The following is a 57,671-nucleotide window of genomic DNA, read 5'->3' as shown; positions in this document are numbered from 1 at the left end:
GGACGATCGTGCAACTGCTTTCGGTGCTGGAAATGGCTCACCTAAACCGACGCCAACTGCTTTGAGCATTTCCGCTGCCACTTTGTCAACGGCACCCGGACCAACGACAATTTGGAGCGTATCTTCCTGGACAACTCCCAACACCCCATCGATAGCTTTCAGATCGTCGATAGCCACGATTGACTCGTCACGAATCGTCAGCCGTACCCGCGTCGTACAATGAATCAATTTTACAATATTCTGCGGCCCACCCACATGATCATAAATGGCATGGGCCATTCGAACATACTTATCTTCAGCCATGCGTCATAACTTCCTTTTAATTGACGGCTTTGCGGACAAATCCATGGACTGTATTCAGCCGTTGAGCAGCTTCATCTCGACTCATATCCGTTAACACCATTACAATTGCTAATTTGACATCCTGACCAGCGGCATCAAAAGCTGTCGTTGCCGTTGCTAAGGAACAGTCGGTCGCCTGCATAATGATTCGCTTGGCTCGTTCGACCAATTTTTCGTTAGTCGGTTGCACATCAACCATCAAATTTTGATAAACCTTACCGATACTAATCATTGAAACGGTTGAGAGCATATTGAGTACTAACTTTTGCGCAGTTCCAGCTTTCAGTCGCGTTGATCCCGTTAAAATTTCTGGCCCAACCTCGACCTCAATCGCCACTTGAGCATGGGCACTAATCGTTGCCCGATGATTGCAAGCAAGGCTGATCGTCGCCGCGCCAACTCGTTGTGCATAATCTAGGCCACCAACCACGTATGGGGTCCGCCCACTGGCCGCGATACCAACGACGGTGTCACTAGCTGCCAATTTGGCCTTTCTTAAATCCTGTTGGCCCAATTTGGCCGAATCTTCAGCGCCTTCAACGGCCGCCGTCATTGCAGGCATCCCACCAGCGATGAACCCTTGAACCATGCTTGGTGCCGTACCAAAAGTTGGCACACACTCAGCCGCATCTAATACGCCTAGGCGCCCACTTGTCCCTGCACCCAAGTAAAATAACCGACCACCACGTTTGAAAGTCGCCGCAATGGTATCGACAGCGCTTTCAATCTGTGGTAATGCCTTTTTGACCGCCTGCGGTACCTGCTGATCTTCTTGGTTCATTAAAGCCAAAATATCATGAATTGACAGGGTATCTAACGCCATACTCTTTGGATTCCGCATTTCGGTAGTTAGTTTTTCTAATTCCATCAATTTTCCCTCCTTAATACTAGTTGCACTGGATTTGTTTAAGGATGCTTCCAGTCATCAGATTCCTACCGAAGACATAGCTGAAGTAAATTATCCCAATCACGCATGAATCACTATTGTTCCAACGGCTCATAAGATAAACTGAAAAACCAATTATGGCTACTGTCTCATTTCTATTATCTAACTTAATTACACAGATTGTTAATGGCTAAGTGCAAATTCCGTAACATTTATTTTGAAAGTACGGTTTAATTATTGTTTACTAATATGATAAACATATAAGCGACGTTATGTTTATCATATTAGCAAACAATGTTATAATAGTTGTGTTTATGAAGGAGGTCAACACATGAATTTAGCTAAATTAACGCTCAACGAATTACAACAAGGCTGGCACGCCACACCTCAGGGTCTTGCCTGCAATTATTGCCAAGCGGCCTGGCCAAGCGAGACCTCACTGGACCAACTGCAGAATCATCTCGACATAGTTCATGGTGGCAACCAGTCTCAACTACTGCATTTAAAGAGTCGCTATAATACGCTCACTGTTAAGCAGCAAGATTTATTGACTGCTTTTGCTACTGGCATCAAAGATCAAGCCCTAGCCGAACAATTACAGGTTGCCCCTGCTACCGTTCGCCATCAAAAATTCACTTTTCGTGAGAAAGCAAAGCAAGCCAAGTTTTATTTGGCTGTTTACGAAACGGTTTTTAATACGTCCACAGATGCACCTGTGACGAACGAGGCAACAACGGCGGTCGATACGCAAAATCAGGCACAACTGCTCACAGAAGATGAAACTGCTAAAATTCTTAAAACCTATTTTGATTTTGATCAGGATCCAGTTCGGCTAAAACGATTACCACAAAAACATGCCGCTCTGATGACCGTGTTAACCCGAATTGTTGCTGAGGTTCCTGAAAACATTCCCCTGTCAGTGACAGCAATTAACGCTTATTTAAAACCAATTTACTTTGATTACCACACCATCCGTCGTGAGCTAATCAAATACCAATTTATCCAACCAGCAATGACTAGCAACCAATACTTTCATCCTGCTAAAATAAATAATCTCTAATCAAGTTAATAAAACGGGCGTTGGCAGCTTTCTTAGATGAAATTCGCTAACGTCCGTTTTACGCTCTCTTTATTTTTGAATAGCTGTTGACCCCGTGCACACTTTCTCCATTGACAGTCAACCAGTCCACCACCACAGAAGTAGCCAATTGATACATTTATTGACCATACTGACCACGTGTCTTAATTTGTCAATACGATTAGTTATGATTAAGATTGTCATTGAGCCGTTGACAATTGCCGGAATAGTTTAATACAATCAAGAGAATCAGACAAAAAAGAGAAGGGTTCAAACATGGGTTATGTTAAAAAATAAATGGGTTAACGCATCAATATGGATCTTGATAGCTTCAATTATTATCCTGTCACCAATCATCTTGAATAAAACCGCCATCATGGGCGTGGATAGTTATTTTCACTATAATCGGGTCTATGAATCTGCCATGCAACTTCGACATTGGAATTTTAGCTTTTTAAATCTCTATTCTTTCCAACATGCTGGGAGAGTGGTTGACCAAGTCTATAGTCCATTAGTCACTTACTTCTTTGGCGCAATCCTATTAGTCGTCCACAACTGGATACGCTTTCAGATACTCTCTATTATGCTAGTTCTTTACGTCGCTGGAATATCGATGTATGCCGCCGCTCAAAAATTAAAACTGACACATCACCTGTCAGTCACATTGAGTCTCATTTATCTTTCATCATTTTCAATTTACAGCTTTATTTTTGGGACTAATTGGCGCGCTCTGTCCATGGCAATCGTGCCACTCTTAGTTGGCTCAATCGTCACCCTCTACCACGGCAACTGGTCAAGCAAAGACATGCTTCGTTTGGGAATTGTTATCGCCTTACTCGCACAGATACAACTATTGACAATGCTGCTAGTCCTGCCAATATTATTACCTTTTTTCATCCGAGGGTTAAGACACGCTCAGCATAAACTAGTTCAGCTTGGAAAATTATTAATCAGTATTTTGACCGCACTGATTTTGAGTCTAAATGTCATTCTGCCCTACTTTGAACTTGTTCAGGGCGATACCATTCTGCCACCTTCAAAATTAGTCTTAGCACAAGGCGTCACCAATCTAATCGTCCCAAGCGACAAACTCACGCAATCACTTTCTATTGCGATCTTATGTTTGATTTTCTACCTCTGCTTGGGTGGCTTGATCTACTTTTGGAAACAGACCTCGACCTTTGTCCGCCTATTGCTAATCACCGCTAGTATATATATCATTTTAGGTACGAGTCTGACACCTTGGATGGCTATTGAGAAGAGCTGGCCGATGCTTGCAAACTTCCTGCAGTTGCCAAGACGATTTACGATAATTGGTATTCCACTACTACTACTGGGTGCCGGTCAACTATACGAAAACTTACCAGTTACTAAAGTCGGAAATCGACAACAGTTGCTCTCATACATTGGCACAATTTTAGCAGTTGCTTCTGTCCTCACGTTAACACTGGCCGTGACCAAACCAGTCTCAGCGTACAATAATCCTACTGTGAAACTAGCAAAAGGATTACAGACTAGTAAAAATCACGCTATCGGTCACCACTATCAGGGTAAAAAAGTCAAAAAGATTGTCGATATTCAACCAGCGTTCCATACGCGCAACCTAAGTACTTTGATTCAAATCGTTGACAGAACTACCCCTGACTATGTTCCAGTCGATAAAGTTAATGACATGATTTCTTACTACGTGTTATACGATCAACAAATTATTAATAAGCAGCATAACTACAACTACCAAGTGAAACCTGCTGGTATCCTTCAGCTCAATTGGCACAGTCAGCAAGCAAAAGCCTTACAAGTTCCTGTCGTTGCGTACCACCGCACAACCATCACCTTGAATGGTAAAGTCTTAAAACACAGCCAAATCAAACAAACTAATCTTGGTGCCGTAATTGTCAAAGCACGAGCGGGTAAAAATACACTTCAGCTGTCCTATCAGCCAAGGCTGAGCACTCAAATTGGCATTTGGCTTGCCATGCTCGGTTGGTTACTCATTCCAATCATTTGGTGTTATCAAAAATTAGCGGCACACATTTCAACTAGGAAACATTAATCATTCTGCTTAAAAAGACACTCAAAGGGGGGCATGACATCAGCCATGCCCCCTTTGAGTGTCTTTTCTTCAGATTACCTTAATATTGTTCGACCGAACTAATCACTTTTCATCGCCAGCGACTTGCATCAGTACCGCTTCACGAATCGTGTTCACCGCATCCGCAACCCCGGCAACACTCGTTTCGCCGTGCGTAATTTCCCACTCAATCAAGGTCATTTGCACAGTCGTCCCCATGGCGGCAATCAATTCAATTGGTGCCGCTGTTTTAGGCTGTTGCGCCACAATAAATGTTTGCCATTTTTTCAATAACATCGCGCGAAAATTAGCTTGCAGGTCGGCATTAGGCTCATGCACCTTAAATAAAATCGCAATCGCCTGTCGATTCTCAGCCATATCGCCCAATAAATCAGTGATCATCTGATCAATTTCACCAGCGATCATTTGTTCAAAATGCAGATCCACGCGACTAGCAAAAATAGCACTGTAATGGGCAACCATTTGATCAAGAAGATCATATTTATCCAAATAATGCGCATAAAATGTGGAGCGACTCGTTAAAGCACTCTGACAAATGTCAGCCACCGTTAAGTGTCGGAACCCTTTAGTATCTAGCAAACTCAAAAAAGCTGCTTGAATATCCCGTTCCGTTTTAATCTTTCGAACATCCTGTCCCATAATCTTCTCCCCATTTAACTCAACTTATCTTTAAGGGTATCACAACCAATTTAAAAACCAATGTTGTTTTTCGTACAGACTGTTCGATAACTGTTCGAAAAGCAACAATTCCAACACTTTTGCTAGTGGGCAAGACAATCAAAAGGCCTTATTCTATAACTGTTGAAAGGAACAAGTAGCAGCCTTTCAAAACTTAATTGATTAGAGGTAATCAGGTATGTTCACTTGGAGTTTTTGGATTTTAGCAATTTGGTTCGTGGTCAACGTGATTTGGATGTGGTTTGATTTGGACAATCAACAATTACAAAAAACGTTTGCCTATATTAATGTCGTTGCAGTCATTTGGGGGTTCTGGGCCTTTTATGGTGCGACTCCAGTGGCGGCATTGAACATCTGGTTCCAAGTTCTCAATTGGGCCAATGTGATCCTCGCCGCCGTTCAATTCTACTTTGGCTACCGGCAATCCTCACACCGGACCGCTTAAACTAAGTCAAACAACTATCCTACCAAAGTAAGTGACTAAAAGCCACCCGAAGTTTCCCCAACTTCAGGTGGCTTTTTCTAGGTCATAATCAACCATAAACTAAGTAAAGCGAGTGCCAGTGTCACAGCCAGACCCAAACTAATGGTACCCAGCTTGAGCAATGGTCGAGTAGTCTCATTTTGACGAAGTGTCGTCTGTAAAAACCACTGTGGCCGCGTTAAAATCCGACCAGTCTGTTGATCATAATTTGACTTCACCGCCGCATATTTCACAGGCTGCGTTCCCAAATTACGAATCGTTAAGGTTAGTGGTGCCTTCGTCGGTTGATAAGTCAATCGCCTTAACTGCCGTGGCGATCCCGTTTTTATCCAAATGACCCGTTTATCAGCCTGTAACTGTATGCGGACCTTACCAGTTTGGGTAGTTGGTGCTAAACGCAACTGATGACTCGCAATCGGACTGTGCCAAGTGACCTTCACTCGCTGACCGGGCGATAGCACTCGTGACGTTGGCTGAAAATACGTCCCATTACCTTGACGTAACACCATTGTTGTCGTCAGCGTCACAGACTGACTCGTTTGCCACAACTGCCAGCCGGAATAAATGGTCACCAGTAAAGCGACACCACTCAAAGGCCAGCGCCATGACGAGTTAAGCTGACTAGTCGGCAATGTTACCCAGCCACTGACCCCTAGGAGCATCAATACGGGTAGTAACGGCAACGCATACCGTGCTTCAACTTCCCAGAGTCCAACGTGAAAGAGCGTTAAGCCTAAAACCGTCAAGCTGAACAACCCACTGCTAAGCCGAAACGCTGTATGCCGCCACAACTGTCTAATCGCTCCCAGTAGCAAGACAAGATAGCCGGACTGAGTCCACGTCACCAGCCAGAATTGCCAGCCGCGTTGATGAACTAAAAACCAGTTGGGCGCTTTCAGCCACTGCGTCGTTAATTTGAAACTATCAAAATCGCCAGTCGCATAAAAGACCCGAAACTTTTTACCTAAATGTGCCAAGAAACCTCCAAAACCCAACTGTTGTAAGCGGGTTTTGATCATTCCAGCCGCCAACTGACGTTTAGCCGTCGCGGTCGGTGCCTCACGAACGGCAGTAAAGTCTTCATAATTATACTGTCCACTGGACTGTGGCCGCAGACTCATAGCAATCCAACTTGTGGCTGGCACAGCAGCATTTGCGTCCTTTTGATAACCGGCTTGCTTGGCAATCGCTTGTGAAGCGCCAAAACATAAGGCCAATGTCACGCCACAACCGACTAGCCAGCTTAAACCCGTCCGCCACGCGAGTCGATGACCACCGACCGCAACAGCGACAATCATAACGGCGGCTAACCATAACACAATTAGATTACTTTTGAGCACAACCCCAAATCCCAACAGCACCCACATACTAACCGCAATCAGCCAACGCCGCCAACCCTGATAGTGCCCAAAAGCAACTCCCAAAGCTGCCATCATCACCACCAGTGGCATGACCCAGACATCCGTATAGTCAAACAACCCATAAGCATAGATTGGCACCGCAAATAGCCAAACAACTAGCAGTCCCAAAGCACCCGGTTGCCAGTGTCGCCAATGACGCATTAAGCTTAAGCCGGCTAGTAAGCCCAAATCAAGCCATAAAAAGCGACCAATATTAAACCAGATCCAAGGCGGATTGAGCCCCAGTTTTAAAGCCAGTTTCAGCCAGCCGGAAACGAACAATGTTTCAGAAACATTATTTGGATAAACCGCGAAATAACCATCCCAGTGACGACTGCCAGTGGCTAGTGCAACCGCTTGATTACGCACAAAGAAGGCATCGGCGCGACTCACATCGACCCAACTGATGGCGACCACTAATTGGGCCACTAGCAGTACCGCGCCCACTCCCCACAGGACCCGACGATAAGTTACCGCCGACCAGTGCTGAACCCAAGCACGCAAACCTAGGCTGATGATAATCAGGGCAACCGTCAAACTAAGACGAACACTAGTAGCAGCCCAATCTTGATCCGCAAAAAAATGAACCGGCAAAAAGGTCGCAACAAAGACTGCAGCACACAGTCCCACCGCGACGATCCGATTCAAAATAAGACTTAACCGACGAGTCATTGGCGCTGCTGTTTCGCAACCAATACAGGTTGTTGGGATGCGCTGTAATCATCCGTTTCAATAATATAACGTGGCCGGTGTTTAACTTCCGCAAAAATCTTACCAATATATTCACCGATAATACTCAATCCTAAGAGTTGAATTCCCCCGAGAAACCACAAACTCATCATGAGCGAAGTCCAGCCACTAATCACGTTGCCGGTTACGAACCGAACAGCTGCATAAATCAACATCAACCCACTGACCGCAATTACGACCAATCCTAAAGACATAATGGCTTTAATTGGCGCGATTGAAAATGACGTGATGCCATCTAAGGCAAAAGTGACCATTTTTTTTAGCGGATACTTGGATTCACCGGCAAAACGGGGCTGGCGTTGATAATATAACTTGCTTGTTTTCAAGCCTAGTTGCGGAATAATGCCGCGCAAAAACAAATTAGTTTCTTGATACCGCATCAACGCGGTGACAGCCGTACGACTGAGCAATCGGAAATCAGCATGGTCCGGTACTAATTGCACCCCAATTCGACGCATCAGGCCATAAAAGGTCTCTGCCGTCCAACGTTTAAAAGTTGAATCACTAGATCGATCATTGCGGACACCCAACACAATTTGACTACCAGTTTTAAAATCGGCTACCATGGCCGGAATCAAATCAGGATCGTCCTGTAAATCGGCATCAATAGTAATGACCGCATCTGAATAGTGCCCAGCGACCTGCATACCAGCCATCAAGGCATTCTGATGACCAAAGTTGCGACTGAATTTTAGGCCACTAAAAAGTGACGTTCGTTTTTCAAAGGCTTGAATCAGCTCCCAAGTCCGATCAGTACTGCCATCATCCACAAATAGGACCTGACTATCCGCCCGAATCTGTTGATTGCGAATCATCGCTGTTAAAATATCACCTAAAACCGCGGAAGATCGCGGTAGAACAGCCTCCTCATTATAACAAGGTACAATAATTGTTAATTTTGGTTGTTGCATACTTACTTTCCCCCTTGCCCGTCAATCTTCATTGACCCTGGCTAATTTCATGTTTACCAGTATCGTCAGGCTTGGTCATCTAATTTCAAATCAATCAAGCTGCTCAATGACTTACAACTTTTATTATAACGATTATATCTGTCAAAAAAAAAGGATTACCGCTTATAATTTTCAATCAGCAAAGCCAACTAACGATGGTTCTCAAATTATTGCATATTCCCGATTGAGCCGCTATTTTGTAAAAAGAAAATAAAAGTTGACTATGGAAACACGGCTTTTCGTGGCTTATACTTAACCAATCAGAAGGAGGCTAATGAAATTGTGGTTATCAGTTAAACAACGCTGGGGGACGCCTTTAATAAGCAGCCTTTTGTCACTAATCGTCGTCAGTTTAGTCCTAATCCAACAGCAGATCACCCCTTTTGACGATCACAACTTTTTAATCAGTGATATGGGTAGCCAATATGTCTCTTTTTTTACGGCCTACCGCCACGCTTGGCTTTATCACAATTTTCAGTTGTATTCGTTCTCACAGTCACTAGGTGGCAGCTTAGTCCCCACGGTCGCCTACTACTTGATGAGTCCCTTCAACTTGCTGATTCTCACCTTTCCAGCCGCTAAGTTACTGACTGGCATCACTTTCATCCTCATGGCCAAATTGGCGGCAATCGCCTTCACGATGACGACCTACTTACAGCGCCATTTCAACCAACAACGTCGTGCAGCTGCCCTATTTGGTCTGGCCTTCAGTCTGTGTGGCTTTGCCGCGCTCAATTACTTTGACCTGATGTGGTTAGATGCCCTGATTTGGTTACCACTCATTCTAAATGGTCTCGATCAGGGCTTACAGACTGGCAAAACTGATCGCTTCTTTTGGTGGCTATGGGTCAGTATTATCACTGATTTCTATTTAGGCTATATGACAGTCTTATTTACCAGCTATTATTTAATTTATCAATTGATTGAATTAAAAACTAGCTCGTTTGGAGCAGAGTGTCAACAGCGGCGCCAACAACTCAGCCGACTTTTAATCACCGGCGTTCTCAGTGTTTTAAGCAGCCTAGTTATTCTAATCCCGACCGCTTTTGGTCTCCTCCAAACCGCCAAAAGTCATAATTCTTGGCGGAACTTTCTACCACTACCAACATTCGGGAACGCCGTATTTTCCCAACTAGGTTTGGGCGCAAACAATTATGCCAACCGCTTGACCCACGACCCCACGCTCTTTAGTACAACGATCGTCCTACTATTGGTTGGGGTTTACTTCGTTCATCCCAAATTATCGCGAGGAAGCAAGCTCAACGCTGCGGGATTACTGATCGCAATGCTGCTAAGTATGTGGATTGAAGGGTTGAATACGGTTTGGCACCTTTTTCAACAAGCGGCTGGCTTTCCGTTCCGTAATGCTTTCTTCTTTAGTTTCTGTCTGATTCTATTGGCTTATCAAGGGTGGTTAGCGCAGCCCCGCCTAATCGCCAAACGCTGGCAAGTCGGCCTACCATTGATCCTAGGCACATTAATCACATTCGGCTGGTGGTCATCCGACCAATTGTCTGACCGAATGGTGAGCTTGAACTGGCTGATGATTGGTTTAGCTGCCCTCGCACTGTTTTTCACACGGCATCGACTGCAGCAAGGACTGTTGACTGGCCTCCTGATGACCGAATTAGGGTTAAATTTTAGTTTCAGTATGGCTAACACACCATTTGGCTATGAAAAAGCCTACGAACAAGCTTACACGACCGAATATCAGCAAATGGCCGCCGTCAATGATCCTGATGGCCAACTTTATCGGGTCGACGACGCTAATACACTGATCAATCGTGGTTACCAAGAAAAATATGACAACTATAATGATCCGATGCTGTTCAATTTTCACGACATCGATTACTACAGCTCCACCTTGAACGAGACGACCCGTAGCATGTTGCAGTCACTTGGACTCTATAGTCGCAATGTGCGACGCATCAGTTCTGTCGGCCTATCACCTGTAACCGACCTCCTGTTAGGAGTTAAATACAATGTTACCTTACGCCGTGATGGTGATGCCCAGACCGAATTCAATCATAGTTATCTAGGTCTCGGATTTACCATTCCATCGCAACTAAAAGACTTGAAACTAGTCAAAAATCAGGCCATCGTCAATCAGGAAGCTATACTACAACAACTTCGACCGCAAAATCAGCGTTATTTTATGCCACCGCAACTGATCTCTGAACACACGACGGCTAAACCGAATGCCGACCGTTATCATTATGAACAGACACTCAAACTGAAAGTCACCACCACCGGACCACTCTATTTTAACGACCCAGTGGGGACCACCAAATATTCCAGCTTTCAAGTGAATGGTGCAGCAGCAACGCCGGTCATTAATGCCAATGCTTCACCACTATTATGGGAGTTGGGCACTTTCAAAAAAGGCGCTGTCGTCACAGTGACATTTAGAACACGACAAGCTAATTTAGCAAAACAAGCTTTTGGCAGTTTAGATCGAGTTGCCTTTCAACGAGTCATTCAACAGCTGTATTCTGGCCGTTTTATTCCTCAGTATCATGCTAAAGGCTTCCAAACTGTCGTGACTGGTCAACTGAACAACACTCAAAGTCGATCTTGGATGTATCTTGCCATTCCTTACGATGACGGGTGGCGTGCAACCGTCAATGGTCAGTCGGTCAAACCGCAGCGCATTTTTACTGGTCTCACCGCGATCCCAGTGACCGCTGGCAAAAATACGATTCGCTTACAATACCGTGTTCCTGGTCTCCGTATCAGTGCCTTAATTTCGGCCTTAGCACTAATCGGTTATCTGAGCTTAAGTGCTAAATGGCGTCAGTCATCAGTCACACAAACTGGAAAGTCCTCGTGATTCTAAGAAATTCTTATTTAATGTTTATGAAAGCATGCTAGTCCCAAGCGCCGTTTTAACTTAAACTAGAGTCATTCAATTGAGAAAGGACCTGATTCTATGTTAAAAATGGCTAAACTTATCCAACAACGGCGTGAACAACCTGCCAATTCAAGAACCGTCATCACCCGGGTCTATTCGACACAGATTCCTTATACCCGATTAAGTCAACCAACCCATCAGTGGCAATTGGCCTTACAACCAGCCACACATTAAAGCAACGTTCCCGTGATCTTAGGTAAATCTCGGTGGGCTTACCAGATCATGTCAACGCATAAATCGGATTGCATTAGCCGTGTGGGCACTAATGCAATCCGATTCTTTTGACGTCTTAACTTATCTTCGCTACACTATCACTAATAATTTGAAAGGCGTTGATCAAATGGCCACAGAACTAGCTCCCAATCTAACAGCGTTCCATGATTTTATGACCAAAATTACCGTTGCCGAACAACGTGCCCAATTAACTACTTTGCTCAACTGGGTCACCACTAACTTTCCACAATCAGAGCCACGTTTTGCCTGGAATCAACCCATGTTCACGGACCATGAGACTTTTATCATCGGGTTTAACGTGGCTAAAGACCATCTCAATATTGCACTCGAACAACCGACATTGACCCATTTTCAGGCTGAAATTAATGTGGCTGGTTACCAGACAACGAAACAATTGTGGCAAGTTAAGACTAAACAACCTGTTGAAACTGACTTGCTCAAGCGCGCCATTCAATTTAACATTGAGTCCAAGCAAGATATAACGACCTTTTGGCGGCCAAAACTAAACTAACTGTGACACACTTAACACTCAAACTGTTGTTCTCATGAAAAAGATCATTCAAAAAGTTGAGCGCTATACTGACATTGTGATGGTATCAGTATGGCGCTCAACTTTTTGAATTCATTGCTATATCAGAATATTGTTGCTAGCAACTTGATCATTGCTAGGCCCAATGATTTAAAATGTACTTGGCAACTTGCCGACCACCTACTGGCGAAAAATGAATATGGTCACCACAATCAAATTCAGTGGCCAACTGCTGAGAATCCGCTGACTCAGCCACAAATTTAGCAATGTCAATCGTATTGGCGTTCTCTAGTAAAGCCAGATTCACCGTTTGACGAATGGCTTCCTTTTGTGGCGTCCAGGCTATATGATTATCCAGCATGCTACCTTTAAATGGCGTAATGGTCATAAACTGCAAGACAATTTGTGTCTGATCCGCCAATCGTTGAACTTGTCGAAATCCTGCCAATAATGCGTCAGCCGTTGGTAACTCCGCCATCGGTGACTCAGTACCTGGATGGAGCAAATCGTTAATACCGGCCATGAAAATCACATGATCAATTGGTTGTTCAGTCAGCAAAGTCGAAAATCGTGCTAACCCGGCCGCCCCAAAACTTGGACTCCACACCGACGTGGAATGACCTGGCCGCAGTAACCGATTCCCTGAAATGCCACCATTGATCACGCCCCACTGGTCAGGCTGTTGCGACCACAGCAACTGGCTCAACGCCGCCGAATAATAACCTTGATTTGTCAACGAATCACCAAAGAGTAGTAATTGCTGTTTAGGCCTTGCTGTTTGGACGGCAACCGCTGCGACGCCAAACCACTTATTTTGCTTCAGACTCGCTAACTTTATCACCGACTGGTCTAAAGTCTGCATTAGGGTTTGCGGACTAGTCGTTGGTGAAATAATTTCGATTGTTAACCAGTCGCCAGCAACCACCGGGAGTTTAACCCAATCGGTCCACTGGTCTTGCCCAGCGGAAATTGTAAACGTCGTCTGCTTAGCCAAAGTAACAGCTTTTTCACCGCCAACAGTTGCGGCGACCGTCAAATGCGTGATCACCAACGGCAACGAACTAAATCGATTCGTCACTAATAATCGGAGTCGTGGCGCACTCAAGCTTTGTTTAACCTGTATCATCTGAGCATGGGTTGGGTTAAACCGCTGAATATTCGGAAAGTAACTCGCCATTTGTTCCCAAGCAATCGTCGTTTCACTCATTCGTTTACCCCCAAGCTTCTATTTAGACAAAAATTATGTAAACCGATTGTCATCTAGTTTACATAATTTTAATTTAGCTAAGTTAAAATTATTTTGTTAACCGGTAGCAGTCCTCAAACGTAAACTGACCCTGATCATAACTAAATTTTAAAACGGCACAGTTATCAAAAACGATCCCTCGCCGTTGAATTTCATCAAAATCCAGCCACTTCCGTAAAAACATAAAGCAAGCGCCACCGTGGCTAACCGCTAAAACTTGCTGATGATCAGGCTTGGCCATGATTTCAGATAATGTTTTAACCACGCGTGCCTGTACTTGCAAATCGGACTCACCACCGTACTGCAAGAAGAAATCACCATGTGAATGCCGGACTGGATCTGGCTGTGGATTCAACCGTTCACTTTCCCCTTCAAAAACCCCAAAAGTCCATTCCTTAATGCCTTTTAACCGTTGATAAGGTTGAGATGTCACCAATTCCAACGTATCACTCGCCCGTTCTTGCGTCGAACAATAGGCATGGTCAAAGGTCACCCCATGATCTCGGAAATTTTGACCAACTTGTTTGGCATCCGCAATCCCTTGCGCCGTTAGCGGTGAGTCACAAGCCCCTTGAATTTTATGTAACTGATTGAATAAAGTCTGACCGTGCCGCATTAAATAAAGTGTTTTCGTCATGTTTTTTGCTCCCATGCAATAGATTTACCACATAATCAAATTATAACGATAATTGTAATCGCTGTCACGGCTTGGATTTTCCGAACGTTTGCTTAATAAAAAAGCATCTTTAAGAAATCAACTCAATTTCTTAAAGATGCGCTAACCTTAATTTTTAAAAATCAGTACTTTCGTTACCCGCATTCAGTGCCGCCAATGCAGCTTTGAGCGTTTTACCATGGGCAATTACGGTCCCGGTCGCATGACCAGGTTCACCGGTCACTTCATCCTCATCGTAAATTTGTAACTGATTATACGGAAAAGTATTCGCCTGCACAAAAATCGTGTCAAGCGTCGTCAAATCGGGATAATCGTACATGACTTTGTCCAAGGACTCACCTAATTTGACGTGTAGCAATAGCCGCGTCACGCTTGAGCCACTGGCTTTGCTGATCAGTGCCATCGTGGCTAGACTCATCGGTTCAATCGTCGCCAAGTGCAGTTCCTCATCCACAATCGTCAAACGGACCGTATACAAGCCTGGCACCCCAAAGGTCAAGACGCGTTGCTTAATTTCGGTACTCAGTGCCTCAATGGCTTGATTTTCAGCCTTATCCTGAATTGGAAAGACTTCTACCGACCCACGAACATCTGGACGCAAGTTATTCCCCGCAATAATTTCACTAATGCCGAAAATAGCCACTTCACTGCCATCCGTAATAACTTCCACAGCCGGCGAATCATTCGTCTTAATTTGCTCCCGTGGCAAACTGTTATTGATCTGCACTACTTGATAACCTAACTTGGTCAATTGTTGTCCTAACCGGTAATCATGATACGTGGTAAAGATCACTTCCGGCTTTTCAATCGCCAAGACAGTCAACACATCTGAAACTTGTTTCGGCTCAATGTACCGCTTACCTGCCAACTGTGGTGTCATGGCAACACTGTTAGGATTAGTATTGATTAGAATCGTTTGATAATCCGCCTTTTTTAAATAAAACAGTAATTGCGAAACTAAATAATCGTTCGCATGGTTCGTCCCAATACGATTGGCCCCAGTCCCAATCACGACAGCTCGTCGTCCCGGTAACTGAGTACTTTCGTTGTCGAACTCATAAGTCGAGTAGTAAGTATTGGTCTGTTCAGTGAACTCCCCCGCAGTTGGCTCGACCTCTTTAAACGTCGCCTGAATCTCATTTTCAATCGCAAAATGGTTCACTTCAGCCGGTGTCGATTGCCAAGCGGCGGCTGCATCTTCATCCGTAAAACCAAAGTATTTTGCCCGGCCTAACGCATGGACATCAAACGGATGCTCACGCAAGGCCTTTTCGATCGCGATAATATGACTTAATTTATAAAAATAGAAAGCATCAATTTTAGTCAATTCAGCCAATTCATCGATCTGATACCCCCGATTGAGGGCTTCCAATAAGACTAACATACGGCCGGCTTGCGGATGGATCAACCGTTGGATCAGTTCACCTTCTGAGTAACGCTGCGGCTGATTGGCAATCACGTGATAACGTGATTCGTCGGTTGCCCGCAGCCCTTTTAAAAGGGCCTCTTCGGTGGAACGACCAATCCCGATCACCGAACCAGTTGACTCCATGACCGTATCCAATTGATGGCTAACCTTTTTCAACACATTAAACGGCCAAATTGGAATCCGGCAGACAATATGATCCAAAACCGGTTCAATCAAGGCCGTTTGCTTACGAAATGCGGTTGGTAACTTGATCTCAGGTAAGCTCACACCCACGGTTAGATTTGCCACGATTCGCGCCAAAGGATAACCCGTCGCCCGTGCCGCCAGCGCCATCGCCCGGTCAAAATATGGTGTGACTTTAATTACATAGTAAGCTTGCGTTGTTGGATCCAACGCAAATTGTACATGGCAAGCACCAACAATATGCAGTGCCCGCATAATCGTCAACGTTGCGGAACGAAATTGTTGATATTCCTGATCCGTAATCGTTTGGGTTGGCGCAAACACGATTGAATCCGCGGAATGAATGCCGACTGGATCGAAGTTTTCCATACCAGCGACGAGTAGTGCGGTTCCCTTAGGATCACGAATTCCCACAAATTCAATCTCTTTGTAGCCGACAATGCTTTGTTCCACAATACATTGCTTCGTTGCTGATAGCTTGAATCCCTTTGACAAAGCGCGTTCAAGGTCTGCCTCATCTTCACAGAGCTGGCGACTCGCCTCGATTCGGGGCGCAACTGACTTAACAATCACTGGAAACCCAACGGATCGAACCACTTGGTCGGCTTCAGCTTGACTAGCAACGACCTGCGAGGCAATGACTGGTTGCGATAAATCTTTCAAGCGATTACTCATGAGTGCTGGATTGACGACGAGGTCGATCATTTCCGCGTCCCACTGTAGCAAACGTAAGTGATTGTTCTTCAACACATTATTGCGGATCAACGCCTGAATCAAGTTAACCCCTTGAATCCCACCTAAAGATGGCATCAGTCCATCTGGCTGTTCCGCCTGAATAATTTTGGTGATGGCACCCACGGTTAATGGTTCAATATAGACTTTATCCGCAAAATTGTTTTCCGCTGCCACCGAGAATGGATTATTATCCACTAAAATTACCGCAATCCCTAACTTACGAATGGCACTGCCAATCTGGGTCACGGCGGCGTCATGCTGACCTTCCCGACCAATATCGTTATGGCCCGCACCGATAATTAAAACTTTTGAAATGACTGCATTATTCACCAGACAGGCCCCCTTGCTTGTTGCATGGATTCGACAAATTCATCAAAAATGTCGCGCGTCTCAGTTGGACCGGGTGCCCCATCTGGGAAAAATTGTACCGAAAAGGCCGGAAAGTCGCGGTAACGCAAACCTTGAATCGTGCCATCAATGAGGTCCACAAACGTCGTGATCAACTTATTACGATCGATTGTATCGGGATTCACAGCATAGCCTTGCCCTTGTGACGCATAAATAATTTGATTAGTGATCACTTCTCGGATCGGATGGTTGGCACCATGATGTTCCGGTGATAATTTCATAATCTGTGCCCCATTGGCCATGGCAAATAATTCATGTCCGAGACCAATCGCAAATAATGGGACGCGATTTTGAATATTTTGAATCATCGTTAAGACACTGTCCGGCAAATCTTGCGGTTTACCCGGTCCAGTTGATAAAACGACCCCATCCGGATCTAAGTTAATGATTTCTTCGGTCGTCGCCGTGTACGGTAACACCGTGACATTGCAGGAACGCTTACTCAGTTCCCGCAAAATGCCATGTTTCAAGCCAAAATCAATCACAATCACATTCAAACCCGTATCCGGATTTGGAAATGGCTTGGGCGTTGCGACCGCGGCCACTTGTTGGTTCGTCAACACAGTCGCGCCCAGTTGATCAAAAGCATGTGCATCCGCCACATCGACGATACTAGCTTTCATCGGACCACTTGCACGCAATTGTTTGGCTAAATGCCGCGTATCAATGTGACTGATGCCAGGAATGTTTTGTTGTTTTAAATATTGATCCAATGACCAACGACGCTGACGATTTGTCGAAATACTTGCCACATCGCGTACCACCACGCCTTTAACTGTTGGTAAAATCGATTCATAACTATCATGATTAATCCCATAACTACCAATCGTTGGCTGGGTAAAGGCAATAATTTGATTATGATAGATTTGATTCGTAATGATTTCTTGATAACCAGTCATGCTCGTATTGAACACGATTTCGCCGGTAGAAACCGCTGGTGAGCCGAAGCCTTCACCGAGGTAGGCACTGCCGTCTTCAAGAATCAAGTAGCGGTCTGCCATGTCGATCCCTTCTCACTTTTGAATTAATAAGCTAATTAATAATTTCAATGCCATCATGACCATCGACTTCGGTCACTGAAACTTTAATCGTTTCTTGTAAGGCAGTCGGAATGTTTTTACCGATAAAATCGGCGCGAATTGGCAACTCACGATGACCACGATCCACCAAAACAGCGAGTGAAATGCTCTGTGGCCGACCACCACCCATTAAAGCATCTAAGGCCGCACGAATCGTCCGTCCGGTAAATAACACATCATCGACTAAAATGACCCGTTTCCCAGCGACATCAAAATCCAACTGATAAGCCATCGGTGCCTGTACCGCATTCACGGGTTGATCATCACGAAACGCGGTAATATCTAATTCACCCACCGGAATCGTCGCCGTTTCCAATTGTTGTAAACGTTCACCGATTCGTTGGGCAATATAGACGCCCCGCGTTTTGATACCCACCAAGGCCACATCGTGAATGCCTTTGTTCTGTTCAATGATTTCGTAGGTGATCCGGGTCAAAGCCCGTTTCATCGCCATCGAATCAACAACTTCTTTTCGCATAACTGCCTCCCAAATTCATGTTGCCTTTTTTGAGCTACTTGCCATTACAAAGAAAGACGGTCGGACATAAGCTGTCACGACCGTCGATGAAAGTTATTGTTAACAGGTTACCTTTCAGTCTCTCTGGGCCGGATTAAAGGATTCTCATTACTGTTAGATTAATGATTCAGATCAGTTTTGTCAAGCTTTGCCAAGGTCGCTTTAAAGATTGGCGGTAATGGCGCTTCAAAGGTCAATCGTTCACCCGTTACTGGGTGCTTAAAACCTAATAAACGGGCATGCAGGAACTGGCCATGACCCTTAATCGTTTTCTTGGGACCATACAATGGGTCTCCAACTAACGGATGTCCGATCGACTGTAAATGAACGCGAATTTGATGCGTCCGACCCGTTTCCAATCGACAGGCAATCAACGTATAGTGCTGATACCGTTTCAAGACTTTGAAATGGGTCACGGCTGGCCGACCATCTGAGACAATGGCTTGTTTCTTACGATCCTTTGGTGACCGTCCTAAAGGCGCATTGATCGTCCCGGTGGTCTCTTTGATCACCCCATGGACTAACGCCGTATATTCGCGCAAGTTTGTTTTAGCTTTTAGCTGAGCCGCTAACGACCGATGCGCGTGATCATTCTTGGCGACCATCAATAGCCCCGACGTATCCTTATCGATACGATGAACGATACCTGGTCGAAATTCGCCATTGATCGTCGACAACGGACTATGATAAAGCAACGCGTTGACCAACGTCTGGTCTGGATGCCCCGGGGCAGGATGCACGACCATCCCCTGAGGCTTATTGACCACGATCACATCATCGTCTTCGTACACAATATCTAATGGAATATTTTCTGGGACCAATTCTGTCGTTTGGACCGTCTGCGCTGCCACCACGATGACATCACCAGTCTTAACTTTAGTTTTACTAGGCACTAGCTGACCGTTGACGGTAACTTGGTCCGTTTTAATCAATTTGTCTAACTGCGACCGCGTCCAAATCGTTTGGATGCCGGCTAACACCTTGTCCAAACGCCCTGCCTGATCAGTCACGGTAAACTGTTGTTCTGTTGTTGCTCCGGCCAAACAATCGACTCCTTTATCACTTACTTTTCAAGATTATCATCACGTAAAACTGCGATTAAGATCAAAATCACGCCAACGGTCAAACAGGTGTCGGCAAAATTAAAAATTGGAAAATTAATAAAATCCAATTGGAACATATCAACGACATACCCGATTCGGATTCGGTCGATGAAGTTGCCAAGTGTTCCGGCAATCATCAAGACAATCCCGAATTCGTATAACCGATGCGTCCGCAGCCGCCACAGCAAGTACACCATGACGCCCAACGCAACAATTGAAATCAAATAGAAAAAGCCCAGCTTACCTTCTAAAATACTCCAAGCCGCGCCATTATTATGTAAATTAGTTAATGACAATAACCCTGGTACTACAGCTTTAGTCGCGCCAAGCGCAATATGGCTCACAACGACTGATTTAATTATTTGGTCAATAACGACCAACACAAACATTAGCGCCCAATAAATCCACATAATTTCCCCTCACAATTCACTAAACTTGTTCAATTATACCAGACATCTCACGATTATAATATTGACTCGTATTAAATTGAAGTTAACCTAATCAATGGTCGTCGACACCAACGAAAAAATGGCCCACACGTCATACACGTGTCGACCATTTCAATTAAATTGGCTTAGAACAAGCCCGAGATTTTACCATCAGCTGTAATATCCATATCTAATGCTGCTGGATGTTTAGGCAGTCCTGGCATCGTGAGCACGTTTCCTGTCAAAGCGACGATGAAGCCTGCACCTAATTTTGGCACAAATTCACGCACTTTGATCGTGAACCCAGTTGGCGCACCCAATAATTTTGGATTATCGCTAAGTGAGTATTGCGTTTTCGCCATGCAAACGGGTAAGTTGTCCCAACCGTATTTGACAAACGACCGCAACTGACGCTTGGCCTTGCCAGAATATTCAACATTAGCGCCACCATAGATCTTCGTGACGACAGCATTGACCTTCGCTTCAATCGAATCTGACGCTGCATATAGTGGCTTAAACTCGCTCGGCTGATCGGCTAATTTCACCACCACTTTAGCCAAGTCAGTCGCACCAGCGCCACCTTGACCCCAAACATCAGCTAAGACGGCTTCGACGCCTAAGTTAGCACAGTAGTCTTTGACAGCTTGAATCTCCTGTTCGGTATCTGCCGTGAATTCATTGATGGCGACCACGACTGGCACACCGTATTGTTGCATCGCGTGAATATGATGACCAAGATTAGCAGCGCCTTGTTGCAAGGCAGCCACATTTTCAGTCCCCAAATCAGCTAGCGCCACACCACCATGCATCTTCAAGGCGCGAATTGTCGCCACAATCACAACTGCATCCGGCGCTTGGCCAACTGCCGGCACATTGATATCCATGAACTTTTCACCACCAAGGTCCGCACCGAAGCCGGCTTCAGTAACCGTGTAGTCCGCTAAATTCAAGCCAGCTTGGGTTGCTAAAACACTATTACAACCATGTGCAATATTGGCAAATGGGCCACCGTGGACCATCGCTGGGGTATGGGCTAAAGTTTGCACTAAATTAGGACGTAAGGCATCTTTCAAAAGCAAAGTGATGGCGCCACCAACTTTTAAGTCCGCAACGGTCACTGGTTGGCGATCGTGTGTATAACCGATCACGATCCGATTGATCCGGGTCTTCAAGTCTGAAATGTTTTCAGACAAGCAAAGAATGGCCATCAATTCACTAGCAACCGTAATGTCAAACCCATCTTCACGCGGCACACCCGAGGTAGGGCCACCTAAACCAATGACAATGCGCCGTAATGCCCGATCATTGATGTCTAAGGTTCGTTTCCATTGAATCCGCCGTTGATCGATTCCTAATTCGTTACCTTGTTGAATATGATTATCGATTAACGCGGCCAAAGTATTGTTGGCGGCAGTTAAAGCGTGCATATCACCCGTAAAATGAAGATTAATATCTTCCATTGGAATCACTTGTGAATAACCACCACCAGTCGCGCCACCTTTCATCCCCATCACAGGACCTAACGAAGGTTCACGCAACGCAATCATCGTTGATTTGCCAATTTTGGTCAGCGCATCGCCTAAGCCAATCGTCACTGTCGACTTACCTTCACCGGCGGGAGTTGGGTTGATCGAAGTCACTAAAATTAATTTACGTTTCGTCGACTTGCGTGGCAAAGGTAATTTGACCTTCGCCTTTGCACTCCCATATTGGTCAATTTCATCCGCCGACAAACCGGCTTTGGCTGCAATTTCGGTAATTGGTGCTGGTGTTACTTTTTGTGCAATTTCAATATCTTTCATTCAAATAGCCGCCCCTTTAATCAAGATAAGTTAATTATACCGGTTTTCAACCAAAAAAACGACTAAATCAAAACAATAGTTTTGGTTTAGTCGTGAAAGTTCGGTTATTAGTTATTTTGAGCCAAATTAATTAACTGATTACGACTTTTCTTCGGCATCAGGAAACGGTAATCATTCCCATCAATTCGGACCTGTACCCCACCTTTTACCGCTGTGATCAATTCTAGTTGATCACGTGGAATGACTAGCCAGGAACGATTAAGCACCGTGCTGAAAATCATCAGATTGCGATCAATTGTGACTTGCCGCAGTCCAATTTGGACCACGCACAAGACGATGAAGATGCCAAAAATTAAGACTAGTGGCCACTTAAGCTTCAAAGTCTCCAGCCACCAAACAATCCCAATCATTAAAATGAGCAAGGTCCAAGACCAAACGATTAGACTTGAGGCCAGATTTGGTTGATACTTAAAAGTATGTTTAGAATTATTCACAGAACCAAATTCCTTTCACAATGGAGTGAGTTTTAATGCAATTATATACGGATGCCGCAACTGAGCCCGCGACCAAACAAAGTGCCGCTGGAATCTTATTGATCGACAACGGCCACCAACAACAATTTAAACAGATTTTGCCGATGACGGACAATCATACGGCCGAATTTTTAGCCGCAATTGCGGGTTTTAAAAACTTGATAGATCATTATGGTCCCGAACAAGCCGTTTTCTTCTATACTGATAGTCAAATCGTCGCCGAAAGTGTTAGCAAAGGCTACAGTAAAAGTTTTGCGGTTGAACTACAAACGTTGCTCCACTTGCAAGACCAGTGCCAAGTTGTAATTACACAATGGATTCCCGAAAGCCAGAACCACGGTGCCCATCAGCTGGCACAACAAGGCTTACATCTGGCTCACTAATCTGCATCGTCTAAATAGGTGCTAATTGGCAACTGATAGCGATCCCAATCAGTTTGCTGACCAGTTTGCACGTAATCGGCCAATAACTTTCCAATCATCGGACCAGTCGTCAGACCAGATGACCCCAGCCCACTGGCCACTAAAATGTGCGGGTTATCTGGTAAGGGGCCAAAGAACGGCGCGAAGTCGCGTGTGTAGGCACGCGTGCCGACTTTGACCTGACTGATCTGGTCTTTGGTCAAACGACTGTCTAGCTTGACCCCACTGGCGAAGAGATCATCTTCCACCAATGCTGATTCTTGCAGATCGTAACCCATATCATTTTCATGGGTGGCACCAACCACTAACTTACTACGGGTAAACGGAATAAAATCGCGTTCGCCCTCTGGCATCAATACGGGTACATCATCACCCCAAGATTCTGGTAATTGTAGCTCAATCAGCTGCCCTTTTTGTGGACGAACGTCGGCGACGATACCCATCGGCAATAAGAGTGGTTTCAACCAAGCACCGACTGCCAAAATCAACGTATCATACGCTTGTTGACCATGTTGAGTTAACAGTTGCCCCTGATCACCTAAGGTCACTTTACCTTTATGCCGCACTAAATTACGTTTTTCAGCATATTTTAATAAATTATGCGCAAATTTATCACCGTCGACGCGCGCACCGCCACTAATAAAAACGCCTGGTTCCGGTGCCGTCAATAACGGAATCCGCTCCTGCACTTCGGTGGCAGTCAATTTTTCGATTTCTCCGATTTGAGGGGCTGCTTGGCGACGTTGAGTTGCTAGCTTGTACAGTGCATCTAAATCAGTCGGATCATGCCGCGTAACAATTGTCCCAGCCTGTTGATAAACGGAATACCCCATTTGAACCGTCTGGACAATTTCTGGATAAAGTGCCGCCCCGGCTTTTGCCAACTCATACCAACGTTGATTGCGACGCTTGGACAACCAGGGCGAAATAATACCCGCCGAGTTTTTCGTGGCTTGACCAATGCCCTCATCATAAATCGTCACGTTGAGCGTAGGATCAGCACTGAGATAAAAAGCTGTGACCGCGCCAACAATTCCACTACCAATAATCGTTACTTGTTTTTGCATATTGACACCCCTCTACAACCGTTCTAATTTCTATTCTAGCATACGCCCAATTAGTTGCGTTGGCGAACAAAACTAGTTTGACGCTTTCTTTAGAAAAAAAGCAGTAACTTGTCATGACACACAAGTTACTGCTTTTAATTAACCCAAATAATTGGTTTCTCGAACTTGAGCGGTAATATAACCGCCACCATTCAGTTGAATCCGATAGAGCTTTCCAACCTTAACAATATGACCGGTCACAACCGCATTCTTAGCGATTCTGCGACCTGATTTTTGTTTCAACTTCTTATCCCGATAAATATTAGCGTTAAATCGTAACTGGAAGCGCCCTCTAGAGCCTTGCCACCAGTAGCCCGTCACATCTTGAGAAAGGACCCACTTGTTCAAGCCAGCTAAATAAACCGCTTGTTTTGAATGGCTACGATTCATGCCACGAACCGCCGTAATGCGATATGTCTTTTGCTTAGCTTTCTTAGGCACTCTGCCCTGATCGTAATAGTGTGTGGCGGCAGAGTTTAAATAGGCATACTGACCAGCTTTGTAACTGCTATACGCATAAGTCTTGGCTGGCTTCACTTCGACAAAATTGGCCTCTTTAACTTGCGCGGTAATATAGCCGCCCCCGTTCAGTTGAACACGGTATAACCGCCCAACTTTGATGACCTTACCAGTCACCGTTGCGCCTTTAGCAATTCTGCGACCCGACTTAACCTTTAAATTTTGATCATTATAGATATTGGCATTGAAGCGCAATGTAAACCGACCTGACGCACCATTGCGCCAATAACCAGTGACATCTTGTGCTAAGACCCACTTGTTCAAACCAGCCAGATAAACAGCTTGCTTGGAGTGACTGCGATTCATTGCGTGAACCGCCGTAATCCGATAAGTATTTCGTTTGACAGATTTAGGCACTCTTGACCGATCTTCATAATTAGAGGCACCAGAATTCAAATAAGCATACTGTCCAGCAGCATAATTACTGTAAGCATAAGTCTTTGGCTTAGCTGGTTTTGGCGTCGCAGCAGGCTTTGATGTTGCGACTGCTTTAGCCGGCGCATGCGTTGCCACTCTGGCACTCTTGCCATTCGTCCACCAACTGATTGGATGGTACGCGGTCACAGAATGCCCATCAACCAAATTATTATCAAAATCAATTGGCTTACCATTGTATTTTAAACCATTAAAATGGTACGCACTCGTATATTGCCACATTGAGAATGAGACGGTAGGTCGGTATGAATAGTTGGCGATCCACTGGGCATCAAACGCGCCACGAGCCGCATTGGCGTATGTCGTGGCAAACGATTGGTACGAATAGAAGATTAACTTCTTGTTCGTTAACTTGCGCATTTCAGCGTACCAAGCTTTGACGGCGGCATTGGCGGTCCCACTACCCATGCCATTATTCGTTTCAAAATCTAACACATAGAACCGAGTATTTTTATTTGTCCGTGCGTAAAACCTTTGAGCTTCAGTTCTGGCAGCACCAGCACTTGAAAAGGTTGCAAAGTCGTATGACCCAAATGGCACACCGTACTTCACATACAAACTTTCATTACTACGATGTGTAATATCTTCATAGCCTGCCCCATATTGAACCCGGTTAATGACAAAACTAACTTGTGACTTCAAGCTCCGAACCTGCGTGGCACTCAGCCGAGTTTGCCACTCTGAAATATCTGGCACCGCTGCATCCGCCTTAGTGGCTGCCGTCCCCATTGTCAACAACATGCCAAGCGTTGCGAGCGCGAGCCCCCATCCTTTTTTTACTTTCAAACGCCATTCACCTTTCCGAAAAAACAAAATATGTAATATTTCAATCATCTTTATAATAATCTTAAAGTATGTACATTTCGCCACAAAAATATATCGGTTATTTTACATCTTGTTTACAAACCACTTAAATTTTGGGAGTTGCAACAAGCAACCTGTCGCAATTGCTAGCCAATATAGCAGACTTTAAAAAATATTAACAATTTAATAATACACAAAATTTCGCAACGGTTCAATGACAAAACTAATGAACGCAGTTAAAAACAATTATAAGCATCAAAAAAAGCCAACTAAATAAACTAGTTGACTTTCCAAACAAACTCTAATTACTCAAAAACTTTAAAACGATTGGCATCCGCCATAAATTCCTTTTCACCGGCAGGGGCTTCAATCGACCCAAATGGCATTTGACCACGTAACCGCCAATTAGCTGGAATATTGTAAGCCTTAGCGACCTGTTCATCAATCAGCGGATTGTAATGTTGTAAATTTGCACCAATCCCATTTTCAGCTAAAGCCGTCCAAACACTGTATTGTGCATTTCCTTGGGCCTGTTCAGACCAATCAGCAAAATTAGCCGCATATAATGGAAAGTCAGCTTCGTTTTGCTTCACAACCGAGGTATCAGTGAAATATAGAATCGTGCCATAAGCCGCCTTGAACCCATTCAACTTCGTTAACGTTTTTTGATAAGCTGCTTCAGTTGGCACTTCAGACTTCAACCGATCAGCAGTCATGTCCCAAAGTTGATCATGATACTGATTAAATAAGATCACTGCCCGTGTCGTTTGATTGTTAAAAGCTGAAGGGGCATTCTTGATTGCTGTTTCAATCAAGGTGACCAGGTCTGCATGTGATTCATTAACGGTTTTACCTAATGCGTAGATAGTCCGCCGGTTTGCTTGTAATTCGATAAAGTTATTTTTCATAGATAGTCAACTTCCTAATTCATATTTAATAAATTTAGTATATCACTTACTTTTAGTTAGTAAAGTGTTTTGACGCCTTAACTTAAAAAACTGCTAATCGTGGCAACGAGTCAAATGACTATTCTGCCAACTGATTACTGGTTTGAACATTATTGTTGCCGTCAAATATCAATAAACTTAGTATTGGTGCCGGTTGACTTTAGCGTGTTTTGACAATAAAGCACTCACTAGCTAGTCCTTGTCATCTTGGCTAGTCAGTGAGTGCTTACAAAAATCCAGTTAATATTCTTCAAAAAATAAGGTTGGGGTTTCAATTTCTGCATTTTGTTGTAAAATTGCTTTCCTAAAAATAACGTCATCTTGTTGAATGACCACCTGCTTCAAAAATTCATCTGGCAGTCGATCTAAGAATTGTTTCAATTCTAGTGCCGTTAAGTGTTTGGCTTTCTCGCCATCTAGTTCGATAAACATCTCGCTCAATTCCTCCGTATCTCTATTGCCGAGTTTAAAACCGCACTATTTTTGCGGAATCACCCTAATCTCCTTGTTTGTCAGTCATGCATTATCAACTTAAAACTAACCACTAACAGTAGTCATTCCGACGAACAATTAAATAGTATACAATGATTGCGCTGAAAAGCGACCGGTCATAGGCTCATTAGTTAGCGCCGTTAACTTTTTCTTAATTCGCCGAACACTAATCCATACCCCAACGTACAGAGAATTTAAGAAAATCTCAAGGTTTACAGATTGACCCATTTTAGGCGATAATTAGTTTTACACTGAAATAAGTGTCACACTATAATTTATTTTAAAGGAATTACGTCTATGTCAATTATGATCTATACCATTATCGCAATCGTCCTATTAATCGTCAGCGGCGGTTTGTTTTATCTCAACTGGCAACGACCTTATCTGGAACCAACCACTGCCCCGAAAAATCAAGCAGCTAAGTTAAGATTGCAGCGTCAGGCGCGTCAATCGGCCACTGCTGCGTCATCAAAGGGTAATTTGAACTTTCTTATTAGCCAGATCAGTCTCTGGCTTGGCCTCATTTCTTGGCTCGTCAGTTTTTATCTACTAGAAACGAAACTTGATCTGCTAGTTGTGTCTACCCGCGTCTCGTGGATCAGTGCCGTCTTGATGGTCGCTGGTGCCGCCTTGCTAATGGTTTACCCATTAGTTTGGTCGAGCACGCACTACCATTATTGGACAGCCCAGTCGCTTGCAAAGCAACCTTTCGTGTTAGTCAACGGTAAGCGTTTCAAACACTATCGTCAACGCCAGATCTGGGGAACCTTTGCCATCGCTGTGGCTGGCTTGCTTTTCTGGACTGTCCGCATTTTGGCAACTGGCACTGAACCAGTGATTGGGTTTCAAGATTTGATCATGGCACTCATTGCAGCAATTCCAATCATTGCGTTGGTCGTCGGCCTGGCGCAACTTCCTTATTTGAGCCAGAATCGCTACCTGATCATGACCAGTCAAGAAGTTCGGTTTGGTCAACGCCATTACCAGGCAACTAAAGCCTTGATCAAACATCAGCCCAAACTAAAAGCCAAGATAATCACCGTGCAGTCGATTCGCCTGGTTGGTTATGTCTTAGGCTTAGTCTCATTTTGGATCGTCTACCGCAATATCGTCGCTCCCGCTTTCTCGGTTGACTTAACGGCCGTCTTTCCAGCCGCAATTGTTGCGTTAGTGGCACTCTGTTGCGTCGCCGGGGTCGGCTTCTTCTGGCCACAACATAATTACGATTATCTGCATAGCTTAGATACGACCAATTTACCCTTTAAGATTGCAGCACCAGAAACTTTTGCTCGTTTTAATTACCATTTACGGTTTTTCCACCTTGCAACCACGATTATCTGGATTGCCATTTGGCTAACCATCTTGGGGAGTTACTATTATCTCACCTTGATGGCGGCCTACAGTAGTTACAGTTACTAACAAGGGGGCGAAAAAAGGCGCTCGTGCATTTTTGCATGAGCGCCTTTAACTTATCTCAATAGCCCTTTTTTCAACGTTGGATAATAACTAATAAACATTAACCCACTGAGCCCCAATAAATAACTTGGTAAGCTTAAAATGGTCCCGTTGTGGCAAACGCTCATCAAATACGTCAGCAGACTAACAACCAAATAATAACCCAAACTGAACCAACCACTAGCTCGCCCCATGATGGCCTCATAACCAATCAAAGCACGATTCAAACAATTGGGTAATGCAATATTCAAGCCCAAGAAAGTGAAGAAGATTCCTACTAGCATTAACCCTGCATCATCTAAATGTGCAGCCAACAACAAGCCGCCCCCAGCCAGCACACTAAGCCCCAATCCTGCGAAGACCAGTTGTTCTGGGAGATAGCGCGTTAACAGTCGTGTAACTAACAGTGCGCCGCTTAAACTGGCCGCAGCTAAAATCAACCCTAGCCAGCCATATTGTAAGCTTGAAAAACCAAAATGGCCTTCAAAGACAAAGGGTGCTTCCGCGTAATAACTGAACAAGCACCCATTGATTCCACCAATCAACCAACCATATTCCCAAACGACTGGATCACGGGCTAGTCGCTTCAATTCGGCCCGAGTAACTTGGCGAGTCGGTCGTATCAGCGTCATTGGGCGCGTTTCTGGCAAACGCCAACCACTGTACAGCAAGATTGAGCTCGCCATCATGATCAGCGTACTGAAGACTTGCCGATACCCAAACCAAGTTTGCACTAACCCACCTATCAAGGGTCCTAAAGCTGGTGCTAAGGCCATTGCAGCGCTCGTTTGTGCAAATATCCGCGCGCCGGTCACACCAGTAAAACTCTCACGCATAATAGTTTGCGTCACCACTGAACCAGCACTCGCACCAAAAGCTTGGATGCAACGCCAAGCGAGTAGCCATGTGAAATTGGTACTAGCAAACAGACCAACGTTGCCAAACAAATAAACCACGATTCCGGCTAACATGGCCGGTCGCCGTCCCAACTGATCTGCAAGCTGGCCCCAAACAAGTACGCCAATTGCAAAAGCAATAAAGTAACTACTCATCGTCAGCTGAACCTGACTCGCACTGACCTGCATCGCACGACTTAAAGCCGGCAAAACGGGGGTAAAGATCGATTCACTGATCTGTGGGAAACCAACTAATATAATAATTAAACCTAAAGATGGTCCTTTTTTCCGGACGTTTTTCATGAAACATTTCTCCTAAAATTTAATCTACGGAAAAACGTCCCCGACCATCTACAGCGACACAAACCAATATCTGCGCATACGCCATGGTCGTCACCTCATTTCTATCTTGAAACAGCATACCGAAAGTTCTGTCAGTTGTCAAAATTGTCTATAGCAATTAGTTTCATCAACAGCCGTCTGGACTTAATCAGTTCAAATTGGGCAATGCAAGTTATTACTAGAGTCACCATCTATGATAATACTGCGATCCACCGACGCCTCGGTAATGAGTCCTCACAAGCGTGATTCAAAAACACCACTGACTGCTTGGGCTAAAACCCATTTATTCAAACGGAATCACTTTTCAACAGCCGCAGTGAAATGCTAAGATATCAGTGTGTCATTCAATACCGGTCATCTGTGGTTAATCCGGTTTAAATAATTACGACGTCGTTCAAAAAAAACAATCGTTCCCAACATCAATACCGTGAATGGCAACGCCGTCTGATAGGGTTTGATAAAGGCCTGGGTTATTTCGACTTTCGTCTGATGCTTAATTTTTCGAACAGCTGGAATCAAACGCTGATTGGTTCGCCGAACTTGGCGCATCACCGCCTGACTAACCTTTAGATGAACTTGCGCCTTCACTGTGGTTGTGGCGGCCATTAACCGTTGACGCTTCAACGCCGCCACATAACCGGCCGCAATCAACTTACGCGTCATTCTGGCTGTGATTGGTGGCTGAACCGTTTTACTAGGTGACTTTCCGCTCGCCAGTTGGGCTCTGACCTTGGCCAGTGTATCCTGTTTGGCTTTTGAGGATACAGCCAGCGTCGCAACCTCCTCTTGGGCAGTTTGCCAAATATGATTTTTAGCGGTCACCAGATTGGTAGATAAGGCTGAAACAAAAATTGCAACAGCTAGTGAAGTCCCAATTTGACGGAAAACACCGATCACACTTTGTGAAGCCGTCAAGAGGTCACCCGTAAAATCTGCCGCTGCCAACACTGTAATTGGGCCAATGATGATGCCGTAGCCACCACCGATTAAAATTTCAGCTAACATCACTTGCAAGTAGTTATTTGGGTCCATGACACTGAGTTGCCAATACCCACCAATCATCGCCAATGATCCAAGTCCAATCACGGTCCGCGGACCAACTTTTGTCAAAAATAAACCACTCACCGGTGAACAGCCAAAAATCATGATTGAAGCGGGCGTAATCATCAACGCCGCCATCAACTCAGACTTGGCTTGAACTCTCGTAAAAAAACTAGGCATCAAAACAAGCAACGCTACCAAAAAAATTCCTGAAATAATGGTCACAATTGCGGCACCATCAAATTGACGATTTTTAAATAGGTCTAAAGGAATCATCGGCTGTGCAACCTTGGTCTCAACAATGATAAAGCCCAGCAAAGCCAAAATGCTCATCAAGCCAAGGCTGATGATTACTAAACTCGTCCAACCCCAATCACTGCCCTTGACGAGGACCAAAGTCAGACTGGCCAGCGTCAACATAGAAAGCCCACTACCCAAGAAATCCAGTTTAACTGTTTGCCGCTTCACTGGCTGTCGGTCTAGAAGTAGCCAACAACCAATCAGCGCAACGATTACCAATGGTACATTGAGCAGAAAAATCCCCCGCCAGCCAAACAGTTGCGTCACTACGCCACCAATCGTTGGTCCTAGTGCCGCTGCTAAACCTTGTGTCACACCAAGAATGGCAATTGCACCAGTTCGATGTTCAAGTGATACCGCTTGAATGCCAATCGTCATGCTGGCTGGGAAGACAATCGCGGCACCAACACTTTGAATGCTACGACCAATAATCAATCCACTCACACTGCCAGCGATACCAGAACTTAATGACCCTAACAGGAACAACCCCAGTCCAATCAGATAAATTTTTGTCCGGCCATACAATTCTGCAAGCCGCCCCAATGGGATGCTCAGACTGGCAAATAAAATCGTATAACTATTCAACGCCCAAGATAAATGGGTTAAATCAGTGTCCAGTCCCGTTTGAATGGCCGGTAATGCAATATTCATTACCGTTGTATCTAGCATACATAAAAAGATACCCAGCCCCATCATAAAAATAACTTTTGTCGATTTACTCATGATTTAATTCCCCCTCAAAGTGTTACTCGCAAGTATAAAGGGGAACAATCGCCAGCGTAAATCTTTAGATTACAGAAAGTGAGTTTTTGTTAACTATGAGTCCACAGGAACGGAAACAACATAATCTAACGGCAATCTATCAGGCTTTGTTAACATTGATGTCCCGTAAACCAATTAGTTTGATTTCAATCACCGAGTTGTGTCAAGCCGCCCATGTTTCGCGAACCTATTTTTATAAAAATTTTGGTCACTTCGATCAGATCATCACTGCCTTTCAGCAGCAATACATGTTACATTATTTGCGCGAATTGCCTAACACACCGAAAATCACTTTGGCACAATTGATGACCCATTACTTTGAAATTATTCAGCAAGATGCCGCAAACAACCGACTGCTCATTCAAAATGGTAAAAGTTTGATTTTTACCGCAACCTTTCAAACAGTCTTTACGGCGCTCATTCACCAAGATCGCATCGAAGCAAGCGATCGGAATAGCTTAACCGCACCCTATTATCTAGAATTTTTTTCTGGGGCAGTCGTCAATCTGGCAATAACTTGGCTACAACATGATTTTCCTGAACCCGCTAGCTATCTAGCGCAACAAGTCGTCTATTTTGCCAAAAAGGGCCCTAGTGATTAAACTGCAAACTAACCCCGTCGCGCCAACAGATGCCTGATACAATATCCTGTTAAAATCGAAAGTTCATTTTTTCAACACCTAATATCAGCACAATAAATGACCTAATCCAGCCGCCAAGCTCTGCATGACAATCGCAAACCAGACAATGACAGTAAACCCACCAATCGGATAGTAGAGACCACCCAACCATGAACCCAAGCTTAGACCAAGGTACAAGACAGCACTGTTTAAAGCCATGACGGTTGTCCGTTGGTTCTGAGCATGCGCGACTAAATAAGTCGATAATGCCGGTACGCCTAGCCCCTGCACCAACGCTAACCCCATCAGTGAAATAATAAACCCTATGAGCCACTGATGACTAAATATCAAGCCTAAAAGACAACCAACCGATAGCCAACCATTCAAGTAAACACTCTTGGCCGCACCAAGCTTAGTTGTGACCACACCGCTAAAAAAACTAGCGCTAAAATTGCTCAACCCATAAGCAACAAACACCAGCCCAGTCTGACCGGTGCTGAAGTGCCAACTCAATGCAATTTTAGAGCCTAAAAAGGTATAGATACTGTAAAATCCTAACATCCAAACAAAATTGACACCAAGCGCTAAAATCACTGTTTTTAAGTGCCAAACTTTTTTGAAGGACTCCCAATAATTCAACGGTTCTCTTTTGACCAAACGCAACATCGGCACCCAGATGATTACACCGGTACCCGCCAACATCGCCATTCCAATCAAACCGTAAAAGACCAACCGCCAGTTGGTTAACTGTGTGACCCAAGCACCCAGTGGTACCCCAATTGCGATCGATAACGATAGGGCGGCCATCGTCATCCCCATTACATGCGCCAATCGGTTTCCAGAAAAATGCTCACCCAACGTCGCCCAAACATTGGGTAGCGTCAAAGCCGCACCAATTCCCGCTACCAGCCGTGCGAAAATGAACCCAATTAAAGTTGAAGTCAGTGCACATGCCAAACTACCCGTTACAAACACACCGCAGCCAATCAACAAGAGTATTTTCTTCGGATAACGATCACCCAGCGGCCCGAAAAAAGGCGCCCCAGCCGCATAACCCACCGCGTAACTAGTGACAGCCAACGCGGTGTGACCAATTGTGACATGAAATTGTTGCGCTAAAACAGGCAACAACGGCGAAATAATGAACGAATCTGCCCCCATCACAAAAACAATCATAAATAAGCTGCCAACCATCAAATTTGGTCGAAATCGACTAGCGAGCATCCAATCATCCCCTTGTGACGACCATTGTAAAACTACGATGGATTCACACAAGACGGGAATTAAATGTAACTTACCGAACCCATCATAATTTTTGTTTTAATTTTCACACTGGCTTAAACTGACTTTACAAAACGCATCAAAGAAAGGACCTATCATGAACGCACTGACCGCAACTAATCGCCACACTGAGCCCTGTCCACTGGATAGTACGATTCAAATCTTATCCGGAAAATGGAAGTCCATCATTTTATGTCGACTCATGAAAAAAGACCAGCATTTCACCGAGCTACTCGTTTCTTTAACTGGCTGCACGCGACGAATGTTGGCCTTGCAACTCAAGCAACTCCTCGATGACCAAATCATCACCAAGACCATCGATAAAGAAACTTCACCAATAACAACTAGTTATCGGCTCACGCCATTGGGCAAATCTTTAATTCCAGTCATTATGACCATGGATGACTGGGGACAGCACTATCTCAACCAACTTAAGTTAGCGGAAAAATAGCCAAAGTCATCAGTTATAATGACAGGCTGATCCTTCATCGTCCGTTCAAAAAATGCCACACAGTCAACCGCCTGTGTGGCATTTTGAGGCTAGTCTGATAATAATGTGGCAAAAGACCCATCCCAGATACTTTCGTGATGTCGACGAATCTGTGCCGCAGTTAAACCGTTCGCATCATATGTCGTGCTGTGCCCCGTCAGAGTCACCATTTTGAACCCTCGCGAGTGACCGACACGAATCGCCGTATCCACGCAATACTCGGTTTGCAACCCACAAACCTCAACCGTTTCAGCCGACAAATGTCGTAAATAGTCGGTCAGACCAGTCTCATAAAATGAATCTGAATGATTTTTCAAAATGACCCGGTCTGTCGCATGCCGTTGCAAGTCAGCGGCTAATTGCCAGTTCCAACTGCCATAGACTAACTCATCATCCGTATGTTGCATGAAAATAACTGGCCGATGGTTCGTATGGTAGACCGTTAAACGCTGATTGATCCGCTTCAGAATCGCTGCGTAACCCACCGTATCACTGAGACCATTTTGCATATCGATAACCAATAAAACATCACTAATCGTCATTAAAAAAACATCTCCTAACAAAAGATTGTAGATTACAATTAGAAAGTAATTTCATTTATTGCAACTAATTGTATTATGCAGTTTCTTTCTAATTCACTAATTCTCTTTTGATCTCCATTAATAGCCATGTCGCAAATTCCGTTAGGTCTTCTTCAGAATATTGACTTAAATCCTGCGTTGCATTATCACGATAAGCCGCCAACGCCGCTTCAATCAAAGCGTGATACCGACTTGGCAACCGTGTTAGCCCCCATTGACCACCACCAGCTTTTGACAAAATCAGTTTCTCGCGATGATAAGCAAGGACCCGACACAGATTTAAAATCGTATACATGGGGTGTTCAACAATCGTTTGAGGGGCATCCGCCACATCAAACATCAGACTGTTCCAATAGTCAGCTACAGGAACTGGGCTAAATACTGTCGCAATCGGTGGTCCAACCAAGACTTTGCCGGCCTTAGTTAGAATCGTCAAATGTGCAGCCAAATCTGGATCGGTCCCGGTCATGGCTTCAATGTAGTGGTTTGGATTAGCCATATAATCTGAATAGTGCATTTTTGAAAAATGAAAGTCAAACGGTAACGGCTGTTTAAAGTGCTGCGTATCTGCTAGTAGCAGAACATGGAACTCTAATCCTTTAGCTGGTGATAACGGCCATAAGTCTGTAATCGTCTTGGTCATTAAAGCCTGTTTTGCCGTGAAACTCAACGGCCGTTTGATCACGATAACGTAATCCAAATCACTAACTTGTTCATTGTACGAGCCCAATGCATAGGAACCATGCAAATAGATTCCGACTAAATTTTCTGCCAAGAGCTCAGTTGTTTCAACCTTTAGCTTATTCAACAACTCACTAGTTCTGTTGGACAATCAACTCATTCCTTTCACCAATAAATCACTGACTGGTCACCACAGTTAGCAATCACTAATCGATAAGTTAGGCCAGCGCTGTTGCCATTGCTTTTGCTGCATCCGTTGCCGATAAATCGCCAAGTGCCGCTCATCTTGCTGATAGAATGGCACTGGACGGCAGTTGAAAGTCATCAGGTCGTCTAGACCATATGGTGCCAATAGCTCAATTTGGGTTTCATCCGTCAAACGCGCCCCAATACAAGTCGGGGTTTCAACAAAATGACCGATGGCATCCGCGACTGAGGTGAATTCGGGCACATCTGAAAAATTATAATGGGCCATATAAACCTCATTTTTAACTTGCCATTGATATTGTGGCGCCCAGGTCGTTAATTGTTGTGATAGGACTAGATCGTCACTGGCTGGCCGAGCTGGATCAAAGAAAACCACATCGACATCACTAGTCAGGCTCACTGGTTGTTGACTCAGCACCTGCCAAACAGTATTACGAATACTCCCAGCAGCTAAATAACCTTGTTTTAAGGCTAAGCGCCGGATCAAAACCAAGACCTCCCATAATTCCGGTGTTGACCATAAAATTTGCTTAATAAACGCTTCATCAGACACTTCGCACCCCCACTTTCTTGCAATACTAACAACCATCAAAATAATTAACAAAATTATGGCATAGTTGCTTAGTGACTACAACTGGGTTTTATAGTCCGATCATAAAAATGACTAACACGATCAAAAAATGTCCTGATTAAGTAATCGCCACCCTGACCAGAAAAAGGGGTTCGATAGACTTAGGTTGCGAATTCAAAAGTCGTCGCCAGCCGTTTACATAAGCATTTCAGTTGTCATTTATTAACAATTCTGTCACAGTTGACTTATAAAATAATAAAGCGAGATTATAATCATGGTCGAAATTTTACAACGAAAAATACAAGATGTCCCTATTTTAGAAGTTGTCAATGATGAGCTGCGCTATCAAGCCACCCCGTTAGTCGTCTTTTATCACGGTTGGCGTTCGGAGAAAGAACTCGTACTCACCCAAGCACGCAAACTGGCTCAGAAAAACATTCGTGTCATTTTGCCAGATGCCATGAATCACGGACAACGCCAACAGCCAGTGAGTACGTTACCTTCATTTACTTTCTGGAACAGTATTCAAGGCAACCTCGCCGAATTTCAGCTGATCACCGATTTTTATCGTCATCGACAACTAATTTTGAACGATCAAATTGGGGTCGGCGGTTACTCGATGGGCGGCATGACTACTGGCGCTTTATTGACCCAGCATCCAGAAATCAAAGCCGCTACCATCATCATGGGAACGCCTAATCTAAATGCCTATGCACAATTAGTGAGGACCGTTGCCGCCGAGCATCACTTATATTTACCAACAGATATGGCAAATTTAACGAGCTGGATCGACCATTACGATTTGAACTTACAACCAGAAAAAATTGCGCATCGGCCGTTGTTATTTTGGCATGGGACGGATGATGAACGCATTCCATATGCCCAGTCACGCGATTTTTTTGACCATGTCCATCCAGAAGCATACGCTGATCAAGTTGCGTTCATTACCGGTTATCAAGCTAAACACCTAGTTAAAATTCCACTAATGAACAAAATAGCAAACTTTTTTGACTATTATTTGACCGACTAAATAAAGTCCACTCGACTTCACGTCAGGTGGACTTTAACGCTAACTAGGCTTGATTATTAGTTATCACAACCTTACCGACCATGTGATGCGCGCCAACTAATTGATGCGCTTGCCGAAGCGTTTTACCAGAAATTGGACTCAAGACTTTGGTCACTGTAGATTTGAGAATCCCCTGATCTAATAACCCACTCAATTGTGTTAACGCCGCATGCTGTGAAATCATTGCTGGCAACTGATAGAACGACTTAGCGTAGACCCACTCCCAGGCAAATTTGACTTGTTTGGCTTTTAAAGCAACCAGATTGATAGGTTGCCGACTACCAGTCGTTGAAACGATTGTCCCTAAAGGTTTTATTAATGCCACGATGGTTGACCAGTAGTGCGCCAAATTTTGTAATTCGAGGATATAATCGACCTGCTGCCAGCCTAAGTCGTGAACTTGCCTCACGATATCTTGGTGATAGTCAACTATCGCATCCGCACCGTGTGCTTTTACCCAAGCCATTGATGCAGGACGCGAGGCAGTCGCAATCACTTGCAGTCCAGACCAACGTGCCAGTTGCGTTGCGACCGACCCCACACCACCAGCTCCATTGATCACTAATAGCGTGTGTTTCGCATTTTCAACCTTAGCTGTCGGATCAATCCCTAGTTGCTCAAACAGGGCTTCCCAGGCAGTTAGTCCCGTCAACGGCATCGCCGCAATCTCGGCTGGAGTTAAGGATTTCGGTGCCGCACCTACTAAACGTTCGTCAACTAACTGGTAATCACTGTCGCAGCCTGGTCGATCGAAGGCTCCCGCATAGAAGACACGATCACCAGCCTGAAATAAACTCACCTGATCACCGATTGTTTCCACAATTCCCATGGCGTCCCAACCGATGACTTTTGGCTGATCTAACGGTGTTCGTTGGCCTTTTCGCACGCCAACATCTACTGGATTGACTGAGACCGCTAACACCTTCACTAATAAATCACGCCCAGTTGCGACTGGTTTCGGTGTTTCGAACGCGAAAATTGATTGGTCATCTTTTAAACTAAGTCCCTGTTTAAATCCATAAGCTTGCATCTTACCAAGCCCCCTCTGTGATCCCAATATAAACTTTCCATAACCAAAAACAATTCTGAAAATTTTGGGAATTAGTTACATACTTGTCAGTGTATAGGTGTATTCTTAACACATCAAAGGGGGCTTTTGAATGACACGCTATCGCTATGACTGTGCTGAAGGTTGTCCGATTGTCAGCACTTTACAACTTATTTCTGGCAAATGGAAAGCCGTATTAATCTACCAATTATTTCAACATGACACTTGTCGCTTTCGTGATTTTCAACAACTTTACCCCAACTTATCTACGCGTATGTTGGCCTTACAGCTTAAAGAGCTGGAACAAGATCATCTGATCACCAAACGCGTTTACCCGGTTATGCCACCTAAAACGGACTACCGCCTGACTGATTATGGGCGAACGTTACAACCATTGATCCATGAGATGGCAAAATGGGAACAACAATACAATAGAATTGCTACCGATCAACCTAATGGCTAATTTTGGAGGTGTCCTTGATGAAATTCACTTGCACCAATTGCGGCAAACCACTCAAAACAACTGAACAGGCATATTTTTGCATGCCAGTCCCACCACGCGGCTTCACCGAACTTCAAGCTTGGCTCAAGTTGAACAACGCCAAACCGTATTGCCTTAATTGTTTACAAATCGTCCAATCTAGAAAAAACAATACTAACTAACACAATCACCGTAATCAGCCGCCAACTTCTAGGACTACTGATTGCAAACTCGTCTTACACAGTCTAAAAGGCCATCACTGGCAAGCAATGCGCTTGCCAGTGATGGCCTTAATTTTTAACTAAGCTTCTGTTCTAGCTGGACGAATCCGTTTACCCCAATACTGGAAGTAATCAGTCCGTAACGCCCCATTATAGAGCTTACGACGTTTAGTCGCCTTCTTGCCAAAATAATCTTCAAATTCAAGATCACTAGTCAAAATATATTTACTCCAACTAGGTAGTTTGGCGTAAACCTGTCCCATTTGACGGTATAAGATCCGGACAGTATCCCGATCACTCAATCGTTCCCCATAAGGTGGGTTGGCGATGATAACCCCATTGATCTTGTCCGTCGTAAAGTCTTTGACGGCTAATTGCTTGAAGTTAATATCATGCAAGACACCAGCTTCTTGGGCATTTAACCGCGCAATATCGATCATCTTACCGTCAATATCATAACCGCTGATGTCAAGTTCAATGTCAGTATTGATCTTAGACTTCGCGTCATCCCGTAATTCTTGACTCAGACCCGCTGGCACCCAATCCCACTTTTCACAAGCAAAGGCCCGTTTGATACCGGGCGCAATATTACGCGCTAATAAGGCCGCTTCAATTGGAATCGTCCCAGAACCACAAACGGGATCGACAAATGGATTATCCGAATACCACTTGGCTAGCATGACCAAGGCAGCCGCCATGTTTTCCTTCAAAGGCGCGCCACCTTTTTCAAGCCGGTAGCCCCGTTTAAACAAACTACTACCAGTAGTGTCCAACGTCAGCATGACCTTATCCTTGTTAATGGCGACTTCTAAGGGGAATAAAGCACCGGTCTCTGGCAAATGACCATTCCGGTGGTAAGTTGCGGCTAACTGGTTCACAATGGCCTTTTTGACGATTGACTGCACGTCCGGCACACTGTGTAGTTTCGAGTTACGTGACTTACCTTCCACTGGGAATTCAGCATCCATTGGCAATAATTGATCCCATGGTAAAGCCAATGTCTTTTCAAATAAGTCATCGAATGTATAGGCATTAAATTCGCCCACAATGATTTTGACCCGATCCGCCGTCCGTAACCAAATATTGGTTCGTAAAATATCCTCAATTGTGCCGTTAAAACGGACCCGACCATTTTCGACTTGGGTCTGGTAGCCAAGGTCACGTAATTCGCGACCGACTAATGCTTCCATCCCACTGGCACATGTTGCAATTAATCTAAATTCTTGCATAGGTTCCTCCTGATTGTTGTTCTTAGTTATATTTTAGTTTTTGTTTTTTGTTGAAAAGCAGACATGCCTTTCCAATATCATGCACAAAGTAGTAGCCAAATGATCAGCTTGCCGTTCACCGCTACTGACCGCTTCCGAAACGTGTTCAGCCCAGCTGGGGACTCCGCTTGCTACGCTAAGGCCAAACTGCTCAACCCGCAGTTCACCCTTAGCTAGGCAATGCTCGACCCCAACCCGCTGGTCTTCACACTCTAGTTTAGCATATTTCACCGTTCGGAAACTTTCCGTATAAAAAAACTAGGGCAAAAGCAAGCTTTTGTCCTAGTCTCCTGTCTAAATGTAAATTCCTGTAGGCCATGTTTTGTACCTAACTAAAGTACAGGTGTCTGTTAGTTAGGCGGCAATCATCTATCTCGAGATCACAAGGATCTCCCCCCACATTTAGTTCATTTACTTATGTGAAGCGCCCCTACCGTAGTTTGGGTTGCCCGCTCGAGGGGTTTACCGCGTTCCAACTTAGTCGTTTCCAACTAAGTATCGTCACTGTGGCACTTTTCAGGAATACTCGGGCATAGCTTGCGCCTTAGCCGTTTTTTCCGCCGTAACCGATAAAATCGGTTCCCCAGCTTATTTTTTCACCGAGCACGAACACTACAAGCATCGCAGCTTGTGCGGGCATGGACCTTCCTCAGCCGACTTAAGCCGACCGCGATTACCCAGAATTTACATTGAATCACTTTTATAGACGATGTGATTCGTTTTGATTATTATCTAATTGGGCGCCAAAGACGTGACGTTCCAAATTAGATAGACGTTTCAGAATATCCATGTTCGTCACCGTACTAGTTGGCTGTGAAGATGGGCTGGTTGCACCAACAGCGACTTGCTTAGTAAGTTCGTCGACCTTGGCACGCAACCGTTCGTTTTCATCTGAAAGTTGTTGGTTATCTTTAGTAAATGACTCATAGTCCTTAATGACATTATCTAAGAACCCATCCACATCAGCAGGATCATAACCCCGCATCTTTGGTTTGAATTCTTTTTGCAGGATGTCTTTGGGAGTAAAGTTACGTTTAGCCATATTTAAAAACACCTCATTGTTATTCGCGCGACACCGAAACGGCATCCGCATTACTTAAAACATTGTAGCAGACTTTATTCAAAATTAAAACCATTATTCTGTTTTTCTGCATACTCATTCGCACTTTCTTGTAACCAATCGAAGTCAATGACGGTTAACGGGTACGGATGTTCCTCGTTAAATGACTGAATAATATCGTAGTCATACGTCGGTTTACCGGGGTTATCAGGATCATACACCAAAGCTGCCCCATCTGTATGGGTAATCATGAATTCTTGATAATTTTTTAATTGTTGCGGATTTTCATAAGTTTGTTTACTAACTGCTGCATGAAAATCGACCGAAGCTAATAAAGCTTGTAATTTTGCTTGATTATTCTCATTCCAGCGACCACCAAACTCGGCGTATGGTAACATCATGGCGACTTTCAATTCAGGATAGGTCTTTTTTAATTCCAGGCCGACCTCGGCACACCACTGTTCAACCCCTAATTGTCCACCAGTGATCAACCAGTCGACGCCGTCTTCAATTTGCTCAGTCAAATAACTGGTCAGTGCATATTTAATCACTTTTAATTTGTCATCTTGATCACTAAAAACATTTAATTCATAACTTCGGTAGCCACTCATCCATAGTCGACTCACAAAAAAATCTCCTTTTTCCTATCGATTCGGCCTTCAAAACGTCACAGTTATTTCACATTACCCGCTTTAATGGTAAAATATGAGTTTATTAGGAGGTTGATAATGTGACGATTCGTTATCCAAACGGCAAAGCTTATCGCCAACCTTCTCATTCTAAATCAAAATCCACTAAATTTGCCAATGTTAACTTTGGTGATCGAGGTATGAGCCTGGAAGCAGAACTCAATAGTAGTAATACCTATTATTTGGAAAATGATATCGCAGTTATTCATAAAAAGCCAATTCCAATTCAGATCGTTAAAGTTGATTATCCAAACCGTAGTGCCGCTGTAATCCGTGAAGCTTACTTTCAACAAGCGTCAACCACTGATTATAACGGGGTTTATCGTGGGAAGTATTTAGATTTTGAGGCTAAGGAAACTAAAAGTAAAACCGCGTTTCCCCTCAAAAACTTCCATGCGCATCAAATTGAACACATGCGTAAATGTTTGGCGCAAGATGGCATTTGCTTTGTTATCATTCGTTTTGCGGTCTTAAATCGCTTATTTTTGTTGACAGCGACCGACCTCTTTCACTATTGGGACCATCAAGCTGACGGCGGTCGAAAATCAATTCCACTCAAGGATATTGAAAAGTTGGCGACCGAGCTACACTATCACATCAATCCCCTCATTCCATATTTGGCAGCAGTTGACAAACTAATTGAGGGCTAAATTATCACCTAGTTAAAGGAGAACATCATGGCAGGTAACAATGAACAGAATTCACGGGTCGCGCGCAACCGAAATCAGCAGCAACCACCCAAAAAGCACTGGTTTCGACGAATTATTTTAGCGATTATTGCGCTGATCGTCATCGGTGGCTTGGCAGGCATTGGCTTATTTTTCTATTATGCACAAACTTCTCCCAAAATCACCGAAAGTAGCATGAAGAGTGAAAATGCGACGCGAGTATACGATGCAAATGGAAAACTGATTGCTAACTTAGGCGCCAGCAACCGTGAGTACGTGAAATCTAATCAAATTCCCGCAACGTTGAAAAATGCGGTCGTCTCCATTGAAGATCGCCGCTTCTATCAACATAAAGGGGTCGACTATTACCGGATTATTGGGGCAGCCTTAGGTAACTTAAAAGGTAGCTCACTCGGGATGCAAGGTGGGAGTACTTTGACGATGCAACTCGTCAAACTCTCCGTCTTCTCAACGAATACTTCAGACCGGAACCTTAAAGTTAAATCTCAAGAAGCTTGGCTGGCGTTAAATGTTGAGAAACACTTCAGCAAAGCGCAAATTTTGGAATTTTACATTAACAAGGTCTACATGGGTAACGGTATTTACGGTATGGGCACGGCCGCGCACTACTACTACGGCAAATCTCTCAAAGAGTTGAATCTAAGTCAATTGGCATTACTCGCTGGGATGCCCCAGTCGCCAACTTACTATGATCCAATTCAATATCCCCAATATGCGACTAGTCGCCGAAACTTAGTCTTACAAGCAATGGCTGACAATAAAGTGATCACGCAGCAACAAGAAACAGCTGCTGAAAAGGTTAGTGTTAAAACTGGCCTCGCCTCCAGCGCTGACCGTGCTAGCATTGTCGCCCAACAAAGTCATAAGGTCATCGATCCTTATTTGAAAGAAGTTATTTCAGACCTCGAGGCTAAGGGCTACGACTACAAGAACGACGGCCTCAAAGTCTATACCAACTTGAATATGAATGCGCAACAACGACTCTACGATATTGCCAACACGTCAGAATACGTTTCTTATCCAAGCGACACTGCCGCCAATCGGTTCCAATTAGGTGTTTCCGTCGTTGATTCATATACCGGAAAGATTTCAGCCATGATTGGGGCTCGGAAAAATGGCAATGTGACCTACGGGACTAACCGCGCGGTCCAAACGAGTCGGTCGAATGCGTCAACCATGAAGCCTATCTTGGATTATGGTCCCGCAATCGAATATGAAAGTTGGCCAACCTATAAAACCGTCGCTGATACAAAATACAAATATCCTGGGACTAATATCACCGTCAATGACTTTGATAACAAAACATTGGGCGATATGACGATGCGCCAAGCTTTAGTTCAGTCACGAAACATTCCAGCCGTGAAGACTTTAGAACAAGTTGGCCGAACCAGAGCCAAAACGTTTGCCAATAATCTTGGGATGAATCTCAAAGGCACCGTTGAATATTCGAATGCGATTGGGGCTGGGGTCTCCTCACTACAAGTCGCCGGGGCTTATGCGGCATTTGCTAATGGCGGGACTTATTACAAACCTTATTACATCAATAAGATTGTGACCCAGGATAACCGCACAACCAGCTACAGTAGTACTGGTAAACGGGTCATGAAAAAGTCGACCGCTTATATGATTACCAATATGCTGAAGGACGTCATTAACAGCGCTACTGGGACTGGGACCACTGCGCACATTAGCGGTGTTTACCAAGCCGGTAAAACTGGGACTAATGGCTACGAGAAGAAGTATGGCTTCCCGACTGACGCTGACATGGACTCCTGGATGGCGGGTTATACTAAGAACTACTCCGTCGCTGTTTGGACTGGTTATGATCATCCATTTGCTAGCGGTGGCTATTTAACTTCAAGTACTTCAAAGATCTCACAAGATATTTACCGTGAAATGATGACTTACTTAGCTGAACATTCACCAAACTCGGATTGGACAAAACCAAGTTCTGTCGGGACTGTCAAGAAGAACGGGATTGAAGAATTGTACGTGGTTGGCCACATCTTCTCCGCGGCGGAAGCTTCGTCTGGGACGGCCGCTTCGTCAACCTCTTCAACGACGAATCATGAACCAGCTAGTTCGGAATCTTCACATGAATCATCTTCGAGCGACTCATCAAGTTCCGAATCGTCTAGCTCCAGTTCAGAATCATCATCTTCTTCAAGTTCTGAATCGTCTTCCAGTGAAAGCAGCACCGAATCTAGCAGCCAACCTGAAAGTTCCTCTTCAGAAGCTTCTAGCTCCGCTGAACAGCCTGCTGAGAATCAAGAAAATAGATAAGTCATGGTTCAATCAAAAGCGCTCAAATCGCAGTTATTTGCGATTTGAGCGCTTTTTCAATTACTGTTTAAAGATTGAAAGTGTCAAAGCTGGCGTGAATCCAGTAACACTGGCGTTGGCTATCTCCAAAATGGACTCATACAACTGGTCATTCCGCTAAATTTAACCAACTAACAAGTCACTCAAAAATGTTGACTAGCTGTAGGCTGTTGCTGATAGCATCGGCCGTGTGGGTGGCGTTTTACCGGCGACTTTCCGGTCTTACGCCACGGATTGGCTGGGAGATTTGCGATTTTGGCAAAGTTCCAGCCGAGGGGCAAGACGTTTCTGAGGCTTGCCCCGGTCCCTCGACCGAATGCTATCAGCAACAACCGGTAGCAGCAATCATCGACTACCTTCAATTACTGTTTATCGGGATCTTCACCCAATTTGAATAATGGAATGTTTGGCCAAGCCTTCCCACCGGTTTGACGTTGTGGCTTGGGTGCCGAATTCAAACGGTTCTCAATACCACGTTGCTTATCTGCCTCAACCTGCGCGGCAGTGGTCAAATTGCGCTTGTGCCAGTTCAATAAAATCCGGTCCATATAAGTTAAATTATAAACTTGTCGTAACACAGCCTCGCGTAACGCTAATTCAATGATTTCTGGATCGTAGTGATCTTCATCAAACCATTTACTAATACTCTCCATTTCCATTGGTGAGAGTGCCCGACCGAACTCAGTCTCAATAGACTTGAAGACCTTTTGCCGTTTGTTTTCACCACTCGCTGTGGCAGTATCAGTAACTTCACTCGGCTGCTTTTTGAGCGCTAACGCCAATTTCTCATAGAGACCATCGAAGTTATAACGATCATGAATTTTCTGATCAGCGGCCGTAATTGATTCGATCGTTAAGAGCTTCTTTGCGAGCATTTCATGTAAATGTTGAAAGACCGTATTACTCGTTTCACCTAAGCTTTCAGCCACTTGATTGGCGTCTGGAAAGGCCTCACCTTGATCCATCAATCGTTTAAATTGTAAATAAACCAATAATTCCGCGTTAGTCAACCCAATCTCGCGATAATGTTGCAATAATACGTTGGCAATGGTCGTCTGCCCACCATTAATGATGGCTTGTGTTAATTGATCCATACTCGTCTCCAATTCTAACCATCAAGGGAGTGCGCCACTTGGACACACTCCCTTGAGTATTAAACCGATAATTACAATTCTGCTGCTGGCTGTTGGGCCATTTTTTCATCAATAAACGTCTTAAGCCGTTGATAAGCTGTCCGTAATGATGCCATATCAGTCGCATAGCTCAACCGAATATGACCAGGCAACCCAAAGGCTTCTCCAGGAACTAAGCCGACGTGTGCCTCACTCAGAACAGCTGTGACGAAGCTTGGTGCATCCGCATACCCGGTCAAACGTAACGTTTCAGTCACATCAGGGAATAGATAGAAAGCTCCGGCTGGCTTGCCGCCTGGTAATTTAAAGCCTGGTAATGCTTCAATCAATGGATAGAGCTCGTTTAACCGTTGCTCAAATCCTTGCCGCATCGTTTCTACCGAACACTGGTCACCGCTAAACGCTTCAATAGCCGCATATTGTGAGACCGCTGCTGGATTGCTAGCTGCATGTCCCAATACGATACCCATCTTAGCCATAATTGCCTTAGGACCCGCGGCGTAACCAATGCGCCAACCAGTCATAGAATAAGCTTTTGAGACCCCATTGATCAAGATGACGTGGTCCATGTTAGCTTCACCCAACTCTAAGACCGAGGTGAAGTGATTGCCATTATACAAGAGCTTTTCATAAATTTCATCCGCGACGATCAAAATATAGTGTTGAACTGCCCAGTTGACGATGGCGGTTAATTCGGCGCGACTGAAGACCAGTCCGGATGGATTTTGTGGTGAATTTAACACAAGGGCTTTCGTCTTAGGTGTCCGTTGTGCTTCCAAATCCGCAACCGTAAATCGTAACTGGCGATCAGTCCCGACTTCCACGGGGACCCCACCAGCTAACTTCACTTGTTCCGAATAACTGACCCAATAAGGGACGGGCAACAAAACTTCGTCGTCTGGATTCAAAATGACTTGGAATAGCGTAAATAGCGCCATCTTCGCCCCATCGGTCACAACAATCTGACTAGGATCAAAATGATAACCATGATCAGCTTCGATCCGTTGGCTAATGGCTTGCTTTAATGCTGGTAGCCCCGTTGCTGGTGTGTAGAAACTAGCTTGACCATTTTGAATACTATCGATGGCCGCTTGCTTGATATTGTCAGGCGTTTGATAATCTGGTTCCCCGATGCCCAAATTAATGACATCGACCCCGTCAGCAATCATTTGTTTAGCCTGCGCGCTAATCTTTAACGTCGCAGATGGCTGAATTTGCATAACTTTACGCGATAATTCCATAGATGACCGAGCTCCTTTGCAAGTTAGATATTGATAATTGATTTTAATTGGCTCCCGTTACTGTACTGTAAAACTTCATAACAGAGCGCCTTTTTTTGATTTAAATACGTGATTTCCCAGACAACTTCACCGTTTGCTTTACCCAGTGTGGCCTTAATTACTTTGCTAGGATGACGTTTCGCCCAAACTTTTTTCAAAGCTTTAGTCCGCGAAATACCAGCTGACTGTTTAACAATCGTCGTTTTGTGCGATTTATTGGTATTGATCAACGCATACACTGGGACATTTTTGCTGGAAGTTCCGGTCACAACGTAGTAACTTTCAGTCCCGTTATATTGGGAAAATGCCGTGGTCGTTTTTAATTTAGCTTTACTGGTGGCCAAGCTATAAGCAGTCTTCTGCGCATGGTGCATCGGTCGCTGGGCGGCCCACAAAGTTCCATAAGCAGCGACGATCAAGGCCAAAATCACTAACAGAATAATCATGATCAGGCGTTCTGGACGTCGTTTGCGTTGCACTCTCATATTTTTCCCAATCCTTTCAAAAAAACAATAGCCCCATTATAGCAAATTCCATTCGACCCGGAACGCTTTCTGGGCTACTTTTGGAAAAACTTTTGTAATTCAGCGGTTATTTCAGCGACCGAACCATCAATCGGTGGCATCGACTTAGGCAACGCCTTTAAAATCGTTTGCCCATACCGTTTAGTCACCAGCCGGTCATCCAAGATCACTGCGGCACCGGTATCTTGATCCGTGCGAATCAAGCGCCCGATACCTTGCCGTAATTTCAAGGCCGCCTTTGGTAAAGCTTCATTATAAAATGGATTGACCTTAGCTTGCCGTAATTGTTGGTAGCGGGCTTTGGTGGTCGTTTGATCTGGCGACTCAAATGGTAATTGGGTGACGATCAAGAGTTCCAGTTGTTCTTGGGGCAAATCAATCCCTTCCCAAAAACTAGCTGCCCCTAACAAAATGGCATTATCACCCTGCATGAAGCGCCGCAACAATTTTTCACGACTCCCATTGACCCCTTGAGCGAGTATTTCGCGATCCGAGCTGAGTCCCGTTTGATGCAAACTGTAAAAGACCGCTTCAATCATGTTCAACGAATTGAATAGGATCAAAGTCTGTTTAGGTGCTGCCGTCACAATCTCGTGAATGGCATGCGTTAAATAAGCCACGCGTTGTTTACCACTAGGTGCTTCCGCAGCAGTGGCATCCGTCACAATCAGCAACCGTGCTTGTTTTTCCAAATCAAATGGCGTGGATAACCGATGATGAACGGTGGCCTGTGGATCCAAATCCAATTGTTCATAAACATACTGCGATTTGCCGGTTGCAAACAACGTTGCTCCCGTAAATAACGGTGCGCTGAAATAAGGATACAATTGCGACTTGAAATACCCCTTAGTATCGATCAAACTGCCTGCAAGAACGAGACTCCCGCGGTCATGCCACTGATTCAAACTGATCCAGAAGACCCGCTGTTCACGGGTTGCTGGAATCAACCAGACTCGTAACAGATCATAAGCCTGACGTAAACTCTGCATCCGATTAAAGAAATCGTCCAAAACATGTTGTTCCGGTGGCAAAATCTCGGCTTGATCGTGTTGATACTGCTCGTTTAATTGCTGGAACTGCAAGAAACAATTTTCGATGGCTGTCTGTAATTGACGGACCAACGCATTGTTTTCAGCAAAGAAGGTCGTGATCTGTTCCGTTGTGATCGCAATTTCGACCGGTTGACTGCCACCTTTTTGATGCGGGACAAAGGTTCGGGCCAACGCCGCTTGTAATTGTTGCAAGTGTAAGTCGGTATCGTTCAATGAGTTGTCTAACAACTTCAAACGATAATCCGACTGCGGTTGTTCCGCAAAGAGTGCTCGCAAATTCAGCCCGTGTTCCTGATCGATACGGCTCGTCAAGCTATGGCAAGCCGCCATATAGTAATTGAAATCGAAGCGTTGCCGAGACTCATGTAGGACGCCATCAGCCAAATGTTGCGCCTCATCTAAAACTAAAAGCGGTCGCTGTTGCCGACTACCAAGTTGCGCGACGTGTCGCATTAAATAAGCATGGTTCGTAATAATAAACGTCGCTTGGGCGGTCAATTGATCACGAAAACGCAAGAAGTCATCTTTAAAGAACGGATCATCCGCTTTTAACGAAGCCACCCCATGATGGGAAATTTCCGTGAAATATGGCGCTTGATAGGTCGTTAAATGTAATTCGTCTAAATCGCCACTAGTCGTCGTGGTCAACCAAACTAGAACGCGCAATTTCAATAACTGGGTCTGCTTGGAATGCTCATGTAACGCCAAGCCGCGTGCAAAACGATCCAGATCAACATAATGTTGGTTGCCTTTGATCACCACTGCCGTGACTGGTTCTGGTAATAAATTGTTCAACAATTGAACACCCTGATCCAGCAACTGGGCCTGCAAGACCGTTGTCGCCGTGCTAACGATAACCTGCCGACCAGACTGTGCGAGGTAAGCCAATGGCAACAGATAGCCTAGCGTTTTACCCGTTCCGGTTGGGGCTTCAATCATCAACGGCTCAGTCGCCGTCTCTGCTTGGGTATAATGGCGATGAATCTGATTCATCATCCGAGCTTGTTGTGGACGATAAGTTAGATCTTTCCCAAACAGCTGCATCTTTTGGGCTTTAGTCACCGGATAACGCCGTTTTTGCCGACCAGCCGCTTGTTGTGGTAACGACTTTTTGCGGAGCGCTAAGCCGTTGCGAATCATTAAGTCTTTTGGTAGCCGACCAGGGTGTTTTTTACCCTGTTGTAGCGCGTACGCAAATAGCTCCGCCGTTTCACGGGGTAACTCGGGTGTTAACTGGACCATCTGTTGTAACGTGATCAACGGTAAATTGGCGAGTCGTTTCTGTAAGAAAATAAACAGATGAGCTGTCGCGACTGCATCACTATCCGCTGCATGGGGATGGTCGTGTTCAATGTTCAAAAGACTGCTTAGATCGCGCAACCGAAAGCTCGGCGCGGTCGGTAATAGTATTTGACTCAAAGAAACAGTATCTACCGCTTGAATCGGCAATTCTGGATAGCCGACACGCTGCAGTTCCGCATTAATAAACGGCAAGTCAAAATTGACGTTATGCGCCACAAATACGGTTCCTTGTAATAAGCTATAGATGGTTCCAGCCAAATCGTCAAATGGCGGCGCTTTGCGAACCCGGGCATTACTGATGCCAGTCAAATTTTCAATAACTGGTGGCACCGTCGTTAACGGATTTACATCCGCTGCAAATGTATTAATGACTTTATTATTTTTAACGAACGCACAGCCAATCTGGATGATGCGATCGCCATCCTTAACACTAGTACCGGTGGTTTCAATATCCACAACGGCATAGGTCGTGTTTGGTTTCATGGTTATTGCCCCAAATCAGTGATTAAGATTTAAACCAACAGTCATAGGTCCAGCCTACAACTGTCATTTTTATGTTTCGCCTTAAATTATAGCATAGCCATCACCACATTAACGTCCGGTCGCATGCTGCCCGAAAGCGACAGTTAACTCACACGGTTTTAGTCATAGCGCTGCTCTCATGAAATCGCTAATCAACCACAGACTAACGTCATTTCATGAAATCATCACGAATCTTTTATTATTTTCTAATTTTAGCACAGCAGACACCCCTTGCCTACTGACTTTCACTTAAAAAAGCCACTCGATAACCGGCTTGATTTCCAAATTAATTTGTGGCCTTTTGCTTAAGGTTTCACCAATTAGTCGCCGTCATACGTCCAAGCATGGTCAAAACCAGCATAATACGGTATTATTATCCTATTATTAATCCATTTAGAAAGGCAGCGACACGATTGAAAAATCTAGCTACCGGCACTAGTCATGCCAAAATTATTCTAATTGGCGAGCATGGCGTGGTTTATGGACAACCCGCAATTGCACTCCCAATTTCAACGATTCAAATGCAGGCCGTGATCCATCAACAAACGACCGCCCAAACCGTTAAGAGCCGTTACTTTAATGGTGATTTTAATACCATGAGCGCTAACTTAGGTGGGATTCAAGCCCTCATTAAGACGTTATTAGCCCGCTTTAACGCTCCAGATCAAGGCTTTGATATTCACATTACGAGTGATATTCCTTCAGAACGTGGGATGGGTTCTTCCGCTGCGGCCGCAGTGGCCGTCACGCGGGCTTTTTATGACTTTTTTGAGCAACCTTTGACACACGAAGTCTTGTTGAAGACGGCGAACATCGCAGAAAGTTATACTCACGGTCAACCTAGTGGCTTAGATGTTGCCACAGCTAGTGCCAAAGCACCGGTCTGGTTCATCAAAGGCCGTGAAAATTATACGATTCCAGTCAAATCACCTGGTTACCTCGTCATTGCGGATACCGGCATTAAGAGTCAGACCAAGGTCGCTGTGGCCACGGTCCGTAACCTCTTGATGGTCGAAGGCGAAACGATTCAGACTCGCATTGACGACTTGGGTCGGCTCACACGACAAACGCGCTCAGCTTTGGCCAATGGTGATTTGACCAATCTAGCGACCGCTTTAAATCACGCTCAGGACGATTTACGTTCCTTGGGTGTCAGTCACCCCGCCTTAGAACAACTCTTGGCAGTCGCCCGCCAAAATGGGGCCATTGCAGCGAAGCTGACAGGGAGTGGTCAAGGCGGTTGCATGATTGCCGTCGCGCCGGAAGAATCTATCGCCAACACCTTATCACAAAAGTTATCGGCCGCGGGCGCTACTGCCACTTGGGTCGAGCCACTATTACCAACTGATTAATTTGGAGGAGCCATGTCAAAAACCGTTACTGTAAAAGCGCACACGAACATTGCGCTCGTGAAATACTGGGGCAAAAAAGACCCCAAATTGATGTTGCCACAAAATGGCAGTATCTCCCTGACGCTGGACCACTTTTACACCGAAACAAGCGTCACCTTTGACCCCCATGCCACTGCGGATCAAGTCAGCTTCAATCAAAAGGTCATCGCCCCTCAAAAAGCCCAACGAATCATTAAATTCTTGGACTTGATTCGAGAACGCAGTGGTGAAACTGCCCGCGCCATCGTCAAAACCAGTAATCATGTCCCCACCTCAGCGGGACTCGCTTCATCGGCTTCCGGTTTCGCCGCTTTAGCAGCTGCAGGTAGTCGTGCAGCTGGCCTCGAGTTAAGCTTGACCGACCTAAGTCGCCTCGCGCGCCGGGGTTCCGGTTCCGCCACCCGTTCCATTTTTGGTGGCTTTGTGGAATGGCACGCCGGTAGTGATGACGCCAGCTCTTACGCTGAACCAATCCAGGACCCCGTTGACTGGGACATCCAGATGATTGCCGTCGTCTTACAAGCAAGCAAAAAACCCATTAGTTCAACTGCTGGGATGCAACGCGTCGTCACAACCTCGCCATATTATCCAGCTTGGGTCGAAACCGCCAATGCAGATCTCGTCGCCATGCGTCAGGCAATTGCTGCGCATGACTTAGCGGCTGTTGGCGAGCTGGCAGAAACGAATGCCATGCGGATGCACGCCCTGAATTTGAGTGCAAAACCAGCATTCAACTACTTCACTGCGGACACTTTGACCGCAATTAAAGCCGTCCAAGACTTGCGCGCCAACGGGATAAACTGTTATTATACTTTGGATGCAGGTCCAAACGTAAAAATCATTTGCGCCAGTTCTGATACGGGCACGATCAAGACGGCCCTACAACGCTATTTTGCTGCCTCACAATTGATCGTGGCACAACCAGGACCTGGAATCTCAATAACTGAAACTTTACACTAACAAGATTAGAGTGATGGCGAGTAAACGACTCGACCATGAAAGGACATGATGGCATGATTACGGTGAAAGCACCTGGAAAACTTTACATTGCGGGGGAATACGCAGTTGTAGAGTATGGATTTCCAGCCATTATCGTGGCGTTGGACCAATTTGTAACGGCGACGATTTCACCAAGCGATACCTTCGGGAGTATCGTTTCTAAACAGTATCAAGAAAATTCAATCTTCTGGCGTCGTCAAGGAGACGAAATGGTGTTCGACAATCGGGACAACCCCTTTCACTACATCCTTTCTGCCATCAGCTTAACTGAAAATTATGCGCACGAAACTGGCCGTGAACTTGGCGTCTATCACCTCGGTATCAATAGTGAATTAGATAGCGCCGACGGGAAAAAGTACGGTCTGGGCTCTTCGGCAGCCGTAACCGTTGCGACGGTCAAAGCCCTCTGTAAGTTCTATCACTTACCAATGGACAAAAATAAACTATTCAAATTAGCTGCTATCGCCCACCTATCCGTACAAGGCAATGGCTCACTTGGTGATATTGCCGCCAGCGTCTATGGCGGCTGGATTGCTTATCATTCATTCGACCGGGAATGGCTGCACGTCCAACGTCAAAAATCCACTTTGACCGAATTACTTGCGATGGATTGGCCAAACTTGAAAATTGACTTATTGACACCACCTAGCGACTTACGATTGATGATTGGTTGGACGGGCTCTCCCGCTTCAACGTCACATTTAGTCGATAAGGTCGCGCTCGTTAAGGCCAAGCAACGTGGTGAATATCAAACATTCTTGAGCGAAAGCAAAGCCTGTTTGAAACGCATGATTGCCGGCTTCCATGCGGGTGATCTCGCTACGATTCAAACTGAGTTACGCCAAAATCGGGCCTTACTGCAAGGCCTCGGTCGCTTCAGCCATGTCACGATTGAAACACCGACTTTGAAAAAGATGATTGCAATTGCTGAAGCTGCTGGTGCTGCTGCCAAAACCTCTGGTGCTGGTGGCGGTGATTGTGGGATCGTCCTTATTGATCGTGCAATCAACCCGCAACCCCTATTAGCCAGTTGGGCCAGTGAAGGTATTGAACGTTTAAAGCTCAATGTACATACTGTCGCTGATGATCTCATCTCATAAGAAAACGCGTGCGACAGCAACTGTTGTCGCACGCGTTTTATCAAAAATAACATGGAGGTGGCTCAATGTCACAGAGTAAACAATCCCATCGTAAGGACGAGCACGTTTCATTGGCAGAAAAATACTTTCACGCTGATCAACCAAGTGATTTCGACCAAGTTCGGATTCGACACGACGCCTTACCGGAAACGACGGTGGCTGAAATCAGCACCGCCACGACCATTGGCCCATGGCATTGGTCATCACCATTGTATATTGAAGGCATGACCGGTGGCTCAGTCCAGACTGGCAAGCTAAATGCCCGGCTCGGTAAAATCGCAGCCGCCTGCAAATTGCCCATGGCAACTGGTTCGCAAAGCGTGGCCATTAAAGATCCAACACTTGCACCAACTTTTAGTACCGTACGAGAAAATGACCCTCATGGCCTGATCTTCGGTAATTTAGGGGCCGGTCATTCGCTGACCGCCGCCCACACCGCGATCAAGATGCTACACGCAGATGCATTGGAACTCCACTTAAATGCGGTACAAGAAATTATCATGCCTGAAGGTGATCGTGATTTTAAGTGGTTAGCGACTATTGCTGAACTTGTGACACAACTAGCTTGTCCCGTCATTGTCAAAGAAGTTGGTTTCGGCATTTCCAAACCAACGATGCAACAACTTTATACCGCTGGCGTACGCTTTATCGATCTCGGCGGCCATGGCGGGACCAACTTCGCCGACATTGAAGACCGGCGTCGACCACTACAAGAAATGAGTTATCTCAGCACGTTTGGCTTATCAACCGTCGAATCCCTGCTGGCAGTTCAAAACCATCCGAGCGACTTAACAATCTTTGCTGCCGGCGGGATTCGCCACCCACTTGATGTGTTAAAAGCCTTAATGCTAGGGGCGGATGCAGTTGGCGTTGCTGGGGTCATCTTACATGCCTTGCTCCACCACAGTGATGAAGAAGTGATTGCCATGCTGAATAGTTGGCAATACCAACTTCGCTTATTGATGGCTTTAGTTGGTGCTACAAAGATTGCTGATCTACACCAAATGACTGATAAGTTGATACTCTCCTCAAAACTTGTCACATACAAACAAACTTTATCCTAATCAAAAAGCGTAACAGAAATCAATTTTCTGCCACGCTTATTTTTTGGCCTAATTTTGAAACTAAAGTCTTCCCAGATTACTTCCCGGTATCATGACTGACTTGCCGAAACACTAGCTGCTGCCGCCGCTTGTCGTTTAGCGTAATCAATCGCTAACACCAGTCCGACTACCAGTAAGTCATCTTCCTCAGCGACGACCGTCAACTCATATTTATCTCCGATACTAAACCAACGTTTGGCAACTTGACCAATCAATCGATTGCCCCGCCGTAGTTCAAAATTCATATTCCAAAAGTCACCAATGACCGTGATTCCTACTGCGGAGAGTTCATAACGTGGCTTAAAAAGTGTCCATTTCTTTTGAATCGTGGCAACAGACCGACCATCAATTGTCAAATCAAACCGTGGCAACCAGCTGATGGGGGCTTTTGTCACGGTCGCCGCTACCGACCCATTTAAGTTTAAAATATCAAAGTGCTTGGCGAACTTAAAAAGACTCCCGACGACACGATAGACCGGTTTTCCCTGTTCATCTGAAACCACAAATTTTCCCCGCATTGACCAAATATTTTGTGCCAAGTATAGTTTTCGCATTTGACCCTCCCAATTAGTCTGCCGATTTAATACTGATTGTAAACTAAAAGTAGCTATCCGACCAGGTAGCTACTTCTAGGCTTATTTATCTTGTTCATTGTGGTGGCGACGTTGCTGCTGATTCAGCCAAACCACAACCACAATCAAAACGATTGTATATAAATTTGTTAAGACGGCACCCCATTGCCAAATTAGTAAAATAACTTCAATTAGTCCGGCAATGCCGAGCGCAATCCGTCCATTTTTGTTCAACATTCACCAATTCTCGCTTTCCCATAATTATGCCTAACTGTTAATAGGATACCAGTGATTCACCAACTGATGACGATTTAACCTAACTTATAACAAAATTTTAGGAAATTTTAGTCAGTCGCGACTATTCGGGAAACATCTTAACAAATGTGACTGCTGGGCATCTCACAATAAATTAATTTATATTAGGCTTAACTTAACTGGAGGTGCTCAACATGCTAATTTGTCAAAACTGTGGTCGCGTGCTGAAAAAATGGGATGAGGCATACTTCTTACTGGAAATTCCACCTCATCATACCCTCACTGAGATCAACACTTTCTTAAAACACAACGCCGTCCCTTACTGCGTTGATTGTATTGAAGTTCTGCGCGCTAAAACTGCCAGTCAATAATCGCATCAATTTGAGCTATCGGTCAAAGCCCGTTAAAATTTTTCTATTTCACTTAACATGGCATCAGCGATAATTCCAAACTCAGGAATAGTTGCCGATGCCATGTTAGTACATATCATCTAATTGCTAGTTACAAAATCGTATTTTCATCAGTCGCCAAAAACCGTAAGCCCTTGGGAAAGAAGTTTTTAACCGTCCGACCAACAACCTTGCCAAAGCCAACGGGTAGCCCATCACAAGTCAAAACTGTGAAGCCAGTTTCAGCGCTAGCTTCAAGTTGGAACGTTTCACCATGCACGTACTTTTCCCACTGTGCATGGTCAATGGCTAATTTTGGCAAGTCCAAATCGGTGCTAGCTAAAGCCAACGCATAACTCGGTTCAAACCGATTTTTCTTGAAAGTTCCAAGTTGTATACCTGCCCGAAAAATCTTTAACCGCCGCGTTACAGGCATCATTGCAGGCACACCATACAATTGATCACCATGTGCTTGCAAAACAAGCCCCGGCAACGCTGCCAACTTAGTTTGTTGTAAATAGCCTTCCCAGAGTTTACGTTGTTCTGGTTTGAGATCCGACCGAACTAATTTCGGCTCCTTGGGTTCAGCTGCACCATGATAAACTAGCTTCGCAATAAAGTGGCCTTCGCCACGCATCAAATGTGGAAATAAGCGTGCAGCCTTATTCAACTCTGGATTACCGTCTGCCCATTCTGGCTTGGCATCGACCATCCCAGCAGTTTTTTCAATGGGTTCAA

The 57,671-nt window shown here is 44.9% G+C and carries 53 protein-coding genes, 1 other RNA gene and 1 pseudogene (2 of these 55 running past the window's edge); 19 read left to right on the top strand and 36 right to left on the bottom strand.

The features are described 5' to 3' along the window. Together FFM70_RS03015 and murQ are read right to left on the bottom strand one after the other, a co-directional pair. Nucleotides 1-303 (bottom strand): annotated as a pseudogene (locus tag FFM70_RS03015) (PTS transporter subunit EIIC); its annotated part reaches 1,173 nt to the left of the window's first position; the annotation flags it as partial. A gap of 16 nt (nt 304-319) precedes the next feature. Continuing rightward, a complete protein-coding gene (gene murQ / locus FFM70_RS03010) occupies nt 320-1,210 on the bottom strand; it encodes an N-acetylmuramic acid 6-phosphate etherase (protein ID WP_137615361.1) in 891 nt (296 codons plus the stop codon). A 349-nt stretch (nt 1,211-1,559) separates the two neighbouring features. Between murQ and FFM70_RS03005 the strand changes: the two genes are divergently transcribed. Together FFM70_RS03005 and FFM70_RS03000 are read left to right on the top strand one after the other, a co-directional pair. Beyond that, nucleotides 1,560-2,288 (top strand): DUF2087 domain-containing protein, encoded by a 729-nt coding sequence (locus tag FFM70_RS03005; RefSeq protein ID WP_137615360.1) that lies wholly within the window; start codon nt 1,560-1,562, stop codon nt 2,286-2,288. 301 nt (nt 2,289-2,589) lie between these two features. Then, nucleotides 2,590-4,359: a YfhO family protein gene (locus FFM70_RS03000; protein ID WP_137615359.1), complete on the top strand. Its 1,770-nt coding sequence runs from the start codon at nt 2,590-2,592 to the stop codon at nt 4,357-4,359. 102 nt (nt 4,360-4,461) lie between these two features. On the opposite strand, the gene FFM70_RS02995 is transcribed toward FFM70_RS03000, so the two are convergent. Beyond that, nucleotides 4,462-5,037 carry a TetR/AcrR family transcriptional regulator gene (locus FFM70_RS02995; protein WP_137615358.1) on the bottom strand — a complete coding sequence of 192 codons (576 nt, stop codon included), beginning with the start codon at nt 5,035-5,037 and terminating at the stop codon, nt 4,462-4,464. Nucleotides 5,038-5,254: 217 nt separating this feature from the next. On the opposite strand from FFM70_RS02995, the gene FFM70_RS02990 reads away from it, so the two are divergent. Further along, nucleotides 5,255-5,521: a hypothetical protein gene (locus FFM70_RS02990; protein ID WP_137615357.1), complete on the top strand. Its 267-nt coding sequence runs from the start codon at nt 5,255-5,257 to the stop codon at nt 5,519-5,521. A gap of 77 nt (nt 5,522-5,598) precedes the next feature. On the opposite strand, the gene FFM70_RS02985 is transcribed toward FFM70_RS02990, so the two are convergent. Then, entirely contained in the window at nt 5,599-7,632 is a 2,034-nt protein-coding gene (locus tag FFM70_RS02985; RefSeq protein WP_137615356.1) for a hypothetical protein, read from the bottom strand. Next, nucleotides 7,629-8,621 carry a glycosyltransferase family 2 protein gene (locus tag FFM70_RS02980; RefSeq protein ID WP_137615355.1) on the bottom strand — a complete coding sequence of 331 codons (993 nt, stop codon included), beginning with the start codon at nt 8,619-8,621 and terminating at the stop codon, nt 7,629-7,631. Before FFM70_RS02980 ends, FFM70_RS02985 begins: the two co-directional genes overlap by 4 nt. A 313-nt stretch (nt 8,622-8,934) precedes the next feature. On the opposite strand from FFM70_RS02980, the gene FFM70_RS02975 reads away from it, so the two are divergent. The 3 genes from FFM70_RS02975 (at nt 8,935) to FFM70_RS02970 (ending at nt 12,316) form a co-directional block, all read left to right on the top strand. Then, the gene (locus tag FFM70_RS02975; RefSeq protein ID WP_223877424.1) at nt 8,935-11,490 is read left to right on the top strand and encodes a YfhO family protein; all 2,556 of its coding nucleotides are present in this window, start codon (nt 8,935-8,937) and stop codon (nt 11,488-11,490) included. Between the two features lie 99 nt (nt 11,491-11,589). Next, on the top strand, nt 11,590-11,745 hold the full coding sequence (locus FFM70_RS13835; RefSeq protein WP_171002281.1) for a hypothetical protein: 156 nt from the start codon (nt 11,590-11,592) through the stop codon (nt 11,743-11,745). Nucleotides 11,746-11,911: 166 nt separating this feature from the next. Beyond that, nucleotides 11,912-12,316 carry an iron chaperone gene (locus tag FFM70_RS02970; protein WP_137615354.1) on the top strand — a complete coding sequence of 135 codons (405 nt, stop codon included), beginning with the start codon at nt 11,912-11,914 and terminating at the stop codon, nt 12,314-12,316. A 154-nt stretch (nt 12,317-12,470) separates the two neighbouring features. Here FFM70_RS02970 and FFM70_RS02965 read toward each other — a convergent pair whose 3' ends face one another. The 9 genes from FFM70_RS02965 to FFM70_RS02925 all read right to left on the bottom strand — a co-directional run bounded on the left by FFM70_RS02965 (nt 12,471) and on the right by FFM70_RS02925 (nt 22,434). After that, complete coding sequence (locus FFM70_RS02965) at nt 12,471-13,541, bottom strand: GDSL-type esterase/lipase family protein (RefSeq protein WP_137615353.1); 1,071 nt, start codon at nt 13,539-13,541, stop codon at nt 12,471-12,473. Between the two features lie 88 nt (nt 13,542-13,629). Beyond that, nucleotides 13,630-14,217 (bottom strand): histidine phosphatase family protein, encoded by a 588-nt coding sequence (locus FFM70_RS02960; RefSeq protein WP_137615352.1) that lies wholly within the window; start codon nt 14,215-14,217, stop codon nt 13,630-13,632. A 154-nt stretch (nt 14,218-14,371) separates the two neighbouring features. Continuing rightward, nucleotides 14,372-16,933, bottom strand: coding sequence for an ATP-binding protein (locus tag FFM70_RS02955; RefSeq protein ID WP_137615351.1), 2,562 nt, complete (start codon nt 16,931-16,933; stop codon nt 14,372-14,374). After that, entirely contained in the window at nt 16,930-18,012 is a 1,083-nt protein-coding gene (locus FFM70_RS02950; RefSeq protein WP_137615350.1) for a carbamoyl phosphate synthase small subunit, read from the bottom strand. The genes FFM70_RS02955 and FFM70_RS02950 overlap by 4 nt, the downstream gene beginning before the upstream one ends. A gap of 31 nt (nt 18,013-18,043) precedes the next feature. Further along, complete coding sequence (gene pyrR, locus FFM70_RS02945; RefSeq protein WP_137615349.1) at nt 18,044-18,568, bottom strand: bifunctional pyr operon transcriptional regulator/uracil phosphoribosyltransferase PyrR; 525 nt, start codon at nt 18,566-18,568, stop codon at nt 18,044-18,046. A gap of 158 nt (nt 18,569-18,726) precedes the next feature. Further along, nucleotides 18,727-19,650, bottom strand: a complete 924-nt coding sequence (locus tag FFM70_RS02940) for an RluA family pseudouridine synthase (RefSeq protein WP_137615348.1) — start codon at nt 19,648-19,650, stop codon at nt 18,727-18,729. A 20-nt stretch (nt 19,651-19,670) separates the two neighbouring features. Further along, a complete protein-coding gene (lspA, locus tag FFM70_RS02935; RefSeq protein ID WP_137615347.1) occupies nt 19,671-20,120 on the bottom strand; it encodes a signal peptidase II in 450 nt (149 codons plus the stop codon). Nucleotides 20,121-20,284: 164 nt separating this feature from the next. Then, the gene (locus FFM70_RS02930; RefSeq protein WP_137615346.1) at nt 20,285-21,940 is read right to left on the bottom strand and encodes a formate--tetrahydrofolate ligase; all 1,656 of its coding nucleotides are present in this window, start codon (nt 21,938-21,940) and stop codon (nt 20,285-20,287) included. A 107-nt stretch (nt 21,941-22,047) separates the two neighbouring features. Then, nucleotides 22,048-22,434: an EbsA family protein gene (locus FFM70_RS02925; protein ID WP_137615345.1), complete on the bottom strand. Its 387-nt coding sequence runs from the start codon at nt 22,432-22,434 to the stop codon at nt 22,048-22,050. Between the two features lie 35 nt (nt 22,435-22,469). On the opposite strand from FFM70_RS02925, the gene FFM70_RS02920 reads away from it, so the two are divergent. Beyond that, nucleotides 22,470-22,856 carry a ribonuclease HI family protein gene (locus FFM70_RS02920; protein ID WP_137615344.1) on the top strand — a complete coding sequence of 129 codons (387 nt, stop codon included), beginning with the start codon at nt 22,470-22,472 and terminating at the stop codon, nt 22,854-22,856. Here FFM70_RS02920 and FFM70_RS02915 read toward each other — a convergent pair. From FFM70_RS02915 to FFM70_RS02900, 4 genes are all read right to left on the bottom strand, one after another. Beyond that, the gene (locus FFM70_RS02915; protein ID WP_137615343.1) at nt 22,853-23,962 is read right to left on the bottom strand and encodes an NAD(P)/FAD-dependent oxidoreductase; all 1,110 of its coding nucleotides are present in this window, start codon (nt 23,960-23,962) and stop codon (nt 22,853-22,855) included. The two genes, FFM70_RS02920 and FFM70_RS02915, sit on opposite strands and share 4 nt — an antisense overlap. A 138-nt stretch (nt 23,963-24,100) precedes the next feature. Further along, nucleotides 24,101-25,741, bottom strand: coding sequence for a GH25 family lysozyme (locus tag FFM70_RS02910; protein ID WP_223877423.1), 1,641 nt, complete (start codon nt 25,739-25,741; stop codon nt 24,101-24,103). A 323-nt stretch (nt 25,742-26,064) separates the two neighbouring features. After that, nucleotides 26,065-26,667 carry a nitroreductase family protein gene (locus FFM70_RS02905; RefSeq protein WP_137615341.1) on the bottom strand — a complete coding sequence of 201 codons (603 nt, stop codon included), beginning with the start codon at nt 26,665-26,667 and terminating at the stop codon, nt 26,065-26,067. A gap of 279 nt (nt 26,668-26,946) precedes the next feature. Continuing rightward, nucleotides 26,947-27,138, bottom strand: coding sequence for a hypothetical protein (locus tag FFM70_RS02900; RefSeq protein ID WP_137615340.1), 192 nt, complete (start codon nt 27,136-27,138; stop codon nt 26,947-26,949). Between the two features lie 357 nt (nt 27,139-27,495). Here FFM70_RS02900 and FFM70_RS02895 point away from each other — a divergent pair, with 357 nt between their 5' ends. After that, entirely contained in the window at nt 27,496-28,617 is a 1,122-nt protein-coding gene (locus tag FFM70_RS02895) for a hypothetical protein (protein WP_137615339.1), read from the top strand. 50 nt (nt 28,618-28,667) lie between these two features. Here the strand turns inward: FFM70_RS02895 and FFM70_RS02890 are convergent, their stop codons facing one another. After that, nucleotides 28,668-29,852: a multidrug effflux MFS transporter gene (locus FFM70_RS02890; RefSeq protein WP_137615338.1), complete on the bottom strand. Its 1,185-nt coding sequence runs from the start codon at nt 29,850-29,852 to the stop codon at nt 28,668-28,670. A 393-nt stretch (nt 29,853-30,245) separates the two neighbouring features. Further along, nucleotides 30,246-31,955, bottom strand: coding sequence for an MFS transporter (locus FFM70_RS02885; RefSeq protein ID WP_137615337.1), 1,710 nt, complete (start codon nt 31,953-31,955; stop codon nt 30,246-30,248). Nucleotides 31,956-32,050: 95 nt separating this feature from the next. Between FFM70_RS02885 and FFM70_RS02880 the strand changes: the two genes are divergently transcribed. Continuing rightward, nucleotides 32,051-32,596 (top strand): TetR/AcrR family transcriptional regulator, encoded by a 546-nt coding sequence (locus FFM70_RS02880; RefSeq protein WP_137615336.1) that lies wholly within the window; start codon nt 32,051-32,053, stop codon nt 32,594-32,596. Between the two features lie 84 nt (nt 32,597-32,680). Here FFM70_RS02880 and FFM70_RS02875 read toward each other — a convergent pair whose 3' ends face one another. Then, the gene (locus FFM70_RS02875; protein ID WP_137615335.1) at nt 32,681-33,838 is read right to left on the bottom strand and encodes an MFS transporter; all 1,158 of its coding nucleotides are present in this window, start codon (nt 33,836-33,838) and stop codon (nt 32,681-32,683) included. 154 nt (nt 33,839-33,992) lie between these two features. On the opposite strand from FFM70_RS02875, the gene FFM70_RS02870 reads away from it, so the two are divergent. Further along, nucleotides 33,993-34,346: a winged helix-turn-helix transcriptional regulator gene (locus tag FFM70_RS02870; RefSeq protein ID WP_137615334.1), complete on the top strand. Its 354-nt coding sequence runs from the start codon at nt 33,993-33,995 to the stop codon at nt 34,344-34,346. 89 nt (nt 34,347-34,435) lie between these two features. On the opposite strand, the gene FFM70_RS02865 is transcribed toward FFM70_RS02870, so the two are convergent. The 3 genes from FFM70_RS02865 to FFM70_RS02855 form a co-directional block, all read right to left on the bottom strand. Beyond that, nucleotides 34,436-34,927 (bottom strand): isochorismatase family protein, encoded by a 492-nt coding sequence (locus FFM70_RS02865; protein WP_137615333.1) that lies wholly within the window; start codon nt 34,925-34,927, stop codon nt 34,436-34,438. 88 nt (nt 34,928-35,015) lie between these two features. Beyond that, nucleotides 35,016-35,798 (bottom strand): aminoglycoside adenylyltransferase domain-containing protein, encoded by a 783-nt coding sequence (locus FFM70_RS02860; RefSeq protein WP_137615332.1) that lies wholly within the window; start codon nt 35,796-35,798, stop codon nt 35,016-35,018. 45 nt (nt 35,799-35,843) lie between these two features. Beyond that, a complete protein-coding gene (locus FFM70_RS02855; RefSeq protein WP_137615331.1) occupies nt 35,844-36,407 on the bottom strand; it encodes a nucleotidyltransferase family protein in 564 nt (187 codons plus the stop codon). A gap of 292 nt (nt 36,408-36,699) precedes the next feature. Between FFM70_RS02855 and FFM70_RS02850 the strand changes: the two genes are divergently transcribed. Continuing rightward, entirely contained in the window at nt 36,700-37,455 is a 756-nt protein-coding gene (locus tag FFM70_RS02850; protein WP_137615330.1) for an alpha/beta fold hydrolase, read from the top strand. A 43-nt stretch (nt 37,456-37,498) separates the two neighbouring features. Here the strand turns inward: FFM70_RS02850 and FFM70_RS02845 are convergent, their stop codons facing one another. Continuing rightward, nucleotides 37,499-38,524: a zinc-binding alcohol dehydrogenase family protein gene (locus FFM70_RS02845; protein WP_137615329.1), complete on the bottom strand. Its 1,026-nt coding sequence runs from the start codon at nt 38,522-38,524 to the stop codon at nt 37,499-37,501. A gap of 130 nt (nt 38,525-38,654) precedes the next feature. On the opposite strand from FFM70_RS02845, the gene FFM70_RS02840 reads away from it, so the two are divergent. Further along, nucleotides 38,655-39,005, top strand: a complete 351-nt coding sequence (locus FFM70_RS02840) for a winged helix-turn-helix transcriptional regulator (protein ID WP_137615328.1) — start codon at nt 38,655-38,657, stop codon at nt 39,003-39,005. 319 nt (nt 39,006-39,324) lie between these two features. On the opposite strand, the gene FFM70_RS02835 is transcribed toward FFM70_RS02840, so the two are convergent. The 4 genes from FFM70_RS02835 to FFM70_RS02820 form a co-directional block, all read right to left on the bottom strand. Beyond that, nucleotides 39,325-40,473, bottom strand: a complete 1,149-nt coding sequence (locus tag FFM70_RS02835; RefSeq protein ID WP_137615327.1) for a THUMP domain-containing class I SAM-dependent RNA methyltransferase — start codon at nt 40,471-40,473, stop codon at nt 39,325-39,327. 345 nt (nt 40,474-40,818) lie between these two features. Further along, nucleotides 40,819-41,197: RNase P RNA component class B (gene rnpB, locus FFM70_RS02830), an RNA gene on the bottom strand. A 15-nt stretch (nt 41,198-41,212) separates the two neighbouring features. After that, nucleotides 41,213-41,554, bottom strand: a complete 342-nt coding sequence (gpsB, locus tag FFM70_RS02825) for a cell division regulator GpsB (RefSeq protein ID WP_003638751.1) — start codon at nt 41,552-41,554, stop codon at nt 41,213-41,215. 74 nt (nt 41,555-41,628) lie between these two features. Beyond that, complete coding sequence (locus tag FFM70_RS02820) at nt 41,629-42,198, bottom strand: SLOG family protein (RefSeq protein ID WP_137615326.1); 570 nt, start codon at nt 42,196-42,198, stop codon at nt 41,629-41,631. Between the two features lie 104 nt (nt 42,199-42,302). Here FFM70_RS02820 and recU point away from each other — a divergent pair, with 104 nt between their 5' ends. Together recU and FFM70_RS02810 are read left to right on the top strand one after the other, a co-directional pair. Further along, nucleotides 42,303-42,911 carry a Holliday junction resolvase RecU gene (gene recU, locus FFM70_RS02815; RefSeq protein WP_137615325.1) on the top strand — a complete coding sequence of 203 codons (609 nt, stop codon included), beginning with the start codon at nt 42,303-42,305 and terminating at the stop codon, nt 42,909-42,911. Nucleotides 42,912-42,938: 27 nt separating this feature from the next. Then, entirely contained in the window at nt 42,939-45,233 is a 2,295-nt protein-coding gene (locus FFM70_RS02810) for a transglycosylase domain-containing protein (RefSeq protein WP_137615324.1), read from the top strand. A 401-nt stretch (nt 45,234-45,634) separates the two neighbouring features. On the opposite strand, the gene FFM70_RS02805 is transcribed toward FFM70_RS02810, so the two are convergent. The 4 genes from FFM70_RS02805 to FFM70_RS02790 form a co-directional block, all read right to left on the bottom strand. Continuing rightward, nucleotides 45,635-46,366, bottom strand: coding sequence for a DnaD domain-containing protein (locus FFM70_RS02805; protein WP_137615323.1), 732 nt, complete (start codon nt 46,364-46,366; stop codon nt 45,635-45,637). Between the two features lie 71 nt (nt 46,367-46,437). Next, on the bottom strand, nt 46,438-47,646 hold the full coding sequence (locus FFM70_RS02800; protein WP_137615322.1) for a pyridoxal phosphate-dependent aminotransferase: 1,209 nt from the start codon (nt 47,644-47,646) through the stop codon (nt 46,438-46,440). A gap of 23 nt (nt 47,647-47,669) precedes the next feature. Then, nucleotides 47,670-48,170: a cell wall elongation regulator TseB-like domain-containing protein gene (locus FFM70_RS02795; protein WP_137615321.1), complete on the bottom strand. Its 501-nt coding sequence runs from the start codon at nt 48,168-48,170 to the stop codon at nt 47,670-47,672. Between the two features lie 74 nt (nt 48,171-48,244). Continuing rightward, nucleotides 48,245-51,046 (bottom strand): helicase C-terminal domain-containing protein, encoded by a 2,802-nt coding sequence (locus FFM70_RS02790; RefSeq protein ID WP_137615320.1) that lies wholly within the window; start codon nt 51,044-51,046, stop codon nt 48,245-48,247. A 452-nt stretch (nt 51,047-51,498) separates the two neighbouring features. Here FFM70_RS02790 and mvk point away from each other — a divergent pair, with 452 nt between their 5' ends. The 4 genes from mvk to fni all read left to right on the top strand — a co-directional run bounded on the left by mvk (nt 51,499) and on the right by fni (nt 55,678). Further along, entirely contained in the window at nt 51,499-52,437 is a 939-nt protein-coding gene (gene mvk / locus FFM70_RS02785; protein WP_137615319.1) for a mevalonate kinase, read from the top strand. A gap of 12 nt (nt 52,438-52,449) precedes the next feature. Then, on the top strand, nt 52,450-53,436 hold the full coding sequence (gene mvaD / locus FFM70_RS02780; RefSeq protein WP_137615318.1) for a diphosphomevalonate decarboxylase: 987 nt from the start codon (nt 52,450-52,452) through the stop codon (nt 53,434-53,436). Between the two features lie 53 nt (nt 53,437-53,489). Beyond that, complete coding sequence (locus FFM70_RS02775) at nt 53,490-54,575, top strand: phosphomevalonate kinase (protein WP_137615413.1); 1,086 nt, start codon at nt 53,490-53,492, stop codon at nt 54,573-54,575. 65 nt (nt 54,576-54,640) lie between these two features. After that, nucleotides 54,641-55,678 (top strand): type 2 isopentenyl-diphosphate Delta-isomerase, encoded by a 1,038-nt coding sequence (gene fni, locus FFM70_RS02770; protein ID WP_137615317.1) that lies wholly within the window; start codon nt 54,641-54,643, stop codon nt 55,676-55,678. A gap of 89 nt (nt 55,679-55,767) precedes the next feature. Here the strand turns inward: fni and FFM70_RS02765 are convergent, their stop codons facing one another. Continuing rightward, nucleotides 55,768-56,271, bottom strand: coding sequence for an LURP-one-related/scramblase family protein (locus FFM70_RS02765; protein WP_137615316.1), 504 nt, complete (start codon nt 56,269-56,271; stop codon nt 55,768-55,770). 81 nt (nt 56,272-56,352) lie between these two features. Continuing rightward, nucleotides 56,353-56,526, bottom strand: a complete 174-nt coding sequence (locus FFM70_RS13830) for a hypothetical protein (RefSeq protein ID WP_171002280.1) — start codon at nt 56,524-56,526, stop codon at nt 56,353-56,355. Nucleotides 56,527-56,738: 212 nt separating this feature from the next. Between FFM70_RS13830 and FFM70_RS13825 the strand changes: the two genes are divergently transcribed. Beyond that, entirely contained in the window at nt 56,739-56,915 is a 177-nt protein-coding gene (locus tag FFM70_RS13825; protein WP_171002279.1) for a hypothetical protein, read from the top strand. Between the two features lie 130 nt (nt 56,916-57,045). Here the strand turns inward: FFM70_RS13825 and FFM70_RS02760 are convergent, their stop codons facing one another. Next, on the bottom strand, nt 57,046-57,671 hold the final stretch of the coding sequence (locus tag FFM70_RS02760; RefSeq protein WP_137615315.1) for an RsmB/NOP family class I SAM-dependent RNA methyltransferase. 742 nt of this gene lie beyond the right edge of the window; the window shows 626 of its 1,368 coding nt (coding positions 743-1,368); its start codon lies beyond the right edge, outside the window; its stop codon occupies nt 57,046-57,048.

Origin of the sequence: Lactiplantibacillus nangangensis (assembly GCF_005405065.1) — a bacterium.
GTDB lineage: Bacteria > Bacillota > Bacilli > Lactobacillales > Lactobacillaceae > Lactiplantibacillus > Lactiplantibacillus nangangensis.
The sequence above is the reverse complement of the archived record's forward strand: the minus strand, read 5'-3'. Positions and strand labels throughout refer to the sequence as shown.

Bases quoted from the DNA above. Each gene is read 5' to 3' on its own strand.
- murQ (WP_137615361.1), bottom strand. From the start codon at position 1,210: ATGGAATTAGAAAAACTAACTACCGAAATGCGGAATCCAAAGAGTATG.
- FFM70_RS03005 (WP_137615360.1), top strand. From the start codon at position 1,560: ATGAATTTAGCTAAATTAACGCTCAACGAATTACAACAAGGCTGGCAC.
- FFM70_RS03000 (WP_137615359.1), top strand. From the start codon at position 2,590: ATGTTAAAAAATAAATGGGTTAACGCATCAATATGGATCTTGATAGCT.
- FFM70_RS02995 (WP_137615358.1), bottom strand. From the start codon at position 5,037: ATGGGACAGGATGTTCGAAAGATTAAAACGGAACGGGATATTCAAGCA.
- FFM70_RS02990 (WP_137615357.1), top strand. From the start codon at position 5,255: ATGTTCACTTGGAGTTTTTGGATTTTAGCAATTTGGTTCGTGGTCAAC.
- FFM70_RS02985 (WP_137615356.1), bottom strand. From the start codon at position 7,632: ATGACTCGTCGGTTAAGTCTTATTTTGAATCGGATCGTCGCGGTGGGA.
- FFM70_RS02980 (WP_137615355.1), bottom strand. From the start codon at position 8,621: ATGCAACAACCAAAATTAACAATTATTGTACCTTGTTATAATGAGGAG.
- FFM70_RS02975 (WP_223877424.1), top strand. From the start codon at position 8,935: ATGAAATTGTGGTTATCAGTTAAACAACGCTGGGGGACGCCTTTAATA.
- FFM70_RS13835 (WP_171002281.1), top strand. From the start codon at position 11,590: ATGTTAAAAATGGCTAAACTTATCCAACAACGGCGTGAACAACCTGCC.
- FFM70_RS02970 (WP_137615354.1), top strand. From the start codon at position 11,912: ATGGCCACAGAACTAGCTCCCAATCTAACAGCGTTCCATGATTTTATG.
- FFM70_RS02965 (WP_137615353.1), bottom strand. From the start codon at position 13,541: ATGAGTGAAACGACGATTGCTTGGGAACAAATGGCGAGTTACTTTCCG.
- FFM70_RS02960 (WP_137615352.1), bottom strand. From the start codon at position 14,217: ATGACGAAAACACTTTATTTAATGCGGCACGGTCAGACTTTATTCAAT.
- FFM70_RS02950 (WP_137615350.1), bottom strand. From the start codon at position 18,012: ATGGCAGACCGCTACTTGATTCTTGAAGACGGCAGTGCCTACCTCGGT.
- pyrR (WP_137615349.1), bottom strand. From the start codon at position 18,568: ATGCGAAAAGAAGTTGTTGATTCGATGGCGATGAAACGGGCTTTGACC.
- lspA (WP_137615347.1), bottom strand. From the start codon at position 20,120: ATGTGGATTTATTGGGCGCTAATGTTTGTGTTGGTCGTTATTGACCAA.
- FFM70_RS02930 (WP_137615346.1), bottom strand. From the start codon at position 21,940: ATGAAAGATATTGAAATTGCACAAAAAGTAACACCAGCACCAATTACC.
- FFM70_RS02920 (WP_137615344.1), top strand. From the start codon at position 22,470: ATGCAATTATATACGGATGCCGCAACTGAGCCCGCGACCAAACAAAGT.
- FFM70_RS02915 (WP_137615343.1), bottom strand. From the start codon at position 23,962: ATGCAAAAACAAGTAACGATTATTGGTAGTGGAATTGTTGGCGCGGTC.
- FFM70_RS02905 (WP_137615341.1), bottom strand. From the start codon at position 26,667: ATGAAAAATAACTTTATCGAATTACAAGCAAACCGGCGGACTATCTAC.
- FFM70_RS02900 (WP_137615340.1), bottom strand. From the start codon at position 27,138: ATGTTTATCGAACTAGATGGCGAGAAAGCCAAACACTTAACGGCACTA.
- FFM70_RS02895 (WP_137615339.1), top strand. From the start codon at position 27,496: ATGTCAATTATGATCTATACCATTATCGCAATCGTCCTATTAATCGTC.
- FFM70_RS02890 (WP_137615338.1), bottom strand. From the start codon at position 29,852: ATGAAAAACGTCCGGAAAAAAGGACCATCTTTAGGTTTAATTATTATA.
- FFM70_RS02885 (WP_137615337.1), bottom strand. From the start codon at position 31,955: ATGAGTAAATCGACAAAAGTTATTTTTATGATGGGGCTGGGTATCTTT.
- FFM70_RS02880 (WP_137615336.1), top strand. From the start codon at position 32,051: ATGAGTCCACAGGAACGGAAACAACATAATCTAACGGCAATCTATCAG.
- FFM70_RS02875 (WP_137615335.1), bottom strand. From the start codon at position 33,838: ATGCTCGCTAGTCGATTTCGACCAAATTTGATGGTTGGCAGCTTATTT.
- FFM70_RS02870 (WP_137615334.1), top strand. From the start codon at position 33,993: ATGAACGCACTGACCGCAACTAATCGCCACACTGAGCCCTGTCCACTG.
- FFM70_RS02865 (WP_137615333.1), bottom strand. From the start codon at position 34,927: ATGACGATTAGTGATGTTTTATTGGTTATCGATATGCAAAATGGTCTC.
- FFM70_RS02850 (WP_137615330.1), top strand. From the start codon at position 36,700: ATGGTCGAAATTTTACAACGAAAAATACAAGATGTCCCTATTTTAGAA.
- FFM70_RS02845 (WP_137615329.1), bottom strand. From the start codon at position 38,524: ATGCAAGCTTATGGATTTAAACAGGGACTTAGTTTAAAAGATGACCAA.
- FFM70_RS02840 (WP_137615328.1), top strand. From the start codon at position 38,655: ATGACACGCTATCGCTATGACTGTGCTGAAGGTTGTCCGATTGTCAGC.
- FFM70_RS02835 (WP_137615327.1), bottom strand. From the start codon at position 40,473: ATGCAAGAATTTAGATTAATTGCAACATGTGCCAGTGGGATGGAAGCA.
- gpsB (WP_003638751.1), bottom strand. From the start codon at position 41,554: ATGGCTAAACGTAACTTTACTCCCAAAGACATCCTGCAAAAAGAATTC.
- FFM70_RS02810 (WP_137615324.1), top strand. From the start codon at position 42,939: ATGGCAGGTAACAATGAACAGAATTCACGGGTCGCGCGCAACCGAAAT.
- FFM70_RS02805 (WP_137615323.1), bottom strand. From the start codon at position 46,366: ATGGATCAATTAACACAAGCCATCATTAATGGTGGGCAGACGACCATT.
- FFM70_RS02800 (WP_137615322.1), bottom strand. From the start codon at position 47,646: ATGGAATTATCGCGTAAAGTTATGCAAATTCAGCCATCTGCGACGTTA.
- FFM70_RS02795 (WP_137615321.1), bottom strand. From the start codon at position 48,170: ATGAGAGTGCAACGCAAACGACGTCCAGAACGCCTGATCATGATTATT.
- FFM70_RS02790 (WP_137615320.1), bottom strand. From the start codon at position 51,046: ATGAAACCAAACACGACCTATGCCGTTGTGGATATTGAAACCACCGGT.
- mvaD (WP_137615318.1), top strand. From the start codon at position 52,450: ATGTCAAAAACCGTTACTGTAAAAGCGCACACGAACATTGCGCTCGTG.
- FFM70_RS02775 (WP_137615413.1), top strand. From the start codon at position 53,490: ATGATTACGGTGAAAGCACCTGGAAAACTTTACATTGCGGGGGAATAC.
- fni (WP_137615317.1), top strand. From the start codon at position 54,641: ATGTCACAGAGTAAACAATCCCATCGTAAGGACGAGCACGTTTCATTG.
- FFM70_RS02765 (WP_137615316.1), bottom strand. From the start codon at position 56,271: ATGCGAAAACTATACTTGGCACAAAATATTTGGTCAATGCGGGGAAAA.
- FFM70_RS13830 (WP_171002280.1), bottom strand. From the start codon at position 56,526: ATGTTGAACAAAAATGGACGGATTGCGCTCGGCATTGCCGGACTAATT.
- FFM70_RS13825 (WP_171002279.1), top strand. From the start codon at position 56,739: ATGCTAATTTGTCAAAACTGTGGTCGCGTGCTGAAAAAATGGGATGAG.